This is a genomic window from Mucilaginibacter defluvii (assembly GCF_039543225.1).
Classification (GTDB): Bacteria; Bacteroidota; Bacteroidia; order Sphingobacteriales; family Sphingobacteriaceae; genus Mucilaginibacter; species Mucilaginibacter defluvii.
Genome location: NZ_BAABJI010000004.1, coordinates 690,609 through 744,581 on the forward strand (window position 1 = coordinate 690,609; position 53,973 = coordinate 744,581).

72 protein-coding genes (2 of these 72 running past the window's edge) are annotated in these 53,973 nt (G+C 43.7%); 50 read left to right on the plus strand and 22 right to left on the minus strand.

Annotated features, from left to right (window positions below; translation table 11 throughout):
* The 3 genes from rpsG to rpsJ all read left to right on the plus strand — a co-directional run.
* Positions 1-165: the 3' portion of a 30S ribosomal protein S7 gene (gene rpsG / locus ABD960_RS20080; RefSeq protein ID WP_232177707.1), read on the plus strand. The gene continues 303 nt to the left of window position 1, outside the view; 165 of the gene's 468 nt are visible here — the last part of the coding sequence; the start codon falls outside the window, past its left edge; it ends in the stop codon at positions 163-165.
* A 113-nt stretch (positions 166-278) separates the two neighbouring features.
* The gene (gene fusA, locus ABD960_RS20085) at positions 279-2,393 is read left to right on the plus strand and encodes an elongation factor G (protein WP_345334156.1); all 2,115 of its coding nucleotides are present in this window, start codon (positions 279-281) and stop codon (positions 2,391-2,393) included.
* Between the two features lie 163 nt (positions 2,394-2,556).
* Entirely contained in the window at positions 2,557-2,862 is a 306-nt protein-coding gene (gene rpsJ / locus ABD960_RS20090) for a 30S ribosomal protein S10 (protein WP_022830652.1), read from the plus strand.
* A 75-nt stretch (positions 2,863-2,937) separates the two neighbouring features.
* Here rpsJ and ABD960_RS20095 read toward each other — a convergent pair whose 3' ends face one another.
* Positions 2,938-3,135: a hypothetical protein gene (locus tag ABD960_RS20095; RefSeq protein WP_345334158.1), complete on the minus strand. Its 198-nt coding sequence runs from the start codon at positions 3,133-3,135 to the stop codon at positions 2,938-2,940.
* A 162-nt stretch (positions 3,136-3,297) separates the two neighbouring features.
* Between ABD960_RS20095 and ABD960_RS20100 the strand changes: the two genes are divergently transcribed.
* Positions 3,298-3,462, plus strand: a complete 165-nt coding sequence (locus ABD960_RS20100; RefSeq protein WP_345334160.1) for a hypothetical protein — start codon at positions 3,298-3,300, stop codon at positions 3,460-3,462.
* A 50-nt stretch (positions 3,463-3,512) separates the two neighbouring features.
* Here the strand turns inward: ABD960_RS20100 and ABD960_RS20105 are convergent, their stop codons facing one another.
* Positions 3,513-4,142 carry a hypothetical protein gene (locus tag ABD960_RS20105; RefSeq protein WP_345334162.1) on the minus strand — a complete coding sequence of 210 codons (630 nt, stop codon included), beginning with the start codon at positions 4,140-4,142 and terminating at the stop codon, positions 3,513-3,515.
* A 129-nt stretch (positions 4,143-4,271) separates the two neighbouring features.
* Here ABD960_RS20105 and ABD960_RS20110 point away from each other — a divergent pair, with 129 nt between their 5' ends.
* Both ABD960_RS20110 and ABD960_RS20115 read left to right on the plus strand, forming a co-directional pair.
* Positions 4,272-5,531, plus strand: coding sequence for a prephenate dehydrogenase/arogenate dehydrogenase family protein (locus ABD960_RS20110; protein WP_486348237.1), 1,260 nt, complete (start codon positions 4,272-4,274; stop codon positions 5,529-5,531).
* A gap of 33 nt (positions 5,532-5,564) precedes the next feature.
* Positions 5,565-7,418: a rhomboid family intramembrane serine protease gene (locus ABD960_RS20115; protein WP_345334166.1), complete on the plus strand. Its 1,854-nt coding sequence runs from the start codon at positions 5,565-5,567 to the stop codon at positions 7,416-7,418.
* Between the two features lie 2 nt (positions 7,419-7,420).
* Here the strand turns inward: ABD960_RS20115 and ABD960_RS20120 are convergent, their stop codons facing one another.
* Positions 7,421-8,077, minus strand: a complete 657-nt coding sequence (locus ABD960_RS20120) for an energy transducer TonB (protein ID WP_345334168.1) — start codon at positions 8,075-8,077, stop codon at positions 7,421-7,423.
* Between the two features lie 234 nt (positions 8,078-8,311).
* Between ABD960_RS20120 and rplC the strand changes: the two genes are divergently transcribed.
* From rplC to dnaK, 30 genes are all read left to right on the plus strand, one after another.
* A complete protein-coding gene (gene rplC / locus ABD960_RS20125; RefSeq protein ID WP_232177699.1) occupies positions 8,312-8,929 on the plus strand; it encodes a 50S ribosomal protein L3 in 618 nt (205 codons plus the stop codon).
* 1 nt (position 8,930) lies between these two features.
* Entirely contained in the window at positions 8,931-9,560 is a 630-nt protein-coding gene (gene rplD / locus ABD960_RS20130; RefSeq protein ID WP_345334171.1) for a 50S ribosomal protein L4, read from the plus strand.
* Between the two features lie 2 nt (positions 9,561-9,562).
* Positions 9,563-9,853, plus strand: coding sequence for a 50S ribosomal protein L23 (gene rplW, locus ABD960_RS20135; RefSeq protein WP_232177697.1), 291 nt, complete (start codon positions 9,563-9,565; stop codon positions 9,851-9,853).
* Between the two features lie 9 nt (positions 9,854-9,862).
* A complete protein-coding gene (gene rplB / locus ABD960_RS20140) occupies positions 9,863-10,687 on the plus strand; it encodes a 50S ribosomal protein L2 (RefSeq protein WP_345334173.1) in 825 nt (274 codons plus the stop codon).
* Positions 10,687-10,953: a 30S ribosomal protein S19 gene (gene rpsS, locus ABD960_RS20145; RefSeq protein ID WP_166586580.1), complete on the plus strand. Its 267-nt coding sequence runs from the start codon at positions 10,687-10,689 to the stop codon at positions 10,951-10,953. Before rplB ends, rpsS begins: the two co-directional genes overlap by 1 nt.
* 6 nt (positions 10,954-10,959) lie before the next feature.
* Positions 10,960-11,388: a 50S ribosomal protein L22 gene (gene rplV / locus ABD960_RS20150; protein WP_345334178.1), complete on the plus strand. Its 429-nt coding sequence runs from the start codon at positions 10,960-10,962 to the stop codon at positions 11,386-11,388.
* 6 nt (positions 11,389-11,394) lie between these two features.
* Positions 11,395-12,282: a 30S ribosomal protein S3 gene (rpsC, locus tag ABD960_RS20155; RefSeq protein WP_345334180.1), complete on the plus strand. Its 888-nt coding sequence runs from the start codon at positions 11,395-11,397 to the stop codon at positions 12,280-12,282.
* A 50-nt stretch (positions 12,283-12,332) separates the two neighbouring features.
* Entirely contained in the window at positions 12,333-12,755 is a 423-nt protein-coding gene (rplP, locus tag ABD960_RS20160) for a 50S ribosomal protein L16 (RefSeq protein ID WP_127704048.1), read from the plus strand.
* A 130-nt stretch (positions 12,756-12,885) separates the two neighbouring features.
* Positions 12,886-13,098 carry a 50S ribosomal protein L29 gene (rpmC, locus tag ABD960_RS20165; protein WP_345334185.1) on the plus strand — a complete coding sequence of 71 codons (213 nt, stop codon included), beginning with the start codon at positions 12,886-12,888 and terminating at the stop codon, positions 13,096-13,098.
* Between the two features lie 19 nt (positions 13,099-13,117).
* The gene (rpsQ, locus tag ABD960_RS20170; protein ID WP_232177693.1) at positions 13,118-13,372 is read left to right on the plus strand and encodes a 30S ribosomal protein S17; all 255 of its coding nucleotides are present in this window, start codon (positions 13,118-13,120) and stop codon (positions 13,370-13,372) included.
* A gap of 1 nt (position 13,373) precedes the next feature.
* Positions 13,374-13,742, plus strand: coding sequence for a 50S ribosomal protein L14 (gene rplN / locus ABD960_RS20175; RefSeq protein WP_067059744.1), 369 nt, complete (start codon positions 13,374-13,376; stop codon positions 13,740-13,742).
* A gap of 1 nt (position 13,743) precedes the next feature.
* On the plus strand, positions 13,744-14,088 hold the full coding sequence (rplX, locus tag ABD960_RS20180; protein ID WP_232177692.1) for a 50S ribosomal protein L24: 345 nt from the start codon (positions 13,744-13,746) through the stop codon (positions 14,086-14,088).
* Positions 14,088-14,648 (plus strand): 50S ribosomal protein L5, encoded by a 561-nt coding sequence (gene rplE, locus ABD960_RS20185; protein WP_345334189.1) that lies wholly within the window; start codon positions 14,088-14,090, stop codon positions 14,646-14,648. The genes rplX and rplE overlap by 1 nt, the downstream gene beginning before the upstream one ends.
* Complete coding sequence (gene rpsN / locus ABD960_RS20190; RefSeq protein WP_127704053.1) at positions 14,641-14,910, plus strand: 30S ribosomal protein S14; 270 nt, start codon at positions 14,641-14,643, stop codon at positions 14,908-14,910. The genes rplE and rpsN overlap by 8 nt, the downstream gene beginning before the upstream one ends.
* Positions 14,911-15,060: 150 nt before the next feature.
* A complete protein-coding gene (gene rpsH / locus ABD960_RS20195) occupies positions 15,061-15,459 on the plus strand; it encodes a 30S ribosomal protein S8 (protein ID WP_262909275.1) in 399 nt (132 codons plus the stop codon).
* A 17-nt stretch (positions 15,460-15,476) separates the two neighbouring features.
* Positions 15,477-16,034, plus strand: a complete 558-nt coding sequence (gene rplF, locus ABD960_RS20200) for a 50S ribosomal protein L6 (protein WP_232177689.1) — start codon at positions 15,477-15,479, stop codon at positions 16,032-16,034.
* 5 nt (positions 16,035-16,039) lie between these two features.
* On the plus strand, positions 16,040-16,390 hold the full coding sequence (rplR, locus tag ABD960_RS20205; RefSeq protein ID WP_232177688.1) for a 50S ribosomal protein L18: 351 nt from the start codon (positions 16,040-16,042) through the stop codon (positions 16,388-16,390).
* 12 nt (positions 16,391-16,402) lie between these two features.
* Complete coding sequence (gene rpsE / locus ABD960_RS20210; protein WP_194101685.1) at positions 16,403-16,921, plus strand: 30S ribosomal protein S5; 519 nt, start codon at positions 16,403-16,405, stop codon at positions 16,919-16,921.
* A 5-nt stretch (positions 16,922-16,926) separates the two neighbouring features.
* Positions 16,927-17,106: a 50S ribosomal protein L30 gene (gene rpmD / locus ABD960_RS20215; RefSeq protein ID WP_232177687.1), complete on the plus strand. Its 180-nt coding sequence runs from the start codon at positions 16,927-16,929 to the stop codon at positions 17,104-17,106.
* A 4-nt stretch (positions 17,107-17,110) separates the two neighbouring features.
* On the plus strand, positions 17,111-17,557 hold the full coding sequence (gene rplO / locus ABD960_RS20220; RefSeq protein ID WP_232177686.1) for a 50S ribosomal protein L15: 447 nt from the start codon (positions 17,111-17,113) through the stop codon (positions 17,555-17,557).
* A 6-nt stretch (positions 17,558-17,563) separates the two neighbouring features.
* Entirely contained in the window at positions 17,564-18,907 is a 1,344-nt protein-coding gene (gene secY, locus ABD960_RS20225; RefSeq protein WP_232177685.1) for a preprotein translocase subunit SecY, read from the plus strand.
* 6 nt (positions 18,908-18,913) lie between these two features.
* Positions 18,914-19,705 carry a type I methionyl aminopeptidase gene (map, locus tag ABD960_RS20230; RefSeq protein ID WP_345334196.1) on the plus strand — a complete coding sequence of 264 codons (792 nt, stop codon included), beginning with the start codon at positions 18,914-18,916 and terminating at the stop codon, positions 19,703-19,705.
* 63 nt (positions 19,706-19,768) lie between these two features.
* Positions 19,769-19,987: a translation initiation factor IF-1 gene (infA, locus tag ABD960_RS20235; protein ID WP_074487406.1), complete on the plus strand. Its 219-nt coding sequence runs from the start codon at positions 19,769-19,771 to the stop codon at positions 19,985-19,987.
* Positions 19,988-19,994: 7 nt separating this feature from the next.
* The gene (gene rpmJ / locus ABD960_RS20240; protein WP_074487407.1) at positions 19,995-20,111 is read left to right on the plus strand and encodes a 50S ribosomal protein L36; all 117 of its coding nucleotides are present in this window, start codon (positions 19,995-19,997) and stop codon (positions 20,109-20,111) included.
* Between the two features lie 75 nt (positions 20,112-20,186).
* A complete protein-coding gene (gene rpsM, locus ABD960_RS20245; RefSeq protein WP_228952746.1) occupies positions 20,187-20,564 on the plus strand; it encodes a 30S ribosomal protein S13 in 378 nt (125 codons plus the stop codon).
* Positions 20,565-20,698: 134 nt separating this feature from the next.
* On the plus strand, positions 20,699-21,088 hold the full coding sequence (gene rpsK / locus ABD960_RS20250; RefSeq protein ID WP_232177682.1) for a 30S ribosomal protein S11: 390 nt from the start codon (positions 20,699-20,701) through the stop codon (positions 21,086-21,088).
* Between the two features lie 67 nt (positions 21,089-21,155).
* Entirely contained in the window at positions 21,156-21,764 is a 609-nt protein-coding gene (gene rpsD, locus ABD960_RS20255) for a 30S ribosomal protein S4 (protein ID WP_345334203.1), read from the plus strand.
* Between the two features lie 117 nt (positions 21,765-21,881).
* Positions 21,882-22,874 (plus strand): DNA-directed RNA polymerase subunit alpha, encoded by a 993-nt coding sequence (locus tag ABD960_RS20260; protein WP_345334205.1) that lies wholly within the window; start codon positions 21,882-21,884, stop codon positions 22,872-22,874.
* Positions 22,875-23,033: 159 nt separating this feature from the next.
* Entirely contained in the window at positions 23,034-23,615 is a 582-nt protein-coding gene (gene rplQ / locus ABD960_RS20265) for a 50S ribosomal protein L17 (protein WP_345334207.1), read from the plus strand.
* Positions 23,616-23,867: 252 nt separating this feature from the next.
* A complete protein-coding gene (gene dnaK, locus ABD960_RS20270; protein WP_345334209.1) occupies positions 23,868-25,778 on the plus strand; it encodes a molecular chaperone DnaK in 1,911 nt (636 codons plus the stop codon).
* A gap of 72 nt (positions 25,779-25,850) precedes the next feature.
* Here the strand turns inward: dnaK and ABD960_RS20275 are convergent, their stop codons facing one another.
* Complete coding sequence (locus ABD960_RS20275; RefSeq protein WP_345334211.1) at positions 25,851-28,112, minus strand: glycoside hydrolase family 31 protein; 2,262 nt, start codon at positions 28,110-28,112, stop codon at positions 25,851-25,853.
* A gap of 189 nt (positions 28,113-28,301) precedes the next feature.
* On the opposite strand from ABD960_RS20275, the gene ABD960_RS20280 reads away from it, so the two are divergent.
* The 3 genes from ABD960_RS20280 to nhaA are packed head-to-tail and all read left to right on the plus strand — an operon-like array spanning position 28,302 to position 29,882.
* Positions 28,302-28,463 (plus strand): VOC family protein, encoded by a 162-nt coding sequence (locus ABD960_RS20280; protein ID WP_345334213.1) that lies wholly within the window; start codon positions 28,302-28,304, stop codon positions 28,461-28,463.
* A gap of 27 nt (positions 28,464-28,490) precedes the next feature.
* Positions 28,491-28,682 carry a VOC family protein gene (locus ABD960_RS20285; RefSeq protein ID WP_345334215.1) on the plus strand — a complete coding sequence of 64 codons (192 nt, stop codon included), beginning with the start codon at positions 28,491-28,493 and terminating at the stop codon, positions 28,680-28,682.
* Between the two features lie 24 nt (positions 28,683-28,706).
* The gene (gene nhaA, locus ABD960_RS20290; protein ID WP_345334217.1) at positions 28,707-29,882 is read left to right on the plus strand and encodes a Na+/H+ antiporter NhaA; all 1,176 of its coding nucleotides are present in this window, start codon (positions 28,707-28,709) and stop codon (positions 29,880-29,882) included.
* A 50-nt stretch (positions 29,883-29,932) separates the two neighbouring features.
* Here nhaA and ABD960_RS20295 read toward each other — a convergent pair whose 3' ends face one another.
* Positions 29,933-30,487 carry a hypothetical protein gene (locus tag ABD960_RS20295; protein ID WP_345334219.1) on the minus strand — a complete coding sequence of 185 codons (555 nt, stop codon included), beginning with the start codon at positions 30,485-30,487 and terminating at the stop codon, positions 29,933-29,935.
* 62 nt (positions 30,488-30,549) lie between these two features.
* Between ABD960_RS20295 and ABD960_RS20300 the strand changes: the two genes are divergently transcribed.
* The gene (locus ABD960_RS20300) at positions 30,550-33,717 is read left to right on the plus strand and encodes an ATP-dependent helicase (protein ID WP_345334221.1); all 3,168 of its coding nucleotides are present in this window, start codon (positions 30,550-30,552) and stop codon (positions 33,715-33,717) included.
* A gap of 39 nt (positions 33,718-33,756) precedes the next feature.
* Here ABD960_RS20300 and ABD960_RS20305 read toward each other — a convergent pair whose 3' ends face one another.
* Both ABD960_RS20305 and recF read right to left on the minus strand, forming a co-directional pair.
* Positions 33,757-34,047: a DciA family protein gene (locus ABD960_RS20305; RefSeq protein WP_345334223.1), complete on the minus strand. Its 291-nt coding sequence runs from the start codon at positions 34,045-34,047 to the stop codon at positions 33,757-33,759.
* A complete protein-coding gene (recF, locus tag ABD960_RS20310) occupies positions 34,031-35,140 on the minus strand; it encodes a DNA replication/repair protein RecF (protein WP_345334225.1) in 1,110 nt (369 codons plus the stop codon). The genes ABD960_RS20305 and recF overlap by 17 nt, the downstream gene beginning before the upstream one ends.
* Positions 35,141-35,283: 143 nt before the next feature.
* Here recF and ABD960_RS20315 point away from each other — a divergent pair, with 143 nt between their 5' ends.
* The 3 genes from ABD960_RS20315 (at position 35,284) to ytxJ (ending at position 37,118) form a co-directional block, all read left to right on the plus strand.
* Positions 35,284-35,958, plus strand: a complete 675-nt coding sequence (locus ABD960_RS20315) for a tetratricopeptide repeat protein (protein WP_345334227.1) — start codon at positions 35,284-35,286, stop codon at positions 35,956-35,958.
* A gap of 103 nt (positions 35,959-36,061) precedes the next feature.
* The gene (gene ribH, locus ABD960_RS20320; protein ID WP_345334229.1) at positions 36,062-36,559 is read left to right on the plus strand and encodes a 6,7-dimethyl-8-ribityllumazine synthase; all 498 of its coding nucleotides are present in this window, start codon (positions 36,062-36,064) and stop codon (positions 36,557-36,559) included.
* A gap of 229 nt (positions 36,560-36,788) precedes the next feature.
* The gene (ytxJ, locus tag ABD960_RS20325; protein ID WP_345334231.1) at positions 36,789-37,118 is read left to right on the plus strand and encodes a bacillithiol system redox-active protein YtxJ; all 330 of its coding nucleotides are present in this window, start codon (positions 36,789-36,791) and stop codon (positions 37,116-37,118) included.
* A gap of 148 nt (positions 37,119-37,266) precedes the next feature.
* Here the strand turns inward: ytxJ and ABD960_RS20330 are convergent, their stop codons facing one another.
* A complete protein-coding gene (locus ABD960_RS20330; protein WP_345334233.1) occupies positions 37,267-37,674 on the minus strand; it encodes an OsmC family protein in 408 nt (135 codons plus the stop codon).
* Positions 37,675-37,785: 111 nt separating this feature from the next.
* On the opposite strand from ABD960_RS20330, the gene lipA reads away from it, so the two are divergent.
* From lipA to ABD960_RS20345, 3 genes are read left to right on the plus strand one after another with little or no spacing between them, the layout of a single operon-like run.
* Positions 37,786-38,664: a lipoyl synthase gene (gene lipA / locus ABD960_RS20335; RefSeq protein WP_345334235.1), complete on the plus strand. Its 879-nt coding sequence runs from the start codon at positions 37,786-37,788 to the stop codon at positions 38,662-38,664.
* Between the two features lie 23 nt (positions 38,665-38,687).
* On the plus strand, positions 38,688-39,236 hold the full coding sequence (locus ABD960_RS20340) for an RNA polymerase sigma factor (RefSeq protein ID WP_345334237.1): 549 nt from the start codon (positions 38,688-38,690) through the stop codon (positions 39,234-39,236).
* 6 nt (positions 39,237-39,242) lie between these two features.
* Positions 39,243-40,070, plus strand: coding sequence for an anti-sigma factor (locus ABD960_RS20345; RefSeq protein ID WP_345334239.1), 828 nt, complete (start codon positions 39,243-39,245; stop codon positions 40,068-40,070).
* On the opposite strand, the gene ABD960_RS20350 is transcribed toward ABD960_RS20345, so the two are convergent.
* A complete protein-coding gene (locus tag ABD960_RS20350; protein ID WP_345334241.1) occupies positions 40,067-40,576 on the minus strand; it encodes a hypothetical protein in 510 nt (169 codons plus the stop codon). The two genes, ABD960_RS20345 and ABD960_RS20350, sit on opposite strands and share 4 nt — an antisense overlap.
* Before the next feature lie 48 nt (positions 40,577-40,624).
* On the opposite strand from ABD960_RS20350, the gene ABD960_RS20355 reads away from it, so the two are divergent.
* Positions 40,625-41,035: a hypothetical protein gene (locus ABD960_RS20355; RefSeq protein WP_345334243.1), complete on the plus strand. Its 411-nt coding sequence runs from the start codon at positions 40,625-40,627 to the stop codon at positions 41,033-41,035.
* An 8-nt stretch (positions 41,036-41,043) separates the two neighbouring features.
* Here ABD960_RS20355 and ABD960_RS20360 read toward each other — a convergent pair whose 3' ends face one another.
* The 7 genes from ABD960_RS20360 to ABD960_RS20390 all read right to left on the minus strand — a co-directional run bounded on the left by ABD960_RS20360 (position 41,044) and on the right by ABD960_RS20390 (position 47,123).
* Entirely contained in the window at positions 41,044-41,985 is a 942-nt protein-coding gene (locus ABD960_RS20360) for a hypothetical protein (protein WP_345334245.1), read from the minus strand.
* Positions 41,986-42,036: 51 nt separating this feature from the next.
* Complete coding sequence (locus ABD960_RS20365) at positions 42,037-42,951, minus strand: TIGR01777 family oxidoreductase (protein WP_345334247.1); 915 nt, start codon at positions 42,949-42,951, stop codon at positions 42,037-42,039.
* Positions 42,952-43,029: 78 nt separating this feature from the next.
* Positions 43,030-43,773 (minus strand): thiol-disulfide oxidoreductase DCC family protein, encoded by a 744-nt coding sequence (locus tag ABD960_RS20370; protein WP_345334249.1) that lies wholly within the window; start codon positions 43,771-43,773, stop codon positions 43,030-43,032.
* A gap of 24 nt (positions 43,774-43,797) precedes the next feature.
* The gene (locus tag ABD960_RS20375; protein ID WP_345334251.1) at positions 43,798-44,187 is read right to left on the minus strand and encodes a hypothetical protein; all 390 of its coding nucleotides are present in this window, start codon (positions 44,185-44,187) and stop codon (positions 43,798-43,800) included.
* 68 nt (positions 44,188-44,255) lie between these two features.
* Positions 44,256-44,762: a GbsR/MarR family transcriptional regulator gene (locus ABD960_RS20380; RefSeq protein ID WP_345334253.1), complete on the minus strand. Its 507-nt coding sequence runs from the start codon at positions 44,760-44,762 to the stop codon at positions 44,256-44,258.
* A 210-nt stretch (positions 44,763-44,972) separates the two neighbouring features.
* Positions 44,973-46,478, minus strand: a complete 1,506-nt coding sequence (locus ABD960_RS20385; RefSeq protein ID WP_345334255.1) for an NAD(P)H-hydrate dehydratase — start codon at positions 46,476-46,478, stop codon at positions 44,973-44,975.
* Positions 46,479-46,538: 60 nt separating this feature from the next.
* A complete protein-coding gene (locus ABD960_RS20390; protein ID WP_232177656.1) occupies positions 46,539-47,123 on the minus strand; it encodes an RNA polymerase sigma factor in 585 nt (194 codons plus the stop codon).
* A gap of 314 nt (positions 47,124-47,437) precedes the next feature.
* Here ABD960_RS20390 and ABD960_RS20395 point away from each other — a divergent pair, with 314 nt between their 5' ends.
* Positions 47,438-48,556, plus strand: coding sequence for a M42 family metallopeptidase (locus tag ABD960_RS20395; protein WP_345334258.1), 1,119 nt, complete (start codon positions 47,438-47,440; stop codon positions 48,554-48,556).
* A gap of 6 nt (positions 48,557-48,562) precedes the next feature.
* Complete coding sequence (locus tag ABD960_RS20400; RefSeq protein ID WP_345334260.1) at positions 48,563-48,952, plus strand: hypothetical protein; 390 nt, start codon at positions 48,563-48,565, stop codon at positions 48,950-48,952.
* A gap of 5 nt (positions 48,953-48,957) precedes the next feature.
* On the opposite strand, the gene ABD960_RS20405 is transcribed toward ABD960_RS20400, so the two are convergent.
* From ABD960_RS20405 to ABD960_RS20420, 4 genes are all read right to left on the minus strand, one after another.
* The gene (locus ABD960_RS20405) at positions 48,958-49,620 is read right to left on the minus strand and encodes an HD domain-containing protein (RefSeq protein WP_345334262.1); all 663 of its coding nucleotides are present in this window, start codon (positions 49,618-49,620) and stop codon (positions 48,958-48,960) included.
* A gap of 26 nt (positions 49,621-49,646) precedes the next feature.
* Positions 49,647-49,895 carry a helix-turn-helix domain-containing protein gene (locus ABD960_RS20410; RefSeq protein ID WP_345334264.1) on the minus strand — a complete coding sequence of 83 codons (249 nt, stop codon included), beginning with the start codon at positions 49,893-49,895 and terminating at the stop codon, positions 49,647-49,649.
* A gap of 112 nt (positions 49,896-50,007) precedes the next feature.
* Entirely contained in the window at positions 50,008-50,520 is a 513-nt protein-coding gene (locus tag ABD960_RS20415) for a hypothetical protein (protein WP_345334266.1), read from the minus strand.
* 8 nt (positions 50,521-50,528) lie between these two features.
* Positions 50,529-51,701, minus strand: a complete 1,173-nt coding sequence (locus tag ABD960_RS20420; RefSeq protein WP_345334268.1) for a THUMP domain-containing class I SAM-dependent RNA methyltransferase — start codon at positions 51,699-51,701, stop codon at positions 50,529-50,531.
* A gap of 80 nt (positions 51,702-51,781) precedes the next feature.
* On the opposite strand from ABD960_RS20420, the gene ABD960_RS20425 reads away from it, so the two are divergent.
* On the plus strand, positions 51,782-52,144 hold the full coding sequence (locus ABD960_RS20425) for a DUF3127 domain-containing protein (protein ID WP_232177649.1): 363 nt from the start codon (positions 51,782-51,784) through the stop codon (positions 52,142-52,144).
* Positions 52,145-52,337: 193 nt separating this feature from the next.
* Here the strand turns inward: ABD960_RS20425 and ABD960_RS20430 are convergent, their stop codons facing one another.
* Positions 52,338-53,456, minus strand: a complete 1,119-nt coding sequence (locus tag ABD960_RS20430) for a TFIIB-type zinc ribbon-containing protein (RefSeq protein WP_345334270.1) — start codon at positions 53,454-53,456, stop codon at positions 52,338-52,340.
* Between the two features lie 23 nt (positions 53,457-53,479).
* Positions 53,480-53,973, minus strand: partial view of an SPFH domain-containing protein gene (locus ABD960_RS20435; RefSeq protein WP_345334272.1) — the end only. The gene runs 619 nt beyond the window's last position; only the last 494 of its 1,113 coding nucleotides appear in the window; the start codon falls outside the window, past its right edge — the gene reads right to left on this strand; the stop codon is at positions 53,480-53,482.

A 53,973-nucleotide genomic window follows, 5' to 3' on the forward strand; every position in this document is an offset into this window, starting at 1 on the left:
TGGCTGATTAGCTATGCTCGTAAACGTGGCGAAAAAACCATGATGGAGAAATTAGCCGGTGAGATCATCTCCGCTTCAAAAGGTGAAGGTGCTGCGGTTAAAAAGAAGGAAGATACGCACAAAATGGCTGAAGCCAACAAAGCGTTCTCACACTTCAGGTTCTAAACAAAAGGATTACACCGATTTAATATATGATTACACCGATTTTGTTAGGATTGTATTTTAATCTCAACAGGTCGGTGAAATCATTTTAAATCCGAGAAATCAAACAACAAAAGATGTCAAGAGATCTTAAATATACAAGAAACATTGGTATTGCCGCTCACATTGATGCCGGTAAAACCACCACTACCGAGCGTATACTTTATTACGCAGGTGTGAGCCACAAGATTGGTGAGGTGCACGAAGGTGCAGCTACGATGGACTGGATGGCACAAGAGCAGGAGCGTGGTATTACCATCACTTCGGCAGCTACTACCGTGTTCTGGAACTACCGCAACAATAAATACCAGGTAAACGTTATCGATACCCCTGGCCACGTGGATTTTACCGTAGAGGTAAACCGTTCATTACGTGTACTTGATGGTCTGGTATTCCTTTTCTCAGCAGTTGATGGTGTTGAGCCACAGTCAGAAACTAACTGGCGTTTGGCTAACAACTACAACGTACCGCGTATCGGTTTCGTTAACAAAATGGACCGTTCAGGTGCTGACTTTTTAAAAGTTGTTAAGCAGGTTAGAGATATGCTGGGCAGCCACGCTGTGCCGCTGCAAATCCCTATCGGTGCTGAAGATGGCTTTAAAGGTGTGGTTGATTTGATCAACTTCCGTGGTGTGGTTTGGAACGAGCACGATAAAGGTATGACCTTTACCGAGGTGCCGATCCCTGACGACCTGGTTGATGAAGCTAACGAGTGGAGAGAGAAATTACTTGAAGCTGTTGCTGAGTTTGATGACTCGTTGATGGAGAAATTCTTTGACGATCCGACCACCATTACTGAGCGTGAAGTACTTGACGCTTTACGTCAGGCTACCCTGGCCGGTAAGATCGTTCCGATGACTTGCGGTTCATCATTCAAAAACAAAGGTGTACAAACCATGCTTGATTATGTAATGGAGTTGTTGCCTTCGCCGCTTGACGTTGAAGCTATTACCGGTACAAACCCTGATACCGGCGAGGAAATTACCCGCCAGCCGGATATTAAAGAGCCTTTTTCAGCACTTGCATTTAAAATTGCTACCGACCCATTCGTAGGCCGTTTGTGCTTTATCCGCGTTTACTCAGGTAACCTGGAAGCGGGTTCATATGTATACAACATGCGTTCAGAGAATAAAGAGCGTATCTCCCGTATATTCCAGATGCACGCTAACAAGCAAAACCCGATCCCTAATGTAGGTGCCGGTGATATTGCTGCAGTAGTAGGCTTTAAGGATATTAAAACCGGTGATACCCTTTGCGACGAGAAACACCCTATCGTGTTAGAGTCAATGCAATTCCCTGAGCCGGTTATCGGTTTGGCTATTGAGCCTAAAACTCAGGCTGACGTTGATAAATTAGGTATCGCGCTTGGTAAATTAGCTGAAGAGGATCCAACCTTCCGGGTTCAAACAGATCAGGATACAGGTCAAACTGTAATTTCAGGTATGGGTGAGCTTCACTTGGATATCATCATGGACCGTTTGAAACGTGAGTTCAAGGTTGAGGTTAATCAGGGTGCACCACAGGTAGCTTACAAAGAGGCTATCACCGGTACTACCCAGCACCGCGAAACTTACAAGAAACAAACCGGTGGCCGTGGTAAATTTGCCGATATTCAGGTTGTTATCTCTCCGGCTGATGACGAGAAAGAAGGTTTACAGTTTGTGAACGAAATCGTAGGTGGTTCAATCCCTCGCGAGTTCATCCCATCTGTTGAGAAAGGCTTTAAATCAGCTATGGATAACGGTGTGCTTGCAGGCTTCCCGCTTACCGGCTTAAAAGTTCGTTTAATTGATGGTTCATTCCACGCGGTCGATTCGGATGCGTTATCTTTCGAGATTGCGGCCCGTTCAGCTTACCGTGCGGCATTGCCAAAATGTAAACCGGTATTGCTTGAGCCGATCATGAAAATCGAAATCCTTACCCCTGAAGAAAACATGGGTGACGTTATCGGTGACATGAACCGCCGTCGTGGTCAGCTGCAAGGTATGGATACCCGTAACGGTTCTCAGGTAATCAAAGCTATGGTACCACTTTCTGAGATGTTTGGTTACGTAACACAATTACGTACAATCACTTCAGGCCGCGCAACTTCAACCATGGAGTTTGATCACTACGAAGAAGCGCCACGTAACGTACAGGAAGAAGTTGTTGCTAAAAACAAAGGCCGCCAAAAAGGTGGTGACGACGAATAATTAGTCTGACGGATTGCACTGATCTGTTTGTGATTTTCACAGATAGATTAGTGCAATTAAAAATAAACAGGTCATTACCTAATAAATAGCTCTTAGGGATGATCAATCAATAAATCAGTGAGATCACTAAACAAATCAGTGAAATCACACATTAAATAACAAAATGAGCCAAAGAATCAGGATCAAATTAAAATCTTACGATTACAACCTGGTTGACAAGTCAGCCGAGAAGATCGTAAAAACAGTAAAGCCAACCGGCGCTGTAGTTAGCGGACCGCTGCCTTTACCAACCGAAAAGAAAATTTTCACTGTATTACGTTCACCACACGTAAACAAAAAGGCACGTGAGCAATTTCAACTTTGCTCATACAAGCGTTTATTAGACATCTACAGCTCAAACTCAAAAACTGTTGATGCTTTAATGAAGCTTGAATTGCCAAGCGGTGTTGAAGTAGAGATCAAAGTGTGATAGTACCGGAAGATCCGAAAATAACAAAACAGCCATTTGCCCAAAGCAAATGGCTGTTTTGTTTTAAGCCGTTATTTACCTGATGCAATGATCGTGATCCTGCCAGTAGATCAGCTCCAGGTATAAGCGCTTGTTTACTGCCAGCTCGGTTTTCTTCCTTTCCAATTGTTGCTCCAGTTCGGCGCCGGTAAGTGATGCGGGCAGCGTGATGTACGAAATTACATTGCCTGTTTGCAGGTTTATGAACTCGTAATGCTTTAATTCCTGTTTCATAATGCAAAAATTTAAAGTAAAACCAGGAAATATGTGAGGCAGCGTCGGCTATAATAGGTATGTAAATATAGCTAAAATAATACCAGATTGTTTCTTCGGAATTAATTTATTTTCTTTTAAACAATTCGCGAAAGCGCGCGGTTACCCTTAAAATAAATCATTATGGCAAAGCAACATCATAAAGAAGAGGAAAAAGAATTGCGTACTGAGGGCCCTATCAGTGAGAAGGACGAAGTAAAAGAGGCGGAATCCCGCACGGCGAAACAGCAACCTAAAAAGACGGATGAAAGCGTAGCCGCTGATCTGAAAAACCGGGAAAAGAAATAGCGGGGCTTTGGCCCGTTCACCTGCGATATTTGCCTATACCATTTTATTGCCTATCTGCCCATCAGTTCATCCAGCTTATTACGCTCGGTTTGCAGTTCGCGGGCAAGCTTTTTCTCTTTTTCGTTAGCCTTGGTTTTATAGGTCTGGAATTCTTCCGATAGCTCATTGTAAAGCTTAATGCGGTATTTGGCTTCCTGCCTGAAACGTGTGGTAGTAATAATAACTATGGCCAGCGTAATGCCAAAGCCTAACACCAGGCCCCACATCAATGTATTGTAGGCGGCTTTAGTAAGGCCGATACCGAGCAGGTTGATCTGGTCAACCCGTGAGTTTGCTGCTGATATGGTTTCATCTTTGGCAGTAACATCTGCGTTTAGTTTTTTAATTGTTGCCGCCTGGCTGTTTACCGTGGCCTGCGCTTTACGTAGTGCCGCACGCTCGGTTTTAATGGTATCCATTACGTTGCGGTAAAACGCGCCGATAACGGGTTGCTGATAGTTGTATGTTTTGGTAAGCAGGTAACGGTACTGGCCGCTCAGGCTACGATCGGTATTTTGAGGAGCCGCGGTTTGCGCGCGTGCTTGTGTAGGCGTTGCGGCTTTTTTAGTAGAGTCCTGCCCTTGGGCGAACGAAAAAAACGCTATAAAAATAATTATCGGGGTAAAAAATAATCTCTTCATAGGTATAGCTTTGATGTTTTACTTTAAACGACTTTAACCGGTAATTTGTTATTTACCCTCGCAGCCGCTTGCAATAAACGAAAATAATGTTTCATTCCAAAATATGCCTTGCATACTTATATTAGCAACATGTTAATAGGCATTATAGGTTTGGGCGATATGGGGCGTTTATACGCCAAGGCTTTTGCAAAGGCGGGTTACGAAGTGTTTGGCTGCGATATGCCCGAAAACAGGGAGAAGCTCGAAGCCGACCTTGCCCCTCACGGCGTAAAACTGCTGGAGAGCGGCAAAGAGATCGCCCACCGCTGCGACCTTATCATTTACTCGGTAGAGGCCGAGAAAGTAATGCAGGTAGTTGCCGAGTACGGACCGATCACTAAGTATGGCGCCATTGTAGCCGGGCAAACCTCAGTAAAGCACCCCGAAATAACCGCTTTTGAAAAGCACCTGCCTGCTGATGCCAACATCATAACCTTTCATGCCATGCACGGGCCGGGCTTTGCCCCCGAAGGCCAAAAGCTGATACTGATAAATCATCGTGCTGAGGCGGATGCTTATAAGCGCATGCTTGATCTGTTTACGGCCATCGGCTCAGATGTGGTGGAGTTAAAAGATTACCACGAGCACGACCGTATCGTGGCCGATACACAGGCCGTAACCCATGTAGGTTTTGAAAGTATGGGCACCGCATGGAGCAATGCCGGCTTTTTTCCCTGGGATAATGGCTCGTACCATGGCGGTATTGATAATGTGAAGATATTAACCACCCTGCGTATATTCAGTTACAAGGCGCACGTGTATGCCGGTTTGGCTATCATGAACCCATATGCGCGCCAGCAGGTAAAACGCTATGCGCAATCCGAGTCGGAGTTGTTTAAGCTTATGATTATGGAAGAGGAACAAAAGTTTCGCGACAGGCTGTACCGCGCGCGCGATTTTGTTTTCCACGAAAGCCGCAAGCCTATCATGTTCAACGATGCCGTAATGAAGGAGTTTTCGTTAGCCGATGGTCCTGCCCAGCGCAAGCCTAACTCGCACCTTAGTATTTTGAGTATGGTTGACGCCTGGTATCATTTGGGCGTTAGTCCGTACGATAACCTGATAGCTCAAACCCCACCGTTCCGTTTAAGGCTGGGCATTGCCGAATATCTTTTTAAGAATGAGGAACTGCTTGAAGAATCCATAAAAACCGCCCTGTACGATAAAACCATCCGTGGCGACGATCTGGAATTTCACTCCGCCGTGCGTGAGTGGTCGTCCATCATAGGCTATGGCGACATGGAAGGCTACAAAAAACACTTTAACCAGGTGCAGGCTTTTTTTAAGGACAGGCTTGATGAAGGCAACAAGCAAAGCGCCGAACTCATCAGACGGTTGACGATGGAGTAATAAAAATCAATAACCAAATCTTATTACAATATAATGAACAAGTTTTTTGTAAAGCTAAGGCATGTGTTTCTGCCTTTCTTACTCATCTCGGTAACTACTATATCTGCCTATGTCTTAGTGCATTGGCTTGTATTCATCAAGTTTGAGCTTTTTGAACTGGATGATCTGTGGCAGAACTTTATTATTCCTGGGGCGGTAGCGGTAATAATGGCATATATTTTTATACCCCCAATTATTAAACGATTAGATTTTACCGCCCGGAAAAACAAGTCAGGTGATCCGGTTAATGGCGCCATGATTTTTGTAATTATTTCAATATTACCTGCTTTATTTATTGCATTGAATTGTGTAGAAACTAAAACAGGTAAACTCACTACTCTTGAGCATATTGGTTCTATAAATAAACAATCGCTTACTAGGTATTACAAGTTAAAGGAGTTTTACCTTGATAAGCAGGCAGTGAGAATATATTCCGTATTCAAGACTTCAGGGAAATATGATCAGAATTTTGATATGACTATTTACTGTGCCGTGCCAATACGGGATTCTTTGGAAAGTCAACCGGCAAATAATGTAGGTCTTAATACCGGTCGGGGTAATTTCCGCATCGATATGAAAAAGGCGCTGATATTGGTGAATGGGAAGAAGTTTTCAAATGATAGTCTTAAATACATCGACCCTAATACAGTTACTGATGTGCAGGTTATTAATCCTAAAGCATCTGTTGCGCTTTATGGCAATGCGGCTAAATATGGGGTGGTACATGTAATTATAAAAGATAAGCCTATAGATAGTGGTTCGCTCGCTGTTGCTGAGAATCCAAATGCTTGGCTGGCTGTTTCTTACAAGAAAACTATCTCGAACGACCTGTCTCCACAGGAAAAGGAAACGGCCTATAATAATTTTGCTGCTGTATCTCAGTCAGAATTTAACAAGGTAGATCAGGGTACATTTATCTATCTCGAAAGGCTCCGTAAAAGTGACGACCTGTCAAACTTTCGTACCGCGATAAGCCAAAAGGATAAAAGTATTGTTGCAGATAAAACCATATTATTAAAACCTGCTTACGAACCGTTTGAATCGCGGGCAGGCAACAGCTTTAAGTGGATATTCGGCTCATTTGGTATCGGTGCATTTGTCTTTTTCATTTTCATTCAGTTTTTCCCGCTTCGCAAAAATCATCAGCGTAAGTTGAGCTCAAAGCGATTCAGATGGCTGTGGCTAAACGATGTTAAGACGATTTTATGGCCAAGAACAGGATATGTTGTAACGCCAATACTTATTGTATTAAATATAACGGTATTTTTTGCCATGGTAATCGCAGGTTTAGGTTTCATATCTTTCAGCTCAACCGATCTGCTGCTTTGGGGTGCCGATTATCGGCCTGCTGTTATGGATGGCGATTACTGGCGTTTGTTCACAGCTACGTTTCTGCATGGTGGAGTAATGCACCTGTTTTTAAATATGTATGGACTTATGTTTATAGGCGTTATGCTTGAACCGGTTATTGGCAGCCGAAAATTCGCACTGGCTTACCTTTTTGCTGGCCTTGCCGGCAGCGCGGCAAGTTTGTGGTGGCACCCTGCAACGGTTGGCGTAGGTGCTTCGGGTGCTATTTTTGGGATGTATGGCGTTTACCTGGCGTTGCTAACTACCAGCATGTACACGTCAGCGCAACGAAAAATATTGCTTACCAATATGGTTATTTTCATTGGCATTAACCTGCTTATGGGTATAAGAGGCGCAGTTGATAATGCCGCGCATATCGGGGGACTAGTAACAGGTATAATAGCCGGTTATGCTGTTTATCCCTTCATAAAACAGCGCATTGATAGTAGTAATAATGAGCAAGAATTATTGCATGAACCGGAAGAGAATGCCGTGTAACATTAACCCTCTATCTTCAACAAATAAGTAGCCTTTTTACCGGCAACCTTATGCTGGTCATCAAATTGCTCTTCGGCAATGAGGATGCTGTTTGACAAGAATTCTTTGCCAAGTACTTCTTCAGCCTGATCAATATTGTATTCTTTATCTTTTATTAGGAAGAAGAAACCATAGTCGGATTTGCGGAGTTCTTTCATGCTGACCATAGCTTTTCGCGTGGTAAAATCAATCGGTATCGTATATTGTACTCTTACAAGCTTTCCTTTTTGTATCCCGGGTTTCCATTTAGGCGAGTTAGTTAAAACCCTTACAGCCTCTGCCTCACAACCGGCACCAATGCAGCTTAAGGGTGTAGCTTCAACAATACTTCCATCTTTATCAACAATAAATTGCATCTTCAGCTTGCCGTTAATGCCTATAAGTTGAGCGACTTCAGGGTATTTTAAACTTTTCTCGATGTATTTGCAAAATGCTTCAATGCCTCCTTTAAACTGAGGTTGCATTTCGTCATCGTCTATTATCGGTATCGTTGTATCAGGAATTTGAGGGTTTTTTACCTCAATTATCTTCGATGAAGAAGATGTTGTATCTTGCTTTTCCTGCCCGTAAGCGACAATTGAAGTTATTGCAGTAATAATTAAAGTAAAAACAGGTTTCATTTAGGTTTGGTTTATCAGACTAATTTATACAATTATCAACTTGTCGTCAAGGCAATAGGTGTTTTGTTGAGGCTGATGACGTAACTGCATGACACCTAAATAAATATTTTAAAAATAACTTCGTAACTATTTGACAATTAAAGTAAAATTTCTAACTTTGCCGTCCCTTAAACGGGAATATTACGCCTTGAACGAAGCCCTACTGCTTCGATGGGCTTTAACAAATTAAAAGAAATGTCAGGAATTATTGGTAAAAAAGTAGGAATGACCAGCATTTTCGACGAGTCAGGGAAAAACATCCCATGTACTGTGATCGAGGCTGGCCCTTGCGTAGTTACGCAAGTGAAGTCTGTTGAAGCAGACGGGTATGCTGCTGTTCAGTTGGCATACGGCGAAAAAAAGGAAAAAAACACTACTGCTCCTTTAAAAGGCCATTTCCAAAAAGCCGGCACTGCGCCAAAAAGCAAGCTGGTTGAGTTCAAATCATTCGAGGATCAAAAATCATTAGGCGACACCGTTACTGTCGACATTTTTGAGATTGGTGATTTTGTGGACGTGGTTGGTACCTCAAAAGGTAAAGGTTTTCAGGGTGTTGTAAAGCGCCACGGGTTTGGCGGTGTGGGTATGCAAACTCACGGCCAGCACAACCGTTTACGTGCGCCGGGTTCATTAGGTGCGTCATCATGGCCATCACGCGTATTTAAAGGTATGCGCATGGCGGGACAAACCGGTAACGTTCGCGTTAAGGTTCAGAACCTGGAAGTAGTAAAGGTATTTGCTGAGCAAAACCTATTAGTTGTTAAAGGTTCCATCCCAGGAGCCAAGGGTTCATTCGTAATAGTGGATAAATAAGATGGAAGTGAATGTATTGAACATCTCAGGTAAAGAAACAGGTGCCAAGGTGCAGCTTCCTGAGTCCGTATTCGGTATTGAGCCAAACGACCATGCTATCTATCTTGACGTTAAGCAGTATTTAGCTAACCAACGCCAAGGTACTCACAAAGCAAAACAGCGTAATGAAATTGCAGGTTCAACCCGCAAGCTATACAAACAAAAAGGTACCGGTGGTGCCCGTGCTGGTAGCATCAAATCGCCATTGTTTAATGGTGGTGGCCGTGTATTTGGCCCGCAGCCGCGCGATTACAGCTTTAAGCTGAACAAAAAGCTTAAAGCACTGGCTCGTAAGTCAGCCCTGTCATACAAAGCTCAGGACAACAACATCGTTGTTTTAGAGGACTTTAACTTTGACAGTGTTAAAACCAAGAACTACGTAAAGCTGGTAGCCGATCTTAACGTGTCTGACGTTAAAACATTGCTGGTATTGCCTGCTGCAAATAACAATGTGTATTTATCAAGCAGAAACCTTAAAAAAGCAAAGGTTATCACTGCCGATCAGTTAAGCACTTATGACGTACTTAACGCCGGTAAACTTTTGTTAACTGCTGGTTCTGTTAAAACTTTGGAGGAAGCGTTAGCTAAGTAATTATGGAAATTTTAAAGAAGCCTATACTTACTGAAAAAGTAGCTCAATTAACTGAGAAGCTTAACCGTTATGCTTTCAAAGTTGATCACAGAGCCAACAAAATTCAGATTAAGGCAGCAATTGAGCAAATGTATGGTGTGAGCGTAACCGCGGTAAACACCATGAAATACGTTGGAAAACTGAAAACCCGCAACACAAAAGCTGGTGCCATCCAAGGCCGTGCAGCTACTTATAAAAAAGCGGTTATCACGTTGAAAGACGGTGAAGTAATAGATTTTTATAGCACAATATAAAAAACGGAAATGGCAGTAAAAAGATTTAAACCGGTTACTCCGGGTACCCGCTTCAGAGTAGGTGCTGATTACTCGGACGTTACAACCAACGTGCCTGAAAAGTCACTGGTTGTATCGCACAAGAAATCAGGCGGACGTAACAGTTCCGGTAAAATGACCATGCGTTATATCGGTGGGGGACATAAGAAATCATACCGATTGATCGACTTTAAACGTAACAAATTTGACATCCCCGCAAAGGTTGCGACTATTGAGTACGATCCAAACCGTTCAGCACGTATCGCTTTATTAGTATACGCTGACGGTGAAAAGAGATACATCATCGCTCCAGAAGGTTTAACCGTTGGTTTAACCGTAGTTTCTGGCCAGGCTGTAGCTCCTGAAGTTGGTAACACTTTACCATTAAAGAGCATCCCGCTGGGTTCGATCATCCATAACATCGAGCTTAACCCAGGCCAGGGTGGTACCATCGCCCGTTCGGCAGGTACTTACGCTCAACTTTCAGCACGTGATGGTAAATACGCCATTATCAAATTACCTTCAGGCGAAACCCGTATGATCCTGGCTACCTGCCTTGCAACTATCGGTACCGTTTCAAACTCTGAAAAGGCTAACGAAGTGTTAGGTAAAGCTGGTCGTAAACGTTGGTTAGGTCGCAGGCCTCGCGTTCGTGGTGTTGCCATGAACCCGGTTGATCACCCTATGGGTGGTGGTGAAGGCCGTGCATCAGGTGGTCACCCACGCTCACGCAAAGGCTTGTTAGCTAAAGGCTACAAAACCCGCGACAAAAAGAAAACATCGGATCGCTACATCATTGAAAGAAGGAAGAAATAATGGCACGTTCAATTAAAAAAGGACCTTATATTGATTTTAACCTGGAAAGAAAAGTTCTTGTCCTGAATGAATCAAATAAAAAATCAGTGGTAAAAACATGGTCACGCCGTTCCATGATCTCTCCTGATTTCGTTGGTCACACATTTGCAGTACACAACGGCAACAAGTTTATACCGGTGTACGTAACCGAAAACATGGTTGGTCACAAGCTGGGAGAGTTTGCTCCAACCCGTACATTCCGTGGTCACGCAGAAAAGAAAAAATAACAGGCAATGGAAGCAACAACAAAAATTAAAAGGTCTGTACTGATCAAGCAACAAAAAGAGGCCGCGAAGGCTCTAATAGGAGGTGCTTCTGTTGCTAAGTTACAAGACTGCCCAACTTCACCCCGCAAAATGCGTTTGGTGGTTGACTTAGTACGCGGTAAAAACGTATTCGAAGCTTTGAACATCTTAAAGTTCACAAATAAAGAAGCAGCTATTCGTGTTGAGAAATTACTGGTATCAGCAATTACTAACTGGGAAGCTAAAAACGAAGGCAAGAAAGCTGAAGAAGCCGGCCTGTTCGTTAAAGAGATCTCAGTAGGTGGTGGCCGCCAGTTAAAAAGATTGCGCCCTGCTCCGCAAGGAAGAGGTTACCGCATCCGTAAACGCTCAAACCACGTAACGCTTATTGTGGATAGTAAAAACGAAAACAATTAATTTGAAATGGGACAGAAAGCACATCCAATAGGTAACAGATTAGGAATCATCAGAGGTTGGGATTCTAACTGGTTCGGTGGCAACAACTACTCCGACAAATTAGTTGAGGACGAAAAAATCCGCAAATACTTATCAGCACGTATCAACAAAGGCGGTGTATCTAAAGTAGTTATTGAACGTACTTTAAAACGCATCACGGTTACTATACACACTGCCCGTCCGGGTATCGTTATCGGTAAAGGCGGTCAGGAAGTTGACAAGATCAAAGAAGAGTTGAAAAAACTTACTAAAAAAGAAGTTCAGATCAACATCTTCGAGATCAAACGCCCTGAACTTGATGCACAATTAGTTGCTGAAGGCATAGCAAAACAATTAGAAGCACGTATATCTTTCCGTCGTGCCATGAAAACCACCATCGCGTCAACCATGAGAATGGGTGCCGAAGGTATCAAGGTAATGACGTCTGGCCGTTTAGGCGGTGCCGAGATGGCGCGTACTGAACAGTATAAAGAAGGAAGAATTCCACTGCATACTTTTCGTGCCGATATTGACTACGCTTTAGGCGAAGCTTTAACTACTTATGGAAAAATAGGTGTTAAAGTTTGGATTTGCAAAGGCGAAGTTTACGGTAAACGCGATCTTTCTCCGAACATTGGCAGCAACAGCGGCCCAAGCGGTAAAGGTGGCCGTCCGGAAGGTGGCTCACAATTTGGTGACCGTAACCAACGTGGCGGTGAGCGCGGCGGCGAACGTCGTGACAGCCGTGGCGGTGGCAACCGCGGCCCAGGTGGTAACAACCGTGGCCCAGGTGGTAACAACAACCGTGGTGGCCAGGGTGGTTTTAACCGTGGCGGCGGCAATCGCCCGGGCGGACAAGGTCAAGGTAGAAGATAATTATTAACCAAGTCGAGACAGACATCGTTTAGATATAAAAGCTTAAAAAAATGCTACAGCCAAAAAGAACGAAGTTCAGAAAGATGCAAAAAGGCAGAATGAAAGGTTTAGCCACCCGTGGTGCTGAGCTTTCATTCGGATCTTTCGGTATAAAATCACTCGAGCCGGCCTGGATAACCAGCCGCCAGATCGAGGCAGCCCGTATCGCTGTAACACGTTTTATGAAACGTGAAGGCCAGGTATGGATCAGGATTTTCCCTGACAAGCCTGTAACTAAAAAGCCTGCAGAGGTACGTATGGGTAAAGGTAAAGGTGCCCCTGAATACTGGGTAGCGGTTGTACGCCCCGGCAGGATCATCTTTGAAGCAGAAGGTGTGCCTTTAGAAGTTGCTAAAGAAGCATTGCGCCTTGCAGCACAGAAATTACCTGTACAAACAAAATTCATAGTGCGTAGAGATTACGCCGAAGCATAAACGTGGTAGCTACAGGTGGTAAACAACGTAAATTGAATACCTGTAGTGTGGGATAAACATTGTAAGTTGAAAAGTTGTGAGTTACATATTGCTTGCAACTCACAACCTACAGCATACAACAAATTATAAAATGAAGAACTCAGAAATTTTAGAGCTTTCAACCGAGGAATTGGTTGCAAAGATCGGTGAGGAGAAAAACAGCCTTACTAAACTGAAATTTGCGCACGCGGTATCGGCTATTGAAAATCCAAGCCGTATAACAAAGGTACGTAAGGACATCGCTCGTTTGAATACCGAATTAACAAAACGTAAAGCAGCGGCGTCAGCTTCTGAAACGAATTAATTTTTAACGTCGGGAAAAAATGGAAAGAAATTTAAGAAAAACACGTACCGGTTTGGTAGTTAGCAATAAAATGGAGAAATCTATTGTAGTTGCCGTGGAGCGTAAAGTAAAGCACCCAATCTATGGTAAGTTCGTAAAAAAAACTACCAAGTTTATGGCTCATGATGAAGCAAATACCTGTGGTATTGGCGATACCGTATTAATTATGGAAACCCGCCCCCTGAGCAAAAATAAGAACTGGAGATTAGTTGAAATTTTAGAAAGGGCTAAATAACATGGTACAACAGGAATCAAGATTAAACGTAGCCGATAACAGCGGCGCTAAAGAAGTTTTAGTGATCCGCGTATTAGGTGGTACGGGTAAAAGATATGCCTCAATTGGTGACAAAATCGTTGTTACCGTTAAAAGCGCAATTCCGTCAGGAAACGTTAAAAAAGGCACCGTATCAAAAGCCGTAGTAGTAAGAACTAAAAAAGAGATCCGTCGTAAAGATGGTTCATATATCCGTTTCGACGATAACGCAGCCGTTTTGTTAAATAACCAGGACGAGCCAAGAGGTACCCGTATCTTTGGCCCGGTTGCCAGAGAACTGCGTGAGAAACAATTTATGAAAATTGTATCATTAGCACCGGAGGTATTGTAACATGGCACAGAAAGTAAAAGCGCAAACCGGCAAATTAAAGCTCCGCAAGGGCGACCTGGTTAAGGTTATTTCCGGAGATTCAAAAGGATCACAAGGTAAAATCGTTGAAATAATTACAGCAAAAAACAGGGCTGTGGTTGAAGGCGCCAACATGGTGTCAAAACACACTAAACCTAATGCTGCTAATCCAAACGGCGGTATCGTTAAACAAGAAGCGGCTATTCATATTTCGAACCTGGCGCTGGTTGACCCTAAAACAGGTAACACCACCCGCGTAGGCCGTAAGCTAAATGACGCCGGTAAACTGGTAAGGGTAGCAAAAAAATCAGGGGAGGAAATTAAGTAATGACTTACACACCGAGATTAAAATCGAAATATAAAGAGGAGATCCGCACTGCGCTGAAAGATAAATTTCAGTACAAAAGCGTGATGCAGGTTCCGAAACTGCAAAAAATTGCTATCAACCAGGGTGTTGGCGGTGCTACTACCGATAAAAAACTTATCGAGAATACCATCACTGAGCTAACTACCATTACCGGTCAGCAAGCAGTTGCTTCAAAATCAAAAAAGGATATCTCAAACTTCAAATTACGTAAAGGTATGCCGGTAGGTGTACGTGTTACTTTACGTGATAACACGATGTATGAATTCCTTGACCGTTTGATCGCTGTTGCCCTTCCGCGTATCCGCGATTTCAAAGGTATTAACGATAAAGGTTTTGACGGTAAAGGCAACTATACTTTAGGTATTACCGAGCAAATCATCTTCCCTGAAATCAATATTGACAAAATCAATAAAATTCAGGGTATGGATATTACCTTTGTAACTTCGGCCACTAACGATGTTGAGGCCCTGGAGTTGCTGAAACAATTTGGATTACCATTTAAAAATCAAAATAATGGCTAAAGAAGGTGTAAAGGCGCGTGAAGTTAAACGTGCTAAATTAGTAGCTAAATACGCTGAAAAAAGAGCTGCTTTGAAAGAAGCAGGTGATTGGATCGCTTTAGATAAATTACCTAAAGCATCATCACCGGTAAAGCTGCACAACCGTTGCAAATTAACCGGCCGCCCTCGTGGTTATATGCGCCAGTTCGGTATTTCGCGTGTAACATTTCGCGAGATGGCCTTAGCAGGCCAGATACCGGGTGTTAAAAAAGCAAGCTGGTAAAAATACAGTGAGTAGTGATTTGTGAATGGTGATTGGTTTAACTGATCACTAATCGCAAATCACTAATCTCATTTAAAAAGAATAAAAACTAACCGATGGAAGGTCGTTAGCCACGGTGGCTAAAGGAAACCACCATCATAAACAACAATAATGAATACAGATCCAATCGCAGATTATCTTACAAGAGTAAGGAATGCTATCAAAGCCAACCATAGGGTTGTTGAAATTCCTGCATCAAATCTGAAAAAGGAAATCACGAAAGTGCTTTTCGACAAAGGTTACATCGCTAATTACAAGTTTGAGGAAGTTGGTCCTCAGGGCACTATCAAAGTGGCTTTGAAATACCACCCGATCACTAAAATCCCTGCTATCCGCAGCATTCAGCGTATCAGTAAACCAGGTTTGAGAAAATACGCAGGTACTACTAACATGCCACGTGTATTAAATGGTTTAGGTATCGCAATTCTGTCAACCTCAAAAGGTGTAATGACAGATAAGGAAGCCCGTCAGCACAACGTTGGTGGCGAAGTTTTATGCTACGTTTATTAATAGGAGGAAATTAAGCAATGTCAAGAGTAGGAAAAGCACCTATAGCATTAGCCTCGGGCGTAACAGTAACCGTATCAGCTGATAACGTAGTTACCGTAAAAGGCCCTAAAGGTGAATTGCAGCAGGCAGTTGATAAAGATATCACTGTTGAGCAAGAAGACGGCCAGTTACTGGTTAAACGCCCGTCTGACCAAAAACGTCACAAAGCATTACACGGCTTATACCGTGCGCTTTTAAATAACATGGTTGTTGGTGTAACCACTGGTTACAAAGTTGAGCAGGAATTAGTGGGTGTAGGTTACCGCGCCACCAACACAGGTAATACTTTAGATTTAGTTTTGGGTTACTCTCACCACTATATTTTTGAGTTACCACAAGAAATTAAGGTTACAACCACCGCTGAAAAGGGTAAAAACCCTACCATCATCCTGGAATCAATTGATAAACAATTGATCGGTCAGGTTGCTGCAAAAATACGTTCGTTACGTGCACCGGAGCCTTACAAAGGTAAAGGTATCAAGTTTGTAGGCGAAGTATTACGTAGAAAAGCAGGTAAATCAGCATCTAAAAAATAATCGTCATGGCAGGTAAATTATCAAGAAGAGACAGAATAAAAAGAGGAATCAGAAACCGTATTTCAGGTTCTTCAGCGCGTCCGCGCTTGTCAGTGTACAGAAGCAATAAAGGTATTTACGCTCAGATCATTGACGATGTAACCGGTAAAACATTAGTATCAGCATCATCTTTATCTAAGGATTTTTCGGCTAATGGTTCAAAATCAGATCAATCTGTAGCTGTAGGCAAACTGGTAGCTGAGAAAGCTATTGCCGCCGGTATCAAAGATGTGGTGTTTGACAGGAATGGTTATTTGTACCATGGCCGTGTTAAATCACTGGCTGAAGGTGCACGTGAAGGTGGTTTAAACTTTTAATAGAAACGAGAGATGTCAACAATCAACATAAAAAGAGTAAAAACCAGCGAGATCGAATTAAAAGATCGCCTGGTAAGCATACAACGTGTGGCCAAAGTAACCAAAGGTGGCCGTACTTTCAGCTTCAGTGCCATTGTGGTAGTGGGCGATGAGAACGGTGTTGTAGGTTATGGCTTAGGTAAAGCAAAAGAGGTTACCGAGGCTATCGCCAAAGGCATTGATGATGCTAAAAAGAACCTGGTAAAGGTGCCTATCATTAATGGTACTGTGCCTCATGAGCAAATAGGTAAATTCTCTGGCGGTTTTGTTTTCATAAAACCAGCTGCTAACGGTACCGGTGTTATTGCCGGTGGTGCGATGCGTGCGGTATTAGAAAGCGCCGGTGTACACAACGTATTGGCAAAATCAAAAGGTTCATCAAACCCGCACAACGTGGTTAAGGCAACCGTATCAGCTTTAGCGCAACTGCGCGATGCTTATACAGTAGCTCAGCACCGTGGTGTTAACTTAGGTAAAGTATTTAACGGATAATCATCATGGCAAAAATCAAAATAACTCAGATTAAGAGCGTGATCGATAGAACTGAGCGCCAAAAAAGGACCATTGCAGCATTGGGCCTAAAAAAAATTAACCATAGCGTTGAGGTTGAAGCTACTCCGGCTATCATCGGTATGGTGCGAAAAGTTAATCATTTGGTAGCAATAGAAAGCATTTAATATCATGAATTTAAATAATCTTAAACCTGCTGAAGGTTCTACCAAAAGCAGAAAGAGAATAGGCAGAGGTACCGGTTCAGGCCGTGGTGGTACTTCAACCCGTGGCCATAAAGGCGCCGGTTCACGCTCTGGTACCAGCACTAAAGTTGGTTTTGAAGGTGGCCAGATGCCGTTACAGCGCCGCGTACCAAAGGTAGGTTTTAAAAACCCTAACCGTGTTGAATACGTAAGCATTAACCTTGATGCATTGCAGGGTTTAACCGAAAAGTATTCAATTTCAACTATTGATTTTGATACTTTGAAAGAGCATGGTTTAGTTTCAAAAAATGACCTGGTAAAAATTCTTGGTCGTGGTGAGATAAAAGCCAAAGTAGAAGTTAAAGCGCATGCATTTTCTGCCTCTGCCCAGAAAGCAATCGAAGCAGCAGGCGGTACAATCGTTAAGTTGTAAATTTCAATGAAGAAATTATTCACCACACTTTCCAATATCTGGAAAATTGAGGATCTAAGAGTGCGTATTATAAACACACTCTTATTTCTTCTGATATACCGTGTAGGTTCATTCATCATCCTTCCGGGCGTTGACGCGGCTGCTATCAGCAACGAAACCGCTAAAGAAGGGTTGTTAGGCTTATTGAATATGTTTGCGGGAGGCTCGTTCTCCCGCTCATCAATTTTTGCACTGGGTGTGATGCCATACATTTCGGCCTCTATCGTGGTGCAATTGCTGGGTATTGCCGTGCCTTACTTTGCTAAAATGCAAAAAGAGGGCGAAAGCGGCCGTAACAAAATTAACCAGTGGACCCGTTACCTTACTATCGCTATCACCGCTTTACAGGCTATCGGTTACATCAAATCGCAGATCAACCAGGAAGCAAAGCTTTTAGAAGAGCCTTACTTTACCCTGATCAGCGTATTTGTGTTAACTGCAGGTACCCTGTTTGTGATGTGGCTTGGTGAAAAAATCACTGATAAAGGTATCGGTAACGGTATATCATTGATCATCATGGTGGGTATCATTGCCCAATTGCCGGGCGCTTTTGGTACGGAGTTTAATGCCCGTACTACTGGTGCAGGTGGTTTGGTAACCTTTATTGTTGAGATTGTTGCGCTGATACTGGTAGTTATGTTTACCATACTGATAGTACAGGGTACACGTAAAATTGCGGTGCAATACGCAAAACGTATTGTGGGTAACAAGCAATATGGCGGCGTTCGTCAGTATATCCCTCTAAAGGTAAATGCTGCAGGTGTAATGCCGATCATCTTTGCCCAGGCATTGATGTTTATACCGGCTACTATTCCGCAGTTTTTCCCGAGCACAGCTTCTAACGGCGTTTTAATGTCGTTAGCCAACTACAACTCATGGTCGCACAATATATTGTTTGCGGTATTGATCATCCTGTTCACTTACTTTTATACAGCTATCACGGTTAATCCTAACCAGATGGCTGATGATATGAAGAAAAACGGGGGCTTTATTCCGGGTGTTAAACCGGGTAAAACTACTGCCGACTATATTGACGATGTTATTTCAAAGATCACACTGCCCGGTTCCGTGTTCTTAGCTATTATAGCTATAATACCGGCATTGGCCAGCAGCGTAGGTGTAAACAGCTTGTTCGCCCGTTTCTTTGGCGGTACGTCTTTGATTATATTAGTAGGTGTTGTGTTAGATACCTTGCAGCAGGTTGAAAGCCATTTGTTAATGCGCCACTATGATGGCCTGATGAAAACAGGACGTATTAAAGGCCGTTCGGCAGTACCTGCCGCGCCAGGCACTGTACCTCCGGCTATTTAATTACTAATGCCCAAAATACATTACAAATCTGCAGAGGAAGTTGAGCTGATACGTGCGAGCGCGCAGATGGTGTCAAAAACCCTGGCCGAAGTGGCTAAGGTAATTGGTCCCGGTGTTACCACGCTTGAGCTCAACAACCTTGCTGAAACCTATATTCGTGATAATGGCGGCATCCCTGCTTTCCTGAACTTTCACGGCTTTCCATATTCACTCTGTATTTCCCTGAATGATCAGGTAGTGCATGGTTTTCCGGGTAAGCATGTTTTGGTTGATGGCGATATAGTATCAGTAGATTGTGGTGTTATACTGAATAAATATTACGGCGACTCCGCTTTTACCTTTGCTATAGGCGAAGTCGATGAAACCACTAAAACCCTTTTGCGCGTAACCCGCGAGTGCCTTGACAAAGGCATTGAGAAAGCTGTTACCGGTATGCGTGTAGGCGATATAGCCTATGCCGTGCAGGAGCATGCTGAGAAGCACAAGTTTGGCGTGGTGAAGGAGCTGGTAGGGCATGGTGTTGGCCTTGAGCTGCACGAAAAGCCTGAGGTACCTAACTATGGTAAAAGAGGCAGCGGGGTTAAGCTTGAGGAAGGTATGGTGATCGCTATTGAACCGATGATTAATGCGGGTCGCGCCGGTATCAAGTTTTGGGATGATGGCTGGACAGTATCAACAGTAGATGGGAAACCATCGGCACATTTTGAGCATACAGTGGCTATTAAAAAGGGTAAAGCAGATATACTTTCAACATTTTCATACATTGACAATGTTTTGAAAGAAAAAAATAATAATTAAAAAATTTTTATTAATTTTGCGTCCCGCTTTGAGGGCGGGTAATTAAGTAGAAATCAATAAAATATGGCTAAACAATCGTCGATCGAGCAGGACGGCACAATAAAAGAAGCATTGTCAAACGCAATGTTCAGGGTTGAATTGGAGAACGGTCACGAAATTATAGCGCATATATCAGGCAAAATGCGTATGCACTACATCAAAATTCTTCCTGGCGACAGGGTAAAACTGGAGATGAGCCCTTACGATTTGACCAAAGGCAGGATTACTTACAGATATAAATAAAAAAGCGATGAAGGTTAGAGCATCAATTAAAAAGCGTAGTGCTGATTGCAAAATCATCCGCCGCAATGGTAAACTTTACGTTATCAACAAAAAGAACCCTAAGTACAAACAACGTCAGGGTTAATAAAAAAGAAATTGGCAACAATTGTACATCGGTAGCCGCCGGTCGGTTGTTGCGTAACAACGGAAAATTATAAATATGGCAAGGATTTCAGGTATTGATTTACCAAAAAACAAAAGAGGCGTGATCGGCCTTACCTACATTTACGGTATCGGTCGTTCAACCGCCCAGGATATCTTGGATCAGGCAGGTATCGACGTAAACATTAAAGTGCAGGATTGGACTGACGATCAGTTAGCCGCTATCCGTGGTATCATTAATGATCAAATCAAAGTTGAAGGAGCTCTTCGTTCAGAAGTACAGCTTAACATCAAGCGTTTAATGGATATCGGTTGTTACCGTGGTACCCGTCACCGTAAAGGTTTACCTCTGCGTGGCCAGCGTACTAAAAACAACTCACGTACCCGTAAAGGTAAGCGTAAGACTGTTGCTAACAAGAAAAAAGCTACTAAGTAATAAATAATTAAGATGTTAGGTGTGATGCTTTCACATGCAGCGCATCTGACGGATAAAGCATAGGATACGATTTATTTGAAATGAGGCGCTAAGCCTCACATCTCAAATCTCTTATCTCAAAACTTAAAAATAAAATGGCTAAAAGCAAAAAAGTAACCAAAAAGCGTATTGTAGTTGTTGAGCCTGTTGGCGAAGCGCATATTAACGCTACTTTCAACAATATTATCATCACCCTTACCAATAAAAACGGGCAGGCTGTATCATGGTCATCAGCCGGTAAAATGGGTTTTAAAGGTTCAAAAAAGAACACGCCATACGCTGCGTCTCAAGCTGCTGCCGATTGCGGTAAAGTTGCTTATGACCTTGGTTTACGTAAGGTAGAAGTATTTGTAAAAGGCCCGGGGGCTGGTCGTGAATCGGCTATCCGTACCTTGCAAACTACAGGTATCGAAGTTACCACTATCAAAGATATCACACCGCTTCCGCACAACGGTTGCCGTCCTTCAAAAAGAAGAAGAGTTTAATTAACACGATTTTTAAAGCTAAGATTCTGCAGCTAAAGGTTGCATGATACTTTAAAACAACAACACAATGGCAAGGTATACAGGACCAAAATCCAAAATTGCGCGCCGTTTCCGTGAACCGATTTTCGGTCCGGACAAGGCGTTAGAAAGAAAAAACTATCCTCCCGGCATGCACGGTGCCTCAAAAAGGAGAGGTAAGCAATCAGAGTATTCAACTCAGTTGCAAGAGAAACAAAAGGTGAAATATACTTACGGTGTATTAGAGCGTCAGTTCGAAAACCTTTTCCACCGCGCTTCAGCTAAAGAAGGCATTACCGGTGAAAACCTGTTGAAATTCCTGGAAGCTCGTTTAGATAACGCTGTTTATCGTTTAGGTATCGCTCCTACACGTTCAGCTGCACGCCAGTTAGTAGGCCACAAACACATCACTGTTAACGGTGAGGTTGTGAATATTGCTTCTTATTCATTAAGAGCCGGCGATATTATTGCAGTACGCGAAAAATCAAAATCTCTTGAGGCTATCACTAATTCAGTTGCCGGCCGCAGGATCAATAAATATAGCTGGTTAGAGTGGGATGCTAACGAATTAGTTGGTAAATTCCTTAACTATCCAAACCGCGATGAAATTCCTGAGAATATCAAAGAGAATTTAATCGTCGAGTTGTACTCTAAATAAGATATAGGATTTGAGATATATAGTATAAGATATGGGTTTTTAATTAACAAACTCATGTCTTATACTGTATATCTCACGTCTGTTTAAATACAATTAGAAACTAAAAAAAGGATATAAATGGCAATTTTAGCATTTCAGAAACCGGACAAGGTTATCATGCAAAAATCGACTGATTTTGAAGGTACGTTCGAATTCCGTCCCTTAGAACCAGGTTTCGGTGTAACCATAGGTAATGCTCTGCGTCGTATATTACTTTCATCGTTAGAAGGTTTTGCTATCACTTCTGTTCGTTTTTCAGGAGTTACGCACGAATTTTCAACCATAAAAGGAGTTGTTGAAGATGTAACCGAGATCATCCTGAACCTGAAACAAGTAAGGTTTAAGAAAACCGGTGAGTCTGGCGACAGCGAAAAAGTATTTGTGATCATCAACGGCCAGGATAGCTTTAAGGCTGGTGATATCACCAAGTTCTCAAACAACTTCACCGTACTTAACCCTGATATGGTTTTAGCCAATATGGATTCATCAGTGACACTTGAGGTGGAACTGACCGTAGGTAAAGGCCGTGGTTATGTTGCAAGCGAGGAGAACAAAAATCCGGATGCTAACGTAGGTGTTATCGCTATCGATTCAATCTACACGCCGATCAAAAACGTTAAGTACACCATCGAGAACTATCGTGTTGAGCAAAAAACCGACTACGAGAAACTGGTTCTTGACATTGCTACTGACGGTTCTATCCACCCGGAAGATGCACTTAAAGAAGCTGCGAAAATCCTGATCCAGCACTTTATGTTATTCTCTGATGAGAACATGATGTTAGAGGCTCAGGCCAAAGAGGAAACCAAAGAGGTTGACGAAGAGATCCTGCACATGCGCAAGATCCTGAAAACCGAGCTGGTTGATCTTGACCTTTCAGTACGTGCCCTTAACTGCCTGAAAGCTGCTGACATCCGCAGCCTGGCTGATCTGGTATCGTATGACGTAGCTGATATGTTGAAGTTCCGCAATTTCGGTAAAAAGTCATTAACTGAAATTCAGGACCTGGTTAAATCAAAAGGTCTTTCTTTCGGCATGAACCTGGCTAAATATAAGCTGGACGAAGAATAATATTTATATAGATACAAGAGTTAAGAGCCAGGATTCAAGAAAGGCTCTTGTTTCTTAGCTCTTGATTCTTAATTCTAACAATAAACAATAGGCATAATTCCGAGGGCTTGACGATAATACGCCGCCCGACGGTATGCACGTGCCACAACAAAAAACAAAATGAGACACGGTAAAAAAGTTAACCACTTAGGCCGCACCGACAGTCATCGCAAAGCGATGATGAGCAACATGGCTTCTTCGCTTATATTACATAAGCGTATTACAACAACATTGGCAAAAGCAAAAGCCCTGCGCGGTTATGTTGAGCCATTGATCACCAAATCAAAAAACGATACTACACACTCTCGTCGTACAGTGTTCTCTTACCTTAAAAGTAAAGATGCTGTTGCGGAACTGTTTCGTGATATAGCAGCCAAAGTTGCTGACCGTCCGGGTGGTTATACACGTATCATCAAAATGGAAAACCGTTTAGGTGATAACGCTGAAGTAGCAATCATCGAGCTGGTTGATTATAACACGGTTTACGGCGCTGAAGCTGCTCCTGCTGCTAAAAAATCAACTCGCCGCCGTGGTGGTGCCGGTAAAGGTAAAGCTGCTGCTGCAACTGCTGACGTTACTCCTGCTGATGACGCGGTAGTAGTTGAAGAAGCTCCGAAAGCTGAAGCTGCTGCCGAGGAAACTCCGGCTACCGAAGCACCTGCAACTCCTGAGAAAGAAGAAAACGCTGAAAAAGGCGAATAATTCATAACAGAATTTAGAAGGTAAAAACGCCCGGCTGGTATCAGTCGGGCGTTTTTTTTATATGGCATTTTATGATTAGTTGATATCTGAGGGCTCTGACAACCTGTCATCAATCTGTCTTATTTTGCTGACGGAATATATCTATCGAATAGTTGTAAACTGACGCTTTTCTGCCATTTACTATTTGGCACAGGCATTGATAAACAGCTGTGGGTAATTAGTATTAATAAACTAGAAATAACAATCATACATATGTCTAAAATTATCGGAATCGACTTAGGGACAACAAACTCATGCGTGGCTGTAATGGAGGGTAACGAGCCTGTTGTTATTGCCAACAGCGAGGGCAAGCGTACTACACCATCAGTAGTTGCTTTTGTTGACAACGGCGAACGTAAAGTGGGTGACCCGGCAAAGCGCCAGGCGATCACCAATCCCCGCAAAACTATCTATTCAATTAAGCGCTTTATGGGTAACCAATTTGCTGAAGTGAGCAAAGAGAAAGAGCGCGTTCCATATAACGTGGTTAACGAAGGTAACACCCCACGTGTTGCTATTGATGACCGTAACTATACGCCGCAGGAAATTTCGGCCATGATTCTTCAAAAAATGAAGAAAACGGCTGAAGATTTCTTAGGTACCGAAGTGAGCGAAGCGGTTATTACCGTACCGGCTTACTTTAACGATGCACAACGCCAGGCTACTAAAGAAGCCGGTGAGATTGCCGGTTTAAAAGTACGCCGTATTATCAACGAGCCTACTGCTGCTGCTCTTGCCTACGGTTTGGACAAAGCACACAAGGACATGAAGATCGTAGTGTTTGACTGCGGTGGAGGTACGCATGACGTATCAGTACTTGAGCTTGGTGACGGTGTATTTGAAGTAAAATCAACTGATGGTGATACACACCTTGGTGGTGACGACTTCGACCAGGCTATCATCGACTGGCTGGCCGACGAGTTTAAGAGCGACGAAGGTGTTGATCTGCGTAAAGACCCTATGGCTTTGCAGCGTTTAAAAGAAGCTGCCGAGAAAGCTAAAATCGAGCTTTCAAGCACTACACAAACTGAGGTTAACCTGCCATATATTACCGCTGCTGACGGCATGCCTAAGCACTTGGTAAAAACTTTGAGCCGCGCTAAATTTGAGCAATTGGTTGATAGCCTTGTAAAACGTACTATTGAGCCTTGCCGTACGGCTTTAAAAAATGCCGGTTACAGCACATCAGATATCGATGAGATCATACTGGTAGGTGGTTCAACCCGTATCCCTGCCATTCAGGAAGCGGTACAATCGTTCTTTGGCAAAGCCCCATCAAAAGGTGTAAACCCTGACGAGGTGGTAGCTATCGGTGCCGCTATTCAAGGTGGTGTATTAACCGGTGAAGTTAAGGATGTGTTACTGCTTGACGTTACCCCGCTTTCATTGGGTATTGAAACTATGGGTGGTGTAATGACCAAACTGATCGAAGCTAACACTACTATCCCAAGCAAAAAATCAGAAACTTTCTCCACCGCGTCTGACAGCCAGCCATCGGTAGAAATTCACATTTTGCAGGGTGAGCGCCCAATGGCCGCGCAAAACCGTACCATAGGCCGTTTCCACCTGGATGGTATTCCACCGGCTCCTCGTGGTGTGCCTCAAATTGAAGTAACTTTTGATATTGACGCCAACGGTATACTGCATGTGTCTGCAAAAGATAAAGCTACCGGTAAAGAGCAAAAGATCCGTATCGAGGCTTCATCAGGTTTAACAGATGATGAGATCAAAAAAATGAAAGCAGAAGCAGAAGCCAATGCCGAGTCTGACAAAAAAGCTAAGGAAGAAGTTGAAAAACTGAACGGTGCCGATGCTTTGATCTTCTCGACCGAGAAACAGTTGAAAGAGTATGGCGACAAGATACCTGCTGATAAAAAAGCACCTATCGAAGAAGGCCTTACTAAACTGAAAGCCGCACATGCATCTAAAAACCTGGCCGATATTGAGGTTGCTCAGGCAGAATTGGATAACGCATGGAAAGCCGCATCAGAGGATATGTACAAGGCTGCTGCCGAAGCCGGCCAACAACCAGGTGCCGATGCTGGCGCCACCGGTGCACAAGCCGATAACTCAGACACCGTAACCGATGTCGACTATGAAGAGGTAAAAGACGATAAAAAGTAATAATTCCTGATATATCGAAAAGGCCCCTGCAGCTATGAGTTGCAGGGGCCTTTTATTTTTACAGATGGATGCTTACAGGGTGATCTCGATTAGACCTGGATGATAAGGCACTTCTTGCGTCTTAACAGTCTTTCCAAATCCATGAGGTATTACTTTCAACGTATTAAATTTCGAGGTGTAAGTGCCATCTGCTATGGCAAGTATTACCTTGTTGTATTCAGCATGGTAGCTAATATCTCTTTTGTGGAAGATGCCACGCTCGTTATCATACGTTACGCCATCGTCCTCGTAATAAACAAATTTCGAATCTTCAGTGCCTTTCCATATGTGTAGGTAAAATATACCATCACCCGCCTCATTGGTGCTTTGGATGACGCTTTGCATCGGGATGATGCCTCCGCCTTTCACAAATACCGGGAGATCATTCATTGGAGCAGGCACGGAATGTGCCATCCCACCTTCATACACTTTATCATTACCAAAGCGGTACCATTCGCCCCCGGGTAAATAAACCGCGGCGGTAAGTTTGGTACTTTCAACCGGAGCAACTAACAGGAAATTGCCGAACAGGAACTGGTTTTGGTAGCGAACGTCAAACACATTTTCATCCTGTGTATAATCAATGGCTAACGTGCGGCTCAATGGTAATCCGTTTTGTGATGACTCATAAAAACCTGAGTAAATGTAAGGCAGCAACTGATAACGAAGCTCAATATCCTTGCGGATGATGGCCATATTCTCCTCGCCCCATTCCCACGGCTCACGCATGGCGGTACCTATTTCGGCATGGTTGCGGTACATCGGTATGTACACACCGAGCGAGTTCCACCGCAGCATCAGTTCGGGCGTTGGGTTGCCGGTATAGCCGCCAATATCCACCCCGGTGAATGACATGCCCACCAGCCCCAGGCTGTTCACCAGCCGCTGACCGTACAGCATATGTTCATCAGTAGCGGTATTATCACCCGTCCACACGGCCGAAAAGCGCTGTGTGCCACAATAAGCCGCGCGAGTAAGCATAAAGGGGCGTTTGTTGCCTAATATCTTGCGTGTGCCGTTATAAGTAGCTTTGGTCATTTCCATACCATAGGCGTTGCGTACCTCGGCCATGTACCGGTCGCCGAATTTTACAAGGTAAGGGATGTTTTGTCCCCAGGCAGCAGGCTCGTTCATGTCATTCCAAAAACCCTCAACGCCGGGTTCGGTAAGAGCGGTAAAGGCGGCTCCCCACCATTCCTTTACTTCATCATCAAAAAAGTTGGGGAAGTGGCAGCGGCCCGGCCATACGCTGGCTACATAGTTATCGCCATTGGTATAGGTAGCAAAGTAATCTTTCGCAACGCCCTCATCATATTGCTTGTATCCTTCTTCAACTTTAATACCCGGATCAACTATACAAACCGTACGAAAATCAAGCGCCTTTAACTGATCTATCATCCCCTTTGGGTCAGGGAAAGCCTCGTCATTCCAGGTAAATATCTTGTAGTTATCCATGTAATCTATATCGCAATAGATCACATCGGCGGGTATGTTATGCTCCCTGAACTTTTGGGCTATGCCCAGCACTTCATCGGCACTCATATAACTGTAGCGGCATTGCTGGTAGCCAATGCTCCATAGCGGCGGCATTTCCATGCGCCCGGTAAGCCAGGTATAATCTTTAATAATTTCGGCCACACCCTGCGCTCCAAAGAAATAATAGTTCATGTCGCCGCCATCGGCACCAAACCAGCTCATTTCATCATCAGTAGTCGCGCCAAAGTCGAAATAGCTTTTGTAGGTATTATCAAAAAACAACCCGTAGGTTAACCCGCTGTGCAGCCCGATAAAGAACGGGAAGGTTTTATACAGCGGATCGGTATAAATGGTATGCTTGGAGGCATCCGTATTCCAGTTAACGTAATGCGTACCACGGCGGTTAAGATCTCCCGTTTTTTCGCCCAGGCCAATAAATTTTTCATCAGCGTAAAGCTTACGGTAATTAACTACACGCTCGTTTTGCCAGTTAACGCCAAAGCGGGTATCGTCCTCGCTTAATGGTTTACCATCGGGTGTAAAAAAGCTGAAACGCAACGGCGCTTTATTGATGCGCAGCGTTAAAGCTTCGGTAGTAACAATAATTTCCTGATCGCTGTCTGAATAATTTATAGCCGATTCAGGCTGTTGTATTACCGCAAATGAAGTGTCGGCCTTGTCAGGTGTTTTGGTAATATTTACCCGGATGATGGCCGGGGCGTATACCCATACCTTGGCCGTTGCTTCGGCCGTTTGTATGGTAATATGATCGTTATGTTGACTTACCTGTTTTGCGTTGCCTAATAGCTGGGTTTGCATACTGTTGGTTTTTGCTTGTTGATGATTGCCAATTTACGCTTCATCCTTATTTAAAGAAACAAAAAACAAGCTTATTGTTGTTTTGGAATGATAATGTAAGTCAGGCGGCAAAACTGCCACCTTGTTTTGTCGCGTTTGCACCCCTGCGAGCGGCATACTGTTTGATACCTTTATTATAAAAACAATACAATGGTTAAACTCAACAGCGCATTCTCCGGCTTTTCGGTAAACGATATCGAAAAAGCAAAGCAATTTTATGGCACCACCTTAGGCTTAGAAGTTAAGCTAAATGAAATGGGCGTGCTCGACATACCACTACCCGGCGGCGGTACTGCCATTATTTACCCCTAACCCAATCACGAGCCTGCTACATTTACGGTGCTGAATTTTGTAGTAAGTAATATTGAAAATGCCGTAAAGGAGTTAAAGGAAAAAGGCGTTCAATTTGAAAGCTATGATCATCCGGAGCTTAAAACGGATGACGACAACATTATGCGCGGCAACGGCCCAACCATTGCCTGGTTTACGGACCCAGCGGGTAATATACTTTCAGTAATACAGGAAGGCTAAAACCTGATTGCTTATATTCGCCGTATGGCAAAACTGAGGCGATTAAAAAAGGCGGTCGAGTTTATTGAACATCCGGCTGCCGGCGGCATTTTGTTATTGGCTTGTGTAGTGTTATCGCTTGTTTTGGCTAACTCCCCGCTTAAAACCGGTTTTGCCGACTTGCTGACTACCGAAGTTGCGGGTGATGTCATTGCTTCACATTTTACCCTGACCGCGTTTATTAATGATGCGCTTATGGCCATATTCTTTTTGATGGCCGGGCTCGAGATAAAACGCGAAATAGTTGAAGGCGAACTGGCCGGGATTAAAAAGGCTGCTTTGCCGGTGCTAAGCGCTATCGGCGGTATGGTTGTGCCCGCGCTTATATATTACATGTTTAATCGTGGTAACGAAACCGCTGCCGGCTGGGGCATACCTATGGCTACTGATATTGCTTTCGCGGTAGCCATACTTAATGCCTTGCGTAAATTAGTACCCGTTGGCGTAAAGGTGTTTTTAACTGCTTTGGCCATAGTTGACGATTTGGGTGCCATAATCGTGATCGCTTTATTTTACACACAAGGCTTAGAAACTACTTATCTTTTATACGCGCTGGTTTTTTTCGCTATAGCCTTGGTATTTAATTTTTTTGAACTAAAGAACGCTTGGTTTTACCTCGTGCCCGGTTTGTTTATGTGGTACTTTATCCATCATTCCGGTATACACGCTACGGTGGCTGGTGTGCTTACTGCTTTCACCATACCGGTGCGCACCAAATCGGGCTACTCACCATTGTGCGAGTTGGAGCATAAGCTGTCGGCGCCGGTTAACTTTTTCATCCTTCCGATATTCGCATTGGCCAATACCAATATAACTTATGAGCAGGGGATGTTGGCAGGTCTGCTAACGCCGCTTGGTTTAGGCATAATTTTCGGGTTGATTCTGGGTAAGCCCCTTGGCATTTTCTTAATGACCTTTGCCGCTGTTAAAACCAGGCTAAGTAAATTGCCCGAAGGGATCAACTGGGTACATATAGCCGGCGCAGGTGCGCTGGCAGGCATTGGTTTCACCATGTCGATTTTTATTTCGCTATTGTCATTCACCGAACTTGAATTGCAAAGCCGGGCTAAGTTCGCCATCCTAACCGCTTCGATAATCGCTGCCACAGTTGGATTTATATGCTTAAAAGCTTACGCTAAAAAAACTGAGGAGCGTCGGTAAAGCTTGTAACAGGATTTATTGATTTTTAAGATGTCCGAAATTTATAAATGTCAGTTCACAACATTAAACCTGTCTTTGTACTTGTTGATGATATGTTTTGCTTCTGCTTCATCAATCCCTGCACCAATTTTTACGGTTTGCATACCATAGTCAAAGGCTATTGCACCAATACTGCCGCTTTTAAATAAACTCATCATAGGTGTGTTAACCGTGCCAAAAGTATTTGGATTATCAACAGCGCGAAAGTCTCGGCATTCCCTTAAATCATACACCTTTGGTTTACTAAACAATAACTTTTTCTTTTTGATCTCAACCACGTTGGTATCAATTATTATCACTTCTCTGCCAAACAAGTACCATGTTAAAAAGCGGAAAGTTATTGTTGCGGTAACAAGCCAAAACAATAACATAAAGGCAACTATACCTTTAGGCACCTCATTCTCAAACAAGGCAATTATCATAAATACTAAGCTCATGCCGAAATATAAGGTAGCGAATGCCGATACAAAACCGATGAAAAATATATTTCTTTTAGGCGGGATAGAGATAATAAGATTTTCATGATTGGCAACAATCTCTGCTTTGCCAGGATAAGGTTTTTCCATGGGGCAAATATGCTAATTATAAAAAATCTCAGTACTATTTTATTTAGTATTTTTACGTACTTATGCAAAACCCCATTTCAGCAAAATACAACACAAAATTTCAGGAGGCGCTGGCCTCGCTAAACCCGGAGCAGCTATCGGCTGTTAATAAAATGGATGGCCCGGTGCTGGTTGTGGCGGGTCCGGGTACGGGCAAAACGCAGATCTTAGCCGCCCGTATTGGCAAGATACTGACCGATACCGATGCCCAGCCCAACGAGATTTTGTGTTTAACCTATACCGATGCCGGCGCCGTAGCCATGCGCAAGCGTTTGTTTGATTTTATTGGCCCCGATGCTTATCGCATCAACATATATACCTTCCACGCTTTTTGTAACGAGGTGATCCAGGAAAACCTGGAATACTTTGGCAAGCTGAACCTTGATCCGTTGTCGGACCTCGAATCTGCTATGCTTTTTAGGGAGCTGATCGATGAACTACCGAACGACCACCTGCTGAAGCGCTTTACCGGCGATATTTATTTTGACGCACCAAGGCTCAAAAGCCTGTTCTCTACCATGAAACGGGAGAGCTGGGATGCTGAGCTGATCAACCGCTCGGTTAAGGAGTATATTGATGACTTGCCCAACCGTGAGGAGTATATTTATAAACGTGCCAACGCCGCCAAAGGCATCAAAATAGGTGACCCGAAGCAGGCCGATATCGACAAGGTTACCGAGCAGATGAATAAGCTGCTGGCTGCCGTTGCTGAGTACAAAAATTACGATGCCAAAATGAAGCAGCAGGGCCGGTATGATTACGACGACATGATCATTTGGGTGCTTAAAGCCTTCCGTGAGAATGATGATATATTACGCCGTTATCAGGAACGTTATCAGTATATTCTGGTAGATGAGTTTCAGGATACCAGCGGATCGCAAAACGCGCTGCTGAAATTTTTGCTGGATTATTGGGATACGCCTAACGTTTTTGTAGTGGGCGATGACGACCAGTCAATCTTTAAGTTTCAGGGCGCCAATATGGAGAACATCCTTGATTTTGCCAATGATTACGTGCATGCCCTGCATACCGTGGTATTAAGGCATAACTATCGCTCTAATCAGCATATTTTGGATATGTCCAGGGTGCTGATAGATAAAAATAAAAAGCGCCTTACTGCGCAATTATCGCTGGATAAAAACCTGAGCGCCTCGCACCCGCGCTTTGCTGCGGATATGGTAGAGCCCACCATCCGCGAGTACGAAAACCCCGACCAGGAACTGGCCGATACCGCACGCATCATCCAAAAGCTGATTGAAAGCGGCGTGCCGGGGAATGAGATCGCCGTTATTTACCGCAACCACCACCAGGTGGAGGACCTGGTACATTACCTGGGCGCGCAAAAAATTACCGTTAACACCAAGCGTAAGATAGACATATTAACCTTGCCCTTTGGCGAGAAGATCATTACCATACTGCGCTATCTCGCAATGGAGCTTGATTCGCCTTACAGTGGCGATGAGTTGCTGTTCGAGATCATGCACTATGATTTTTTCGGCATTCCGCCCATTGAGGTAGCCAAGGCCAGCATCGCGGTAGCAAAAGCTAATTACAGTACCTTTAATAACGATCAGCCAAAAACCTCGCTGCGCCGTTATGTAAGCGAGTTGCGAACACCTACCCAACCCGGTTTATTTGATAACGTGCAGAACGTGGAGATGAAGTTTTTGATGAACGATATTGATTACCTGCTCAAAGCATCGGTGAGCCTTACGTTGCAGCAACTATTTCAGCAGGTGATCGCTAAAATGGGTATCCTCAGGTTCATTATGCAACAGGAGGATAAGGGCACGTTTATGCAGGTGCTTACTAGCTTTTTTGATTTTGTTAAGGACGAAAGCCGTAAAAACCCCGACATCTCCCTGGCCGAACTGATCGCCACTATTGACCTGATGAAGAAGAACAACATCCGCATGGAACTAAACCAGGTGATATTTTCGGATAATGGCATCAACTTCCTTACGGCGCACGGTTCAAAAGGGCTGGAGTTTGAGCATGTTTTTTTTATAGGGTGTGATAAAAAAACGTGGGATAGCAAGGGCCGCAATCATGGCTTTAGCTACCCCGATACGCTTACCGGTTCGCCGGATGACGACATCGCCCAAAAGGAAGAGGCGCGCCGACTGTTTTACGTGGCCTTAACCCGTGCCAAGCAATGCCTCAACATATCCTACGCCCGTAAGGATAAAAAGGGCAAGGATCAGGAGGCCTCGCAATTTGTGGGTGAGATACTGGCCGAAACCCATTTGCAGGTGGCCTATCCGCAGGTACCTGCGGATGATATGGTTAATTTTATGGCTACCCAGTTTACCGAGGCCGATAAGCCGCAGGTTGAACTGTTGGATACCAATTATATTAACCAGCTACTGCAAAACTACACCCTTTCGGTTACGCACCTCAATAATTACCTGGATTGCCCGCTGCGGTTTTACTTTCAGTGTTTAATCAGGGTGCCATCTGGTAAAAGTCCGGCGGCAACCTTTGGGCAGGCCGTGCACTGGGCTTTGAATAAGGCGTTCCGTAAACTGAAGGATAATAACGATGTGTTTATGCCGACCGAGGAATTTATGAAGGAGTTCCGCTGGTACATGTTCCGCAACCGCGACTCGTTCACCAAGGATGATTTTAAACTGCGCTTAGCCTACGGCGAAAAGATTTTGCCCGATTACTATGAGCAGAACGTGAATATATGGAACAAGGTAGCCGTTACCGAGCGCACCATTAAAAATATTGAAGTAAACGGCGTGCCGATAAAAGGTAACCTGGATAAGATTGAGTTTGACGGTAAAAATGTAACCGTGGTTGATTATAAAACCGGCAAGCTCAAAAATGCGAAGGATAAGTTACAGCCACCAACCAACGCCAACCTCAACGGCGGCGACTACTGGCGGCAAGCCGTGTTTTACAAAATACTGGTTGATAATGACCGTAGTAACGATTGGCAGGTGGTAAGCACTCAGTTTGAATTTGTGGAGCCAGTTAAAGATGGCGAATATCATAAAGAGAAGATAGCCATATCGCCGGAAAATGTAGAACTGGTTAGCGAACAGATAACATCGGTTTACCAAAAAATAATGAACCACGAGTTTAACACTGGCTGCGGCAAAAAGGAATGCGACTGGTGCCACTTTGTAAAAACCAACTTTAAACAAGCCGAAGGCATTATGATTGATGCTGATGTGGAGGAGTAAGTAACAAAAGCCCCCCCCTTTAGGGAACTTGGGGGGCATTTATAAAAACACCACTTCTTCAACTACTACAGCCTGCGCTTCGTCGTTTATTTTTTGGATGATCTGGGTGCGGATCAGCATTAGCTCATGCTTTATTACAGATGATTCGATACGTACAAAAAGCTTTTTATCGCTAATGTAAATATCTTTAGTGCGGTTGGCTACAGATGTGCCCACCAGTTGCGGCCAGTTAGCGATGACAGAGGTTTCGTTAAACTTGCGCTTAAGCTTATAAACCTGCATCATTTGTTCAATGGCATCCTTCAATGTTTTATCATTCGCTTTGCGCATGGGCTTCTCCTTTAGCTATTTCAAAAATTCTGACATCAACATTAATGTCATCGAACACGTTTTTTACCCGGCTGGCACTGGTATCGGTTATAAACACCTGTCCAAAATTATGGGCCGATACCATTTGCATCAGTTTGGTAACCCGCTTATCATCTAGCTTATCAAAAATATCATCCAGCAACAGTAGCGGCTTAAATTTTTTTTGCTCGTACAAATAACTGTATTGTGCCAGCTTGAGGGCTATTAAAAATGATTTTTGCTGCCCCTGCGATCCAAACTTTTTCATGGGCATGCCGTGTATCGAAAAGGCGAGGTCATCCTTATGAATGCCCGCCGTGGTACGTTCCAGCACGCGGTCTTTTTCTAATGTTTTTTTAAGCAACGCGGCAAAATCATCCTGCAATAACTGCGACTCATACACCAGCGATACCTGCTCGGCCTGCCCGCTTATAAAATCGTAATGCGTGTTAAATACCTCGGTAAAGCGTTCCATAAAAGCCTTACGTTTGGCAAATATGCGACTGCCTGACGCTACCAGCTGCTCGTCAAGTATTTCCAGTAGTACCGGGTCATATCGACCTGTATCAGCAATGGTTTTTAATAGCGCGTTGCGGTTAATCAGGGCTTTGTTGTAGGCGATCAGTTCATCCAGGTACTGGTTATCCGTTTGCGATATCACGTTGTCAATAAACTTACGCCGTTCCTCGCTGCCCTCAATGATTATACTGATATCATAAGGCGAGATCATCACCAGCGGAAACAGCCCAATATGATCGGCCAGGCGCTGATAATCTTTTTTGTTGCGCTTAAACTGCTTCTTCTGGTTGCGTTTAACCGAGCAGGCAACGGCCTCGTTGTTGTCGTTTTTATCAAACGTACCGGTGATGATAAAAAAGTCGGCATTCTGGCGTATCTGCTGGCTGTCTATCGGGTTAAAGTAACTTTTGCATAACGACAGGTAATGTATAGCATCAAGCAAATTGGTTTTGCCCGCGCCGTTGCCGCCTACAAAAGCGTTCACGCCATCGCTAAAGCTAAGCTCGGCCTGTTCGTAGTTTTTAAAGTTGATTACCGATAGTTGTTGCAGATACATATTGAGCCTTCAAAGGTAACACAATCCGGGTGATGGTTAAGGCATCCGTATGGCTTAAATTTAGAGGGTTAATTATTTAAGTTAAAAGGTGTTGATAAAAACTTTGAAAACTGTATTTTTGCAAACTTAATTTTTGAATAAGAATGTCGACAACCCAGGCAAACACCAAAATTGTGAACGAAGATAAACCGGTTAAACAGACAGGCAGTTTTGTGAACGAGAACAGAAAGAGCTTACTATTTATAGCTGCGGCAGTTTTAGTGCTGATAGCCATATACTTCATATATCTTAAAGCATACGCTGGTCCGCGCGAGGTAAAGGCTGCCGACCAGATGCACGTAGCCCAGGAGTTTTGGCAGCAAAAAGAGTGGGACAAAGCCATTAAAGGCGATGCCGGTTACCCTGGGTTTGAAAAGATCATATCTGAATATAGCAACACCAAAGCCGCTAACCTGGCCTACTATTATATTGGTATTGCTTATCTTAATAAAGGTGATTATGGCAAAGCCATTGAGAACCTGAGCAACTACCGTGGCGATGATTATATGGTTGCAGCACAAGCGTTAGGCGGCATAGGCGATGCGTATGTTGAGCAAAAGAAATATGATGATGCCGCAAGCTATTACAGCAAAGCGGTTGATAAGGCTTCAAACAACTTTTTATCGCCATTGTACCTTAAAAAATTAGGTTTGGTGTATGAGGCTACTAACGACAAAAAATCAGCATCCGAAGCCTACAACAAAATTAAAAACGAATACCCTACCAGCACTGAAGCGCAAAATATCGACGCTTACATTGGCCGCGTAGAGGCTAACTAATAAAACCTTAACATGAGGTTGCAATAATTAAAGGTTGCAATGTTGAAGAATGAGTTAAATGCATTTCAACATTGCAACCTTTTAAATTTAATAACTATTTAAAATGGCAACACAACTAAAAAACCTGTCGGACTTTTCGGCAACCGAGATACCTAACGCCGCAGCATACACCTTTGGTATAGTAGTGGCCGAGTGGAATGCCGATGTAACCAACGCGCTTTACGAAGGCGCCTATCAAAGCCTGGTAAATAATGGCGCATTGCCCGAAAATATTTTCAGTTATAGCGTGCCCGGCAGCTTTGAGCTAACCTCTGGCGCGGAGCTGTTACTGAAGAACAAGCCTAATCTCGATGCCGTGATTTGTCTAGGTTGCGTAATACAGGGCGAGACGCGCCATTTTGATTTTATTTGCGATGCCGTTGCAAATGGCGTGAGCAATGTTGCCATAAAGTATTCAAAACCTGTTATATTTGGTGTACTTACTACTGATAACCAGCAGCAGGCAATTGACCGCGCCGGTGGTAAACACGGTAATAAGGGTGACGAAGCCGCGGTAACTGCCATAAAAATGGCTGACCTGGCGCGTACGTTGCAGGCTTAAACTTTATCAATAAAAAAATGTTATCACTGTTATGAAAAAATTTGTTTACATAGCTTTAGTTGCACTTGCAGCCAGCGCTTTTGCGTCATGCTCAAATAAATTGTGCCCGGCGTACGGATCATACCCAAGGGGCCGCTAACAGCAAAATGTCATATTTAATGCCGTTTACAAACATTTACAGGGCTTTGCTGTAATTTTGTATCAGTATTAAATTGATAAAAACATTACAATGAAGTGGATAGCGCTGGAGTCGGCAGATCAGATTAACGAAATAAAGCATCACCCCGGGTATAGCATTATTTTTAAGCATAGCACCCGCTGTTCAATCAGCATGATGGCTAAAAAACGTTTTGAGTTGGAATGGGATGATCTTCCGGAAGAGATTTCGCTTTATTTTTTAGACCTGATCAAATACCGCGACCTGTCAAACCAAATTGCCGCGGATTTCCATGTACACCATGAATCACCACAGATGCTGCTGATTAAAAGCGGCGAATGCATCCTCGATCAATCACACGGCGGCATTTCGGTAGACGAAGCGCTGACGATGGTGGAGTAGTTTTTGAGGAGTCCGGAAGCCCGGACGTCGGAAAGTCCGGAAGTTTTTAAAGTGATATATAATCATTACAACATAACAAGAAAAGCGGCCATAAGCCGCTTTTCTTGTTTGATATTTATTTGGGCCATCATCCAATCCGTCTTCCGGACTAATTTCCCCACCCAAAATCAACCGTTTTCTTAACATCTTCGCCAAGGCTCAGGTGTACGGGGCAGGTAAGGGCGGCATGTTCTAAAATCTTTTTCTCCTTATCGGTATATTCCTTCGGGAATTTAAAGTTAACCACCACCTCGGCCACGCGGCGTGGGTTGGCGGCCATTATTTTGGTGATGGAGCATTGGGTGTTGTCGATATCAATGCCGTGAGTATTTGCAGCAATGCCCATAATGGTCATCATGCAGCTGCCTAATGATGCTGCCAGCAGATCGGTCGGTGAAAATGCTTCGCCTTTGCCGTTGTTATCAACAGGTGCGTCAGTTATTATCTTAGTTCCTGATTGCAGGTGGGTAGCCTCGGTACGCAAGCCGCCCAGGTATGTAGTTTCAATTGTTGCCATGAGGCTAAATTATATAAAATGAGCACTTACTCAAAAATGCTTTATCAATCCACTGTAATATATTATTTGGTGCTGTAGGGCGTTATATGGTTTTTACTTACTTTTGTTGTTATGATTGATTTGCCGGTAATTCCAGCCACACAAGTGCAGCGTAAACCAGATTGGTTAAGGGTGAGGCTTCCTGTTGGTAAAGAGTATGCACAGGTGCGTAGCCTTGTTGATACGCATAAATTGCATACCATTTGCGAAAGCGGTAACTGCCCTAACATGGGCGAGTGCTGGGGCGCGGGTACGGCAACCTTCATGATACTGGGTAACATTTGTACCCGCTCGTGCTCGTTTTGCGCGGTGGCTACCGGCCGCCCCTTAGCGGTTGATATGGATGAGCCGAACCGGGTGGCCAACTCCGTTAAATTAATGCAGGTTAAACACTGTGTAATTACATCGGTTGATCGTGATGACCTGAAAGATGGCGGCTCTATCATCTGGGCTGAAACTATTAACGCCATCCGCAGGGAAAGCCCTGAAACTACCCTGGAGACTTTACTGCCTGACTTTAAAGGTAACTGGGACAACCTGGCCCGTGTGTTAGAGGTAAGGCCCGAAGTAGTATCGCACAACCTGGAAACAGTACGCAGGCTTACCCGCGAAGTGCGTATACAAGCCAAATATGATCGTAGTTTGGATTGCCTTCGCCATATATCAGCTGCCGGGCTGCGCACCAAATCAGGCATTATGCTGGGTTTGGGTGAAACCGAAGCCGACGTTCTGGAGGCTATGGCTGACCTGCTTGATGCGGGTGTGCATATACTTACGCTGGGGCAGTATTTACAACCTACACGTAATCACCACCCTGTGGTTGACTGGATTCATCCCGATCAATTTAACTTCTACAAACAAAAAGGCCTCGAGATGGGTTTCAGGTATGTAGAGAGCGGACCATTAGTGCGTTCATCGTATCATGCCGAGAAACACCTGTTTGATTTTTAATTTTTCTTTTTACCTTGTAGCCAGTGAGTAGAAGACCCAAAATATCACTGACTGAAGAAGAATTAGTTAGGGGGCTACGTCACCGTGAAAAGGTAGCGGCCGAAGCTTTGTACGACATGTATTCCGCATCGTTGTATGGTGTTATACTGCGTATTATTAATGACGAGCCTTCGGCAGAGGACGTATTACAGGAAACTTTCATAAAAATCTGGCAGTCTTTTTCGGGTTATAGTGCCGAAAAAGGGCGTTTATTTACCTGGATGGTGAATATCGCGCGCAATTTGGCTATTGATAAAGTACGATCTAAAGATTTTAGGAACCAAACCAAAAACCAAGAGCTCGAAAATAACGTAACTTTTATTGACGAGCAAAAAAACACGGTTTATAAGCCTGAATTACTCGGGTTGAAGGATCTGGTGCAATCACTTAAGCAGGAGCAACGGTCAATACTTGACCTGGTATATTTTAAAGGTTATACCCATGTTGAGGCTGCCGATGAATTGGGTGTGCCTCTGGGTACGGTAAAAACACGTTTACGAATGGCTATACAGCAGCTCAGAAAAAAGTTTTAATAGAAATTGGAAGATATAAGCGCATATATTGAGTCGGGAATACTGGAGCTTTACGTTTTAGGGGATATTACTCCTGACGAAAGGCAACAGGTAGAGGCTGCCGCTATAAAATATCCGGAAATTAAAGCTGAACTGGACGCTATTGAGAAAGCTATGGAGGACTATGCGCAGGAACAAGCCATAGAGCCATCAGAGCAGCAGCGTAACCGGGTATTAAACAGTTTGCTGACGAATTTAGCCGACGATAAAATTTTTACCAAAGCACGCGTACATACTGATTACGATGACGTAAAGGTGGTGCCGCTACCCCCGCGTAACGTTAACTTTTACAAGTATGCTTTCGCGGCCTGCCTTTTCCTGTTGATCGTCAGCATAGCCGCTATTATTGGCTTGTACGGGCGACTCAGACAATCTACCGAGTTAATTACCTCGTTACAAGGGCAGAACCAGCGTTTTAGCAGGCAGGTAAACCTGATGGACGAGCAGATCAACGTTTTTCGAGACCCATCATTCCGTTTTATAAAACTAAAAGGTACTCCAAAAGCGCCGGCATCCGCCATTACCGTTGCATGGAGCCCAAAAAAGAAAAAGGTGATGATTGATATGGAAGGTATAAAAATGCCGGCCAATGATAAAGAGCACCAATACCAGCTGTGGGCCATTGTGGCCGGAAAGCCGGTTGACCTCGGATTATTTGATGTGAAGGCGGATACTTCAGGCATGAAGGAAATGAAAGCGGTTGAGCAACCTCAGGCCTTTGCCGTAACTCTGGAGCCCAGGGGCGGCAGCGTTAACCCCACCATGGATGCCATGATGGTAATCAGCAATATTTAAATAGCCGGCACTGTTATTCCCTGCTTTGCATAAAGCGCGGTCAATTCATTAATATTTTTATAGGCGACATATAACGGCAGCATGCATATTATGCCGAATGAGCAGTCAATAATCTGCCAAAATACCGGAATGTCCCGAACGCCACCAGCAATAAATGCCATCGGAAATATGGCTATACTGGCAATCATGCCAAATTGAATTACCCATGAATTTTTAACCGGATGCCTGTACGGACCGATAAACAATACCGCCAATACAAGATGTGCAAATGCCAGCCAGTCGGTACCGTAGGCTAAATAGGGGTATTGGTTGTTGGTGTTGTGCAGGGCCAGATAAATACTGCTGAGCCAGGTTTGCACAGCATTGGGTAACATATGCATGTTGTTGATTAACCAACCAATTTCTGTTTCGAGCGGAAAGGCCGTAACGCCGCCGATAAATAACCCGGCAATAACTATTGCCATGCAAATACGTATGCGTTTTATTAGTTGTTGTTGAGTTTTCATGATGATATGTGATAAGGTTTAAGAATATTATATTTGATAATATTTGTTATGAAATTAATCTTCACTTTATTACTTGCAACTATTGCTTTTAATTTAAAAGGGCAGCATCCATCAACTGACCCAAAAGTTGCTATGCTGTATAAATTCTATACAGCTTATATTACAGAATGCTCAAGCTCGAATGATAAAGCGGAACTGAACTTATTACTATTGCGAAAAAAATATTGCACTTCAAATTTTTTAAAACAGTATCAAAAATTAGTCGTCGAAACCGACGCTGATCCCCTAATAAATGCTCAAGACAGTGACAAAGATTTTTTGAAATCATTAACTATCAAAAAGAACTTAAAAAGAGCTGACCAGTATGTTGTATCTTATGGGAATAGTATTGAAATGGTTAATATCAACTTAAAAGTTATAACGCAGGATGGAGTGCCTAAAATTTCATCAATTGAATGATTGCCAAATTAAATATCTTCTGCCCGTTGCTTAATTACCTGGAGGATGTTGTTCTGTATATCCTTCATTATCCAACCTGCCCAAAGGCCGGCGTAAAAATTAAAAGTAGTAGTCAGTTTAAAATGGCTGTATAAATGCAGTCGGTAAGTTTTACGGTTCAACTGTTCAAGCTCGTACGTTCCGTCTATCACATCAAAATAGTCGCCGCCTATTACCACGTGTTCATCCATGGTGGTTGAAGGTATCTCGTGCGGATTAGCCTTGATGGTAAAACGCATAAACTCTTGATCCGTGTAGTCAGTAACTTGCTCATGAAAAATCAGTCCCTTATCAAATATGGCTTTGCGGTAGCCTCCCACGCCGTTGTAATTTAACTCCGCACGTATTGGGCGCGGAAAGCCAAGGGTTTCGGTAAGCCAGCCCTTATCTTCGGTAGATGATATACCTCGTACACGGGTTGCGTTGTTCCAGATATGGACTTTGTCAGCATTTATATCGATATAGGTATATGCTTTATAAATAGATGGATGTTCGCCGATGTAGCGTTCAACAGGGGAAATCAGGAAAGGCAATAAAACAAGTAGTGATATCTGCAGGCGTTCATTTGTATGTTTACGCAGTCGTGCCCTGCCGGCCAGCCATCCACCTAGGCTTGCCGCTCCAAAAAACACCGGCATAATCATCAGCCAGCAGGCCCAGCCTTCAAATCCAAAAAATAGCGTTATAAAAAAGAATACCATAATTACCACCCAGGGCATCATCAACCGGTACGAAAGGCTCTTTATTCTTTCAATATTCGATAGATAAACGGTAATCACCCCTATACCGAATGGCACAAGCAAAATGAAACTGATAGACATGATGGTAAATAAACCGTTCAGGCTATCGGTTCTGAATACCGCGTAGGATAGGAAAGCGAATAGTGTAGGTATGCCAACTATTATTAACATACGCTTAAGTGTTTTAAAGAGCACCATGATATATGTGATAAGGTTTAAGTGTTAAATACTTTGTTCAATAGCTGTTTTTATATCCGGCACTTTAAAAGTGTAGCCTGCTTCCGTAAGCCGTGTTGGCAGTACCCAGCGGCTTTTTAGTATCAGCTCTGTTTCGCTGCGCAAAAGAAAGGTGCCGATTTCCAGCATCCATTTGGTGGCAGGTAAGCCGAAAGGCGCACTAACCACTTTGCGTATGGTACCCATCAATTCCCGGTTTTGGATAGGTTGAGGTGATGCGATATTGAATACGCCCTGCAACTGTGGGTTATCCAGCAAAAAATCTACGCTGCTGGTAACATCGTCCTCGTGCACCCAACTAAAATATTGCCTGCCGTTGCCTTGTATACCACCGAAGCCAAACCGGGCAAGGTTCAAATAGTAACCGGCTACACCGCCATGTTTACCCAGCACAACGCTGATGCGCAATACTATTTTGCGAATGCCGGGTATATCCTGTTCGGCAAAAGCCTGCTCCCATTGTTTACAAACCTCTACTGAAAAGCCTGTGCCAATATCACCGGTATATTCATCCTGCGGCCTGTCCTCAGCGTGGCGATAAATAGTAGCTGATGCCGCGTTGATCCATACTTTGGGCGGATTGTCAGTCAAGCGGAGCGCTTCGCCCAATACACGTGTAGCGTTTAGCCGGGATGAAAATATCTCCGCCTTATTCTTTTCGTTATAGCGGCAATTCACGCTTTTACCGGTCAGGTTTATCAGTACATCGCTGTTTTCCAGATGAACTGCCCAGTCGCCGAGGGTACGGCCGTTCCAATAAACCATGGTGATATTGCCGTTTTGTGGCAGAGGGTTACGAGTGAATATAATCACCTCGCTGGCCAGTTTACTAAAGTGACGGGCCAGTACCATCCCTATATAACCACTACCGCCCGCAAGTATTACTTTATTGTATTTCATAACCGTTCAGTTTAAATAATAACAAATAAAACTACCAGGCGGTAAAGCGCCCAGGTAGCGGTAAGCAGCCAGCCCAGTTTAAGCAATTTTGTTCGGCGGATGTGTTCTAAAAACATCAGCCCGGCTACCGCCAAAAAGTAAAGTGTGCATATTATAGCGGGTATGGCAATAAACTGTGCTGCAATTACCACTGGCAATAAAACCAGCGCACCCGCGAAAGAGATGGTCATCATGTTGCCCAGATAGTCCCACCTTTTGTCGGCAGCGTACAAGCTTACAATCAGCCCTTGAAATAATATCTGTCCGCCGCAGATAAGGTATTCGCGGTAAGCAATTGCCGTCGGTTATCAGGGGCGTTAATAAAGCGGCATATTGTGTGAGTACCGCACCCACTATCAGCCAGGTGAACATCAAATACGCCAGCCTTAGTTTTAAACTGAATGATGGCTGAATAGCATAATCATGATTATTAGCCGGGATGATTACCCTGCGGTTATATGATATGAAAGCATAGCACTTAGCCGCCAGCCACACAAATGGCCCAAAGCTGAACAAGCCTTTAAACATAGGGAAGGAGTTGCCAATCACTTTGAATAAGCTTTCGATGCCGTATTTAACTTCGCCGGTTTGGGTGTTTACCAAGGCTATTTCGTTCACGGCACGTTGCCGGTCAATCAGCGGACAAAGCATCTCTGGCGTATCCTGGTAGGCGGTTCTGCCCGTATCGTCAAGTATACCCGCACTTACAAATGCTTTGGTGTACAGGTTGCACATAGGGCATTCCGCATCGTAAAGTATAATATGGTTTTGCAGCGTTTTCATATTCGGGAGATTTGATGTTTATATTTATTGTTCTGCAAATGGTTTATAACGTTCCATCATCACTTTAGTGAAATGAGCCTTATTGCGTAACCTGAAGAATATGGCGAGGTTTATAAAGTGCACTGCGCCTAATATCAAAATAATGCGGCCAACCTTATAACTCAAAATCTCGATCACTTCCCGCATGTTTACAATAGTGCCATACTCTTTTAATACCACTACCATATAACCAATGTTGATAAGATAAAAGCCCACTACCAGCAGCTTATTTACTGAGTCGGCAAGCTCCGTATTGCCGTGAAATATATCCACCAAAAAAATACGGCCGTTGTTGAATAAAACTCGCGCTACCCAAATGGTAACGGCAATGCTTACTGATAGATAGAGTGCGTAGGTTAAAATGACGTAATTCATGATATTATATTTAGTTGATGATAAGTTTCGAATTTTCAGTAATTAATGAAATATATAGATAAATTTTTTTATTTAAATATTTTGAAGATAGAACCCCAAAACCAGTTCTCTTCTGCCTTTATCATGGTTTCTAAAGTATTGTTCACGTTTGCCGATAGTTTGGTAATGCCTTTTACAGAGGTTTTAAAAGTTTTATAAGCGGGGTCATTTTCACTTCCCTTTACTTCGGCCAATTCATTCAAAACTTTCAACAGCGGGTCCAGCTCGCGCTTTTTACGTTCTTGTGCCACCTGGCGGGCAATGGTCCAGGCATCTTTCTCGGCAAAAAAATATTCCTTACGTTCACCGGGTTTCAGTTGCTTTTCAACTAATCCCCAGCTGATCAGGTCACGCAGGGTCATGTTGGCATTACCGCGCGATATGCTAAGCGCTTCCATTACTTCCTCGGTTGTAAGTGCCTCGGGAGCTATCAGCAACAAAGCATGTACCTGTGCCATGGTGCGGTTGATGCCCCATTCTGATCCCAGCTTACCCCACGTCTCAATAAATTTCAGTCTTGCTTCAACCAATTCCATATACAAAAGTATACTTATTTTTTAACTTTCAAAAATTATTGAAAGTTTATTTCAAATAATTTATCGCTTTTGATAAAAAAGTTCAGAAATGCTGTAACGTATTAAAAGTCTACACGTCTTATAGATAATTACAGAGAGTATTTAGTTCTTTATAAGGTCAGTTAATAGTTAAAAAGGAAAGGCGGTTGTTGATACTCACAACCGCTTTTTTTATGCCATCAACTTTGCCATAGTAATGGGCAGTTGCTGCGCGAGTTTACTTGGCAATACCACGTTCATCCGGTTGGGCAGAGCTAATTCATCTCCGGCTTTACCGTGTATATAAATCCCCGCAAGGCAGGCCTGTTCAGAGGTGTAACCTTGCGCCAACAGGGAAGCCAGTATGCCGGTAAGTACATCGCCCATACCACCGGTAGCCATTGCCGCATTACTGGTAGAGTTAAAGTAAAGCTTACCCTCAGGCGTTGCGGTTATGGTATAATCATTTTTTAGTACGATATACAGGTTACGTTCGGCCGCTTGTTGTCTTGCCGTTTGCAGGCGGGCCCACCAGCTGGTATTGTCGCCAAACAGGCGGTCAAATTCCTTCATGTGCGGGGTAAGTATGCTGCCAGCGGGTATAGCCTGCCATAAGGTATTGTTTTTTGCGAGCAGGTTAAGTCCGTCGGCATCTATAACTATTGGCTTTTTATAATTGGTGAGCACGTAGGCAAATAATTTCAGCGCGTTATCATCAGTGCCCAATCCCGGGCCGAATGCTATCGAGCGGAACTTGTCCCAGGAAATGTCAGGCAGTGTATCTCCATCGCGGACGATGGCCATAAGCTCAGGCATATAACTGTTTAACGCAGTTAAGCCGCTGCCGGGTATACATGCTGTTGTTAGCCCTGAACCGGCATAAGCCGCTGCTGACGAGCATAGCAAGGCAGCCCCCATGGTGCGCGCCTCGCCTGCAATAATCAAGGTATGGCCATAAGTGCCTTTATTGCTAAAACGTGTGCGGTGTTTTAACATACCGCGTACATCTTTCTCCTCAATATATTGATAAGGAGAATTGAGAGAACGGGCATATTGCTCGTTGATGCCAATGTTCACCGCTTCCCAGCAATTGATATGGTGCTTTGACTCCGGCAGCAAAAAATTGATCTTAGCCTGCTGAAAAGTAATCACCAGATCGGCTTGTAAAACGGTTGCATCCTGCGGTATTTCGCCATCAGCAAAAAAGCCGGTAGGCACATCAACGGCTACCACCGTTTTATTAAGGCTATTCAAATAATCAACCAGTGTTTTGTAGTCGCCATTAAGCGGTTTGTTCAACCCGCTGCCCAGCAGAGCATCTATAATGATTGAACTACTTTCATCAGGCAATATTTCGGTATTATTTATGGTTACATGGGTTACGCCGCAATCGTGCAAGCGCTGTAGGTTCGCATCAAAATCAGCTGTTGATTTATCGCTAAAACGGGCGATAAAAACCTTGATATATTGATATTTATGCTGATGCAGCATACGGGCTATGGCCAGCCCATCGCCGCCGTTGTTACCGGTACCGCAGTAAATGCTTATACGTTCGTTCCGTTCAGGGAAATGATTGATGAACCATCCCACAAAAGCTTTTGAGGCCCGTTCCATCAGGTCGGTAGATGTGATGGGCTCGTTTTTTATCGTCCAGGCATCAGCCTCGCGTATCTGGGATGAAATAAGTAAAGGCAGCATATTATACTAATTTATAACATGCTGCCTTTGTTTTTCGGGCTTATCAAAAATATTTTACGCTTAGTTTTTAATGCTCATCTCTTTAGCCTGCATCATTTTGCGCAGGTTGTTGAGGGCATAGCGCATACGGCCAAGTGCGGTATTAATGCTGACATCGGTAATATCGGCAATCTCTTTAAAGCTCATATCACCAAAGTGGCGCATAATTAATACTTCTTTTTGCTCTGCAGGCAGCAATTGTATCAAAGTTTTTAAATCCTTGTGAGTTTGCTCACGTACCATGCGGTCTTCCATACTTTCGTCATAATTGCCTAATACCTCAAAAATATCAAAGTCGTCGCCGTTACTAACCATAGGCGCACGCTTTTCGCGGCGGAAATGGTCAATAACCAGGTTATGCGCAATACGTGTTACCCATGGTAAAAACTTACCTTCTTCGTTATATTTTCCAGCTTTTAAAGTGTTAATTACTTTTATAAATGTATCCTGGAAAATATCCTCGGCGAGGTATTCGTCTTTAACAAGCAAATAAATAGAAGTGTATATTTTGGTTTGATAACGGCGAATAAGCTCTACAAGCCCCCCTTCATCGCCCGAAATATAAAGATGGATTAGATCCTGATCACTTTGCAATTTTAAATCCATAGAAAACCTTACTACTTAATTAAGTTTACTTAAAATGTTGTTGAGTAAAGTTTATCCTATAATTTTTTGCTTTAGGGGTAATACAAAATGTTAAGTCAAATAAAACAAATTAAACAATAAAATGCAAATTTATTTGTTTGACCATCTACACTAACTTACGTTTAATACCGCCTGTAAGTTTTTTTTCAAAATAAAATTGTTGCAGGTGTTATAAACGCAGTTAATAATTACAAGCGGCATGCCGGGCCGCGCGTTTTTGCACAGCTTTGTTATATTTGCTTCCGGCGTTAACAGCGCTTTAAGATACAAAAAATATGGCTAAGAAAAAAGCAGAAACAACACATACACCCATAGTGACCCAACAGTCGCTCGAATTTTTTGAAAAGTATATCAACAATCCTTCGCCAACAGGTTTTGAATGGAAAGGCCAGGAGCTTTGGCTTGATTACCTTAAACCTTATATTGACGACTACTATGTTGACAACTATGGCACCGCGGTAGGTATTATTAATAAAGATGCGGAATACAAAGTTGTGATTGAAGCACATGCCGATGAGATATCATGGTTTGTAAATTATATTACAAATGACGGCCTGATCTATGTGATACGTAACGGCGGGTCTGACCACCAGATAGCGCCATCGAAAAGAGTAAACATTCACACTGATAAGGGTATTGTTAAGGCGGTGTTCGGCTGGCCGGCAATTCACACCCGCCAGGGCGGTGAAAAGGAAGAAGCGCCGACGTTGAAGAATATCTCTATTGATTGCGGTTGTACTTCTAAAGAAGAAGTGGAGAACCTCGGCATACACGTGGGTTGCGTTATTACTTACGAGGATGAGTTTATGGTGCTGAACAACCGTTACTATGTTGGCCGCGCATTGGATAACCGTGCGGGTGGTTTTATGATTGCCGAGGTTGCGCGCCTGCTGAAAGAAAACAATATTAAGCTGCCATTCGGGTTATACATTGTAAATGCGGTACAAGAGGAGATTGGCCTGCGTGGCGCCGAAATGATTGCCCACCATATAAAACCAAACGTAGCCATTGTTACCGATGTTACGCACGATACCACAACGCCGATGATCAATAAAATTATTCAGGGAGATCTAGCTTGCGGCCGTGGGCCGGTGGTGTCATACGCGCCTGCTGTACAAACCAACCTGAATAAGCTACTGGTTGAAACGGCGCAAAAAAATAATATACCATTTCAGCGGCAGGCTTCATCGCGCTCAACCGGTACCGATACTGATGCTTTTGCATACTCAAATGATGGGGTGCCTTCTGCACTGATATCCTTACCATTGCGCTACATGCACACCACGGTAGAGATGATTCATAAAGAAGATGTAGATAATGTGATCCGCCTGATATATGAATGCCTGCTGAATATTGAGGCCGGGCAGGATTTCCGTTATATTAAAAACCGATAATATTTAATGGCCCAGTACGTAATTCCGCTCAAGTACCGCAAAATGGAGAACCTCCATATTGTGTTTTGGTTGTTGAAGGATATAGGCTGGTGCCTGATATGGAAGCCGTTGGGAATAGTGATGATATTCCCAACGCTTATTATATCCGTTATTATTGCCTGGCGCACCAGGCAACTGATGTCTGAGCTTTGCCATAACCTGGCCATCACCTTTTGGATAACAGCTAACAGTTACTGGATGGTGAGTGAGTTTTTACACCTGGATGCCCTTACAGTTTACGGAACTGTAACCTACAAGCACCTGGCGCTTATTCCCTTTTTAGCAGGTGTGTTTTGCCTGGCATACTACTACGCTGTATGGCGGCCTAAACATCCCGAATCCTTAGAAACCTTATAACGGCACTACCTTTCGCCGTTCCATTCTGCGTAAAACTGTTCAAGAAACTGCAGCATATAATCATGGCGTTGCTGCGCTATCTGCCTGCCGGTATCAGTATTCATTTTATCTTTAAGCAGTAACAGCTTTTCGTAAAAATGATTAATGGTAGGAGCGGTGGTGTTTTTATACTCCTCTTTGGTTAGGTTAAGTTGCGGCTGAATATCCGGATGGTACAATGCCCGGCCTTTAAAACCACCGTAGCTGAATGCCCGTGCAATGCCAATAGCGCCAATCGCATCAAGGCGGTCAGCATCCTGTACTATTTGCATCTCCTTAGAGGTAAACGCTACCTGCCCAAAACTGGCCTTGAACGACATATGCCTGATGATCTGCTGAACATGAATAATAGTTTCGGCATCAACATCAAGGCTTTGCAGCCATTTGCCGGCTGTAGCCGGGCCTATCTCCTCATCACCATCATGAAATTTAGCATCGGCAATATCATGCAACAATGCAGCCAGCTCAATCACAAAATGATTAGCCTGCTCGCCTTTGGCAATGAGCTTTGCATTACCCCAAACACGGCGAATATGCCACCAATCATGGCCGCCTTCGGCATGTTCAAGAGTTTGCTGTACGTAAGTTTTGGTTTGATTGATAATCTCCGCTTGTTGTGGTGCTAACATGCGGCAAATATAAAAATCAGAAACTGCTATGCAGCCTCTGATTTTCCGGCCTCAATAAGGCCTGTGATACTTGTACCTAAAATATCCGCTATCTGGAAAAGCCGTTCAACGGTAATTTTGGTATAGCCTAACTCTATTTTACTATAGGCGTTTTGAGAAATCTTAAGTTTGGCGGCAAGGTACTCTTGGGTATAGTTCTTTGCCTCTCGTTGCTTGCGAATATTTATCGCAACCGACTTAATTTTTGAGCTTAAACCATCTGTCATACTAATCATTGTATCTGATAAATGATAGTATAAACGAGAAAAATTTAAGCCTGGATTTTTACAACTTCACTTTTATATTAATTTATTTCTTACGAAATAAATACCTACTTATGGATATAGCTTAGTTACTCTTTGGTTGTTGTTTTAAGCTATAGTTTACGGATACAGTGGGTAGTAAAGTAGCCATATCCAGCGGAACCTGGTCAAAAGACATGATAGGCTTGCGGCTGGTATAGTAGTCATAAAACTCTTTCTGTATCTTATCAGGCGCGGTTGCAGGGGCCAAAAAGCTGATAGAAAAAGGTAATATAAAATCGTGCATTTTTTCTCCATCAGGTATCACCCATTTTTTGTTGGATTTACGCAACGCATCTATAATGGGCTGTACCAGTGAGGCATCATCGGCATAATAAACGATGATTTTTTTAATGTTGCCCTCGCCATCGGCCGTAAATTTAAACACCGCGGTTCCTGATGCTTTTTTCTTGACAATATCCGCCGAAACCTGCAGGCTGTCCTTAAAAAACTTGGTCATTACCGCCTTGCCGCCCTGAAAAGGGAAGGCCAGGTGCTGTTGTGCCATTGCGCCAAGGGTAAACAAGGCGGCACATATGGTTATTAATAATTTTTTCATGTTGATCGTTATTCTTCTACGGGCTGTCGTTTAGTGCCCTGGTATAATTCATATTCCAGCAAACGGCAATCCAGCTTTCCGTTATAAAACTCAATGCGGCGACTGGCTTTTAATCCGATTTTTTTTGCCAGGTCAGGGTTACCGGTAAAAATGTAGCCACGGTAACCCAGACATTTTTGCTTCATATAGTCGCCGACACGCTTATACGTAGCTTCCAGCTTGGTATGTACACCCAGGCGCTCACCGTACTCAGGGTTAAACATTACCACTCCCGGCTGTTCCGGAACCTCAGTGTCTGCAAAATCACAAACGTTAAAATCTATCAAATGTTCTACACCGGCGGTATTGGCATTGCGGCGGGCAATATCAACAGCGTCGGCTGATAAGTCGGTAGCAATGATCTTAAAGTCGAGCTGTTTAATGGCCTTGTCCTTCAGTTTACGGCGCTCGGTAAAAAATACCGTCTCGTCATAACCCATAATGTGCATAAAGGCATAGTTCATCCTGAAAAAGCCGGGGCTTTTATTGGTAGCCAGCAGGGCGGCCTCAATAGCCAATGTGCCTGAGCCGCACATGGGGTTGATAAAAGTGCTTTTGCCATCCCAGCCGGTAGCCATAATGGTTGACGCGGCCAGCGCCTCAAGCATTGGGGCTTTACCCGGTATTTTACGGTAGCTGTGCTTAGCGAGCGTTTCGCCCGAGGTATCGAGGAAGATCTCGGCGCGGTCATCCTGCCAGTACAAGTGGATCACGGCTTTATTTACATCGGCGCCTGAATTGGGCCTGATGCCTTTTTGCTGCTTGATACGGTCAACAATGGCATCTTTTACCTTAACGTTGGCAAACAGCGGCGTGCGTATATGCTCGTTATTTACGTTGGAAGTAACAGAGAAATATCCTGAAAAGTCGATCAGTTTCTCCCATTCAATCTTAACCAGCTCGTTATACAGTTCATCCGGATTGGCGGCTGTAAACTCTTTAAGCGAATATAAAACCTGGCTGGCGCAGCGCAGGTTAAGGTTAAGCGGAATACTGTCGTTAACAGTGCCTTTAAGCTCTATCCCGGTTTGAAAAACACGTACCGGCTTAAAGCCTAACGCCTCAACTTCACGCTGCAAATAAGGCGAAAGCCTTTTGTTGCAGGTGATAACTATCTTACTTTCGGTGTGGAAAACTTCCATAATATTTGGCGAAAATAAACAATTAAATACACCTCTATTTTAATTTGTTAGCATTAACTTTACATTTTTAAATTTGAAGCATGGATATCAAAGGTAAAGTACATGAAGTGTCGCCAACCCAACAGGTGACAGATTCACTTAAAAAACGCGAACTGATTGTTGAATATATAGAGAACCCGCAATACCCTGAATACTTAAAATTCGAGGCTATACAAGACCGTTGCAACCTGCTTGATAACGTTAAGGTAGGTGACGATGTTGAGGTTTTCTTTAACCTGCGCGGCCGCCCCTGGACTGACAAAAGCGGTAAAAAAAGCTACTTTAACTCACTGCAATTGTGGAGAATTAATGTATTGAGCGGTGCCGGTAACAGTGCTACCCCTGAGTATGCCCCACCGGTTGACCTGAGTTCAGCACCTGACGAGGACGATCTGCCATTTTAATAGTTGATGATACAAGATATTTAAAGGAGCGCTTCGGTGCTCCTTTTTTTTATACCCCTCCTAAACCCTCCCCCAAGGGAAGACTTAGAAAAATTAAAAAAGTTTGTCATTTCGACGAGGTACGAGGAGAAATTTGTCGCATGGCCCATGAACGCGTGCGGATTTCTCGCTATTGCTCGAAATGACAAAAATTTTAAGCCTGCTGGTTAGAAAAATAAAGGATTATCACTGCGATTATAGCCAAAATCATCAGCACAAACAGCGTAATCTTGATAGCGCTGTAAGGGCGCTTGCCTATAACCTCGCCGGTGCGGGCATTTACTGTGAATTGGTAAATCTTGTTGTTGTAGCTGTAGGCGCTTACCCAAACCGGCAGCATGATGTACTTTATACCGATGTTGAAATAACTGGTTGAATGGCTGTCAATACGCTGTTCATCGCCGCCAATATCATCGCGTATATCGCTCAGTATTTTGGGTTCAATAAGTTGCTTGGCGGTATCAAGCCCAACCTGCGGCGTGGTCTGAAAATTCTCTGAACGGAAACCACTCAGGTAGCGCTCGTCAAAATTGGTAAGCATACGCAGATCCCAGGGCTCAAGTTCAAGTAAGGTATCTTGCGGTAAAGATTTACTTGAAGGTACCAGCACATTACGGTAATTAAAACTAACTGTTCCGGATGCATAGCTCCAGCGTGTGCGGCGTACCTGCCGGGTTTGAGTTTGCTGCTGCCCGTTAACCGTAGTGGTGTAGGTTTCGGTAACATAATAGTGGTCACCGCGCTGGCCCTGGTATTGGGTCACGGTATCGGTATCATACGTCCAAAATGGCATGTAAACACCTTTTAATGCAGATACATTGGCGTTAACTTTCTTAGCCAGATCTGATGGGGCAAACCACAGTCTCTTAAGCCATTTATTAAAAAAGGCTACAGCCGCTTTGGTATCAATTTTAAAGGGAAGGATATAATGCGGCTTCACCATGCCCTGGTTGGTAGTTGATATCACCAGCGGCGATGCGCAAAACGGGCATTTATCGGCTGTTACGCTTTGTTCCAAAATAGTTTCGGAGCCGCAGCCGCTGCACTTTACAGCGTGTAATACGGCGGTTTGATAAAGCGCCTGCGTTTCTGTAATGTACTTTTCATAATCGAGCGATATTACAGGTTCCGCAGATACCTTTATCTCTTCCTCAGACCCGCAATGCTCGCAGCGCAGCTTGTTACTGCCCGGCAAAAATTGGGTTGAAGCGCCGCAACTTTTGCATTTAAGCAGGCTGATAACTTCGGATGTTTGTGGTGATTCGGCAGGCATTTTATCGGAGTAACAAAGTGATATTAAGCCAATGGTGGCGGTGTGTTACCAAACAGATCAGCAAGTTCATCAACTGATTCAGCCGGTGCCCAGTCGGCCATGCCTTTTTTCCAAACTTTGGTATCAGCACTCAATTGTTTTTGGCTGATGATGGTTTTTAATTGCTCCAGCGTAGCCGGCCCTTCAGATTTTCCATCAATAGCAATGTAATATTGGGTTTCAGCCTTAATTGGCGGCGGCCCGTCGTTAACCGGCGGCGCGGCATCCACATGGTTATCTTTAAAAATATTCCCTACCTGCCCCATCATGGCAGCGCCTACACCCAGGCCCATACCCGCAGCACCCAGGTTGCCGCCAATACTGTTCTCGGCAGATTTTTCGATAGCGTTAGCCGCCTGAAATTGCGCATAAGCGCCCAGATTACCGATAATACCCATCTGCGTACGTTTATCAAGCGCGCTTTCCACCTCAGGTGGCAGGGATATATTTTCAACCAATAAAGCGGTCAGGATCAATC

Bases quoted from the DNA above. Each gene is read 5' to 3' on its own strand.
- ABD960_RS20260 (WP_345334205.1), top strand. From the start codon at position 21,882: ATGGCAATTTTAGCATTTCAGAAACCGGACAAGGTTATCATGCAAAAA.
- rplX (WP_232177692.1), top strand. From the start codon at position 13,744: ATGGCACAGAAAGTAAAAGCGCAAACCGGCAAATTAAAGCTCCGCAAG.
- rplE (WP_345334189.1), top strand. From the start codon at position 14,088: ATGACTTACACACCGAGATTAAAATCGAAATATAAAGAGGAGATCCGC.
- rplW (WP_232177697.1), top strand. From the start codon at position 9,563: ATGGAAATTTTAAAGAAGCCTATACTTACTGAAAAAGTAGCTCAATTA.
- ABD960_RS20275 (WP_345334211.1), bottom strand. From the start codon at position 28,112: ATGCAAACCCAGCTATTAGGCAACGCAAAACAGGTAAGTCAACATAAC.
- ABD960_RS20350 (WP_345334241.1), bottom strand. From the start codon at position 40,576: ATGAAAACTCAACAACAACTAATAAAACGCATACGTATTTGCATGGCA.
- ABD960_RS20400 (WP_345334260.1), top strand. From the start codon at position 48,563: ATGGCCCAGTACGTAATTCCGCTCAAGTACCGCAAAATGGAGAACCTC.
- rplO (WP_232177686.1), top strand. From the start codon at position 17,111: ATGAATTTAAATAATCTTAAACCTGCTGAAGGTTCTACCAAAAGCAGA.
- fusA (WP_345334156.1), top strand. From the start codon at position 279: ATGTCAAGAGATCTTAAATATACAAGAAACATTGGTATTGCCGCTCAC.
- rpsH (WP_262909275.1), top strand. From the start codon at position 15,061: ATGAATACAGATCCAATCGCAGATTATCTTACAAGAGTAAGGAATGCT.
- lipA (WP_345334235.1), top strand. From the start codon at position 37,786: ATGATTGATTTGCCGGTAATTCCAGCCACACAAGTGCAGCGTAAACCA.
- ABD960_RS20315 (WP_345334227.1), top strand. From the start codon at position 35,284: ATGTCGACAACCCAGGCAAACACCAAAATTGTGAACGAAGATAAACCG.
- dnaK (WP_345334209.1), top strand. From the start codon at position 23,868: ATGTCTAAAATTATCGGAATCGACTTAGGGACAACAAACTCATGCGTG.
- secY (WP_232177685.1), top strand. From the start codon at position 17,564: ATGAAGAAATTATTCACCACACTTTCCAATATCTGGAAAATTGAGGAT.
- ABD960_RS20120 (WP_345334168.1), bottom strand. From the start codon at position 8,077: ATGAAACCTGTTTTTACTTTAATTATTACTGCAATAACTTCAATTGTC.
- ABD960_RS20385 (WP_345334255.1), bottom strand. From the start codon at position 46,478: ATGCTGCCTTTACTTATTTCATCCCAGATACGCGAGGCTGATGCCTGG.
- ABD960_RS20355 (WP_345334243.1), top strand. From the start codon at position 40,625: ATGAAATTAATCTTCACTTTATTACTTGCAACTATTGCTTTTAATTTA.
- ABD960_RS20100 (WP_345334160.1), top strand. From the start codon at position 3,298: ATGGCAAAGCAACATCATAAAGAAGAGGAAAAAGAATTGCGTACTGAG.
- ABD960_RS20370 (WP_345334249.1), bottom strand. From the start codon at position 43,773: ATGAAAACGCTGCAAAACCATATTATACTTTACGATGCGGAATGCCCT.
- ABD960_RS20395 (WP_345334258.1), top strand. From the start codon at position 47,438: ATGGCTAAGAAAAAAGCAGAAACAACACATACACCCATAGTGACCCAA.
- ABD960_RS20110 (WP_486348237.1), top strand. From the start codon at position 4,272: ATGTTAATAGGCATTATAGGTTTGGGCGATATGGGGCGTTTATACGCC.
- ABD960_RS20375 (WP_345334251.1), bottom strand. From the start codon at position 44,187: ATGAATTACGTCATTTTAACCTACGCACTCTATCTATCAGTAAGCATT.
- ABD960_RS20380 (WP_345334253.1), bottom strand. From the start codon at position 44,762: ATGGAATTGGTTGAAGCAAGACTGAAATTTATTGAGACGTGGGGTAAG.
- ABD960_RS20105 (WP_345334162.1), bottom strand. From the start codon at position 4,142: ATGAAGAGATTATTTTTTACCCCGATAATTATTTTTATAGCGTTTTTT.
- rplC (WP_232177699.1), top strand. From the start codon at position 8,312: ATGTCAGGAATTATTGGTAAAAAAGTAGGAATGACCAGCATTTTCGAC.
- ribH (WP_345334229.1), top strand. From the start codon at position 36,062: ATGGCAACACAACTAAAAAACCTGTCGGACTTTTCGGCAACCGAGATA.
- ABD960_RS20360 (WP_345334245.1), bottom strand. From the start codon at position 41,985: ATGTTAATAATAGTTGGCATACCTACACTATTCGCTTTCCTATCCTAC.
- rplB (WP_345334173.1), top strand. From the start codon at position 9,863: ATGGCAGTAAAAAGATTTAAACCGGTTACTCCGGGTACCCGCTTCAGA.
- rplN (WP_067059744.1), top strand. From the start codon at position 13,374: ATGGTACAACAGGAATCAAGATTAAACGTAGCCGATAACAGCGGCGCT.
- ABD960_RS20415 (WP_345334266.1), bottom strand. From the start codon at position 50,520: ATGAAAAAATTATTAATAACCATATGTGCCGCCTTGTTTACCCTTGGC.
- rplQ (WP_345334207.1), top strand. From the start codon at position 23,034: ATGAGACACGGTAAAAAAGTTAACCACTTAGGCCGCACCGACAGTCAT.
- rplF (WP_232177689.1), top strand. From the start codon at position 15,477: ATGTCAAGAGTAGGAAAAGCACCTATAGCATTAGCCTCGGGCGTAACA.
- rplV (WP_345334178.1), top strand. From the start codon at position 10,960: ATGGAAGCAACAACAAAAATTAAAAGGTCTGTACTGATCAAGCAACAA.
- rpsJ (WP_022830652.1), top strand. From the start codon at position 2,557: ATGAGCCAAAGAATCAGGATCAAATTAAAATCTTACGATTACAACCTG.
- ABD960_RS20425 (WP_232177649.1), top strand. From the start codon at position 51,782: ATGGATATCAAAGGTAAAGTACATGAAGTGTCGCCAACCCAACAGGTG.
- infA (WP_074487406.1), top strand. From the start codon at position 19,769: ATGGCTAAACAATCGTCGATCGAGCAGGACGGCACAATAAAAGAAGCA.
- rpsN (WP_127704053.1), top strand. From the start codon at position 14,641: ATGGCTAAAGAAGGTGTAAAGGCGCGTGAAGTTAAACGTGCTAAATTA.
- ABD960_RS20330 (WP_345334233.1), bottom strand. From the start codon at position 37,674: ATGGCAACAATTGAAACTACATACCTGGGCGGCTTGCGTACCGAGGCT.
- rpsE (WP_194101685.1), top strand. From the start codon at position 16,403: ATGTCAACAATCAACATAAAAAGAGTAAAAACCAGCGAGATCGAATTA.
- rpmC (WP_345334185.1), top strand. From the start codon at position 12,886: ATGAAGAACTCAGAAATTTTAGAGCTTTCAACCGAGGAATTGGTTGCA.
- ABD960_RS20300 (WP_345334221.1), top strand. From the start codon at position 30,550: ATGCAAAACCCCATTTCAGCAAAATACAACACAAAATTTCAGGAGGCG.
- rpmD (WP_232177687.1), top strand. From the start codon at position 16,927: ATGGCAAAAATCAAAATAACTCAGATTAAGAGCGTGATCGATAGAACT.
- ABD960_RS20390 (WP_232177656.1), bottom strand. From the start codon at position 47,123: ATGGATTTAAAATTGCAAAGTGATCAGGATCTAATCCATCTTTATATT.
- rplR (WP_232177688.1), top strand. From the start codon at position 16,040: ATGGCAGGTAAATTATCAAGAAGAGACAGAATAAAAAGAGGAATCAGA.
- ABD960_RS20420 (WP_345334268.1), bottom strand. From the start codon at position 51,701: ATGGAAGTTTTCCACACCGAAAGTAAGATAGTTATCACCTGCAACAAA.
- ABD960_RS20115 (WP_345334166.1), top strand. From the start codon at position 5,565: ATGAACAAGTTTTTTGTAAAGCTAAGGCATGTGTTTCTGCCTTTCTTA.
- rpsM (WP_228952746.1), top strand. From the start codon at position 20,187: ATGGCAAGGATTTCAGGTATTGATTTACCAAAAAACAAAAGAGGCGTG.
- rplP (WP_127704048.1), top strand. From the start codon at position 12,333: ATGCTACAGCCAAAAAGAACGAAGTTCAGAAAGATGCAAAAAGGCAGA.
- rpsS (WP_166586580.1), top strand. From the start codon at position 10,687: ATGGCACGTTCAATTAAAAAAGGACCTTATATTGATTTTAACCTGGAA.
- ABD960_RS20405 (WP_345334262.1), bottom strand. From the start codon at position 49,620: ATGTTAGCACCACAACAAGCGGAGATTATCAATCAAACCAAAACTTAC.
- ABD960_RS20280 (WP_345334213.1), top strand. From the start codon at position 28,302: ATGGTTAAACTCAACAGCGCATTCTCCGGCTTTTCGGTAAACGATATC.
- ABD960_RS20305 (WP_345334223.1), bottom strand. From the start codon at position 34,047: ATGCGCAAAGCGAATGATAAAACATTGAAGGATGCCATTGAACAAATG.
- ABD960_RS20295 (WP_345334219.1), bottom strand. From the start codon at position 30,487: ATGGAAAAACCTTATCCTGGCAAAGCAGAGATTGTTGCCAATCATGAA.
- nhaA (WP_345334217.1), top strand. From the start codon at position 28,707: ATGGCAAAACTGAGGCGATTAAAAAAGGCGGTCGAGTTTATTGAACAT.
- rpsQ (WP_232177693.1), top strand. From the start codon at position 13,118: ATGGAAAGAAATTTAAGAAAAACACGTACCGGTTTGGTAGTTAGCAAT.
- rpsD (WP_345334203.1), top strand. From the start codon at position 21,156: ATGGCAAGGTATACAGGACCAAAATCCAAAATTGCGCGCCGTTTCCGT.
- rpsK (WP_232177682.1), top strand. From the start codon at position 20,699: ATGGCTAAAAGCAAAAAAGTAACCAAAAAGCGTATTGTAGTTGTTGAG.
- rpmJ (WP_074487407.1), top strand. From the start codon at position 19,995: ATGAAGGTTAGAGCATCAATTAAAAAGCGTAGTGCTGATTGCAAAATC.
- ABD960_RS20095 (WP_345334158.1), bottom strand. From the start codon at position 3,135: ATGAAACAGGAATTAAAGCATTACGAGTTCATAAACCTGCAAACAGGC.
- ABD960_RS20410 (WP_345334264.1), bottom strand. From the start codon at position 49,895: ATGATTAGTATGACAGATGGTTTAAGCTCAAAAATTAAGTCGGTTGCG.
- map (WP_345334196.1), top strand. From the start codon at position 18,914: ATGCCCAAAATACATTACAAATCTGCAGAGGAAGTTGAGCTGATACGT.
- ABD960_RS20430 (WP_345334270.1), bottom strand. From the start codon at position 53,456: ATGCCTGCCGAATCACCACAAACATCCGAAGTTATCAGCCTGCTTAAA.
- rpsC (WP_345334180.1), top strand. From the start codon at position 11,395: ATGGGACAGAAAGCACATCCAATAGGTAACAGATTAGGAATCATCAGA.
- ABD960_RS20365 (WP_345334247.1), bottom strand. From the start codon at position 42,951: ATGAAATACAATAAAGTAATACTTGCGGGCGGTAGTGGTTATATAGGG.
- recF (WP_345334225.1), bottom strand. From the start codon at position 35,140: ATGTATCTGCAACAACTATCGGTAATCAACTTTAAAAACTACGAACAG.
- rplD (WP_345334171.1), top strand. From the start codon at position 8,931: ATGGAAGTGAATGTATTGAACATCTCAGGTAAAGAAACAGGTGCCAAG.
- ytxJ (WP_345334231.1), top strand. From the start codon at position 36,789: ATGAAGTGGATAGCGCTGGAGTCGGCAGATCAGATTAACGAAATAAAG.